Here is a 56,400-nt window from a genome sequence, read left to right as displayed (position 1 = left end):
TGAAGCCGCCATCCGGATCGTAGGCGTCGAGGCCGCTCGAGAGCGAGTCGGCGGCGCTGACGCCGAAATAGGCCTCGGTGTAGTCTTCCGAGGCGAAGCTGGCGAAGGGGCCGGCCTTCAGCTCGATCTCGGCCGTCGGGCGGGCGATGACATTGGCGCCGACTTCGCCGACGAAACCCTCGCCGCCGCCGAAGGCATAGCGCGCGGCGCCGTAGATCTCGGCATACTGCCACTCGTAGCCGAGCTTGAGGCCGGCCTCGTAGGTGGCATCGACGTCGCTCAGTCCCGTCAGCTCGTCATAGTCGCGGCTTTCGCGCTCGCCGGTATAGCCGAAGGACGGGCCGATCGACAGGCCGCCGCCCTGCGGCGACAGGCTGCCGATCTCGAGCACGCCGGGAATGTTGAGGTAGCCGAGGCCGATGATCGGGAAGGGCGAGACCTCGTAGTCCTTGGAGCCCTCGTATTTCGGCGTGATGCGGCCGCCGAGGCCGAGCTCGATCACGACGTCGGTGTTGCTGGCGGCCACCACGGGCGCGGGATCTTCGTAGACGGCGACGTCGGCAGCCGAAGCGGGAGCGGCGGCGACCAGCGCCAGAAGCGACGCGGCAAGCGAGAGGACGAACGAACGGGACATGGAAAACTCCGGATCATGGCGCCCGGCAAGCGGGTCGGCCTTGGGTCCAGTCTGTCTGCCGAAACGGCTAACGGTTCAATAACAAACGGCCGTCACTTCCCTTCGTGCGGGCGTAGAGGGCGGCTTTGCTGCAGCAGCGTTGCAGGATGGCCACGATCCGCCGGGGCCGGGGCGGCCGCCCTCAGCCCCAGTAACTCATTGAGTTCGTGAGGCTTCGCCCGCGGCCATGAACTAACCCCGGCCGTCGGCGCTGCCGCGCAGGACCGTTCCGAGCGGTCCCGGAGCGTCGGCCGATCGCGCCGACGCCCTGGGGCGTCAGCCCTTGGCGCCGTTCTCGCCCAGCGCCGCGAGCACCCGCGCCCAGGAGCGCTGGCCCTTGTGGAAGGAGGTGAGCTCGTATTTTTCGTCCGGCGAATGGATCTGGTCGTCGCCGAGGCCGAAGCCGATGAGGAGCGAGCCCATGGAGAGAAGGCGCTTGAACTCGCCGACCACCGGGATCGAGCCGCCCATGCCGATCATCACCGCCGGCTTCGGCCATTCCGCCGACAGCGCCGCGCGCGCCGTCTGCAGCACCGGCGAATCGAAGGGCAGCTGGATCGCCGGCGATGCACCATGCTCGTGGAACTCCACCGAGCAGTCCGCCGGCAGCCGCTCGGTGACGAACGCGCGAAAAGCGTCGCGGATCTTCTGCGGGTCCTGGTCGAAAACGAGGCGGAAGGAGATCTTGGCCGTCGCCTGCGAGGCGATGACGGTCTTGAAGCCCTTGCCGGTATAGCCGCCGGTGATGCCGTTCACTTCCGCCGTCGGCCGCGACCAGGTCTGTTCGAGGACGCTGCGGCCCTTCTCGCCGGCGGGCACCGAGAGGTTCACCTGGCCGAGAAAAGCCCTCTCGTCGAAGCCGAGACCGTCCCAGATCGCGCGCTGCTCGGCCGGCAGTTCCGGCACGCCGTCGTAGAAGCCGGGCAGGGTCACCGCGCCGTTCTCGTCGTGGAGGTCGGCGATGATCTCGGCGAGGATGCGGATCGGATTGGCGGCGGCACCGCCGAAATAGCCGGAATGCAGGTCCTTGTCGGCGGCGGTGATCGTCACCTCCTCGCCGACGAGACCGCGGAGGCCCGTCGAGATCGCCGGCGTGTCCTTGTCCCACATGTTGGTGTCGCAGATCAGCGCGACGTCGGCGGAAAGCTCCTCGCGGTGGGCGTCGAGGAAGGGCAGCAGCGAGGGGGAGCCCGATTCCTCCTCGCCTTCCAAAAAGATCGTTACCTTACAGGGGAGGCCGCCGGTCTCGGCCTTCCAGGCACGACAGGCCTCGACGAAGGTCATCAGCTGGCCCTTGTCGTCGGCCGAGCCGCGCCCGACGATGCGCTTGGAGCCGTCCGGCATGGTCTTCAGCTGCGGGTCGAAAGGCTCGCTCTCCCAGAGGTTCAGGGGATCGACCGGCTGCACGTCGTAATGGCCGTAGAACAGGACGTGCGGCGATCCCTCGGGCCCGTCGTGATGGGCGACGACCATGGGATGGCCCGTGGTGTCGCGCACTGAGGCCTTGAAGCCGATGGCATCCAGATCCCCCGCCAGCCACTCCGCCGCCCGCCGGCAGTCGCCGGCATAGGCCGGGTCGGTCGAGATCGAGGGGATCTTCAGGAGATCGGAAAGCCGTTCGACCGAACGGCCGATGTTGAGATCGAGGCAGGCGAGCACGCTGTCGAGCTTGGGCATGGGAACTCCGGGGCACGGCGTTGACGGACGAAGCGACAAAGAGAGAGCCGTCTCCCGATCACCCCGATGAGGAATAGGGGAGAGTTGATTCCCGTCGAGAATTCAACCCCGGCAGCCCATTATGCCGCGGGATTGGCCCAAGCAGCCAGATCATCGCCTACTCGGTCCAAATGTCTCATGACACCGCACACACACTAAAACACACCGCACACACACTAAAACGAAGTAGTCGGGTTGACGCTCCGGTCGCATGCCCAGCCTATGGGCCTAGTGGGAACCGTAGGAGGCAATATGGACAACGACATCCGCAAAAGTGAGAAGGGCGGCAACACCGCGTATCTCAACATCGGCGCTTGGTACAACGCGGAGACCGGCCACATCCATCTGACGCTCCCGCACTCAGGCTGGTTTCATACGACCGTTAACGCCAATGAGCAGAGTAAGCGAGGACACCCCAACCTTTATGCAAAGCTCGCGCGTGCGCTCAAAGAGGCTGGCGTCGCCGGCCCCGATGATCCGGAAGCCAACGATGACTAGGATTCAATTGCGATAAGCTCCATGTCGACGCCATCGCCCTCTTGCCTGGAAAAGGCGATCGCCATCGTCGCCGCCAACCGCGAAGGTTTTCTCGAGCGATGGGAGGCGATTAATGGCTGAATTCACCGTGACGGATGCCATGATCGAGGCAGCCCGGGCCGCAGGCTCTGCTTCCGGCCAGCCTGTGCCGATCTCGGCGCGCTTCGATCGCAACAGCGGCCGGATCGTCGTCGAATTCGCCAATGGCAGCGGTTTCATGGTGCCGGCGCGTGCGCTCGAAGGGCTTGAGGACGCTACCGATGACGAACTCGACGAGGTCGAATTGCTCGGCCAGACCGGCCTTCATTGGGAGAGCCGCGACGTCGACTTCCGGATCGCCGGGCTGATGGCTGGTATCTTCGGCACGGCCCGGTTCATGGGTCGCAAAGGCGGACAGGCGACCTCGGATGCCAAGGGCGCCGCCGCCAGGCGCAATGGCTTGAAGGGAGGCCGGCCGCAAAAGGCGCTGCCATAGCCAGCAGCACGCCCCGCACCGGACAAAGCAAAGCCGCCGTGGCGCGAGGGGGATGCCACGACGGCTCTGTCTTTCCATGCCGCCGGTTCCGAGGGGGGAGAAACCGGACAGGCTTCGACCGGACGAAGCGGGGGACCTCGTTTCGATCGAAGACGGCATCATTCGCGCCGTCCCGTTTGATGTGCGCTCAGGCGCCCTTCAGTTCAAGCCGGCCGGCACCGCCACACGCGTCTTTGCCGGGCAAAAATCGTTAAATCTTGGACAGGTTTAGCGGGATCCGGCTGGGGCGGTCCGGCGGCCCGTTCGGCCGATCGCGGCAAGCTTCGACAGCGCGCCGGCAGAGCGCGGGGCCGCCGCGCTCGATGGACTCTTTTCGCGCGCCGCGATAGGCAGCAGACATGAAAAAAGGCGATCATCTCTTCCTCGTCGACGGCTCGGCCTACATCTTCCGCGCCTATCACGCGCTGCCGCCGCTGACGCGCAAATCCGACGGCATGCCGGTCGGCGCGGTCGCCGGATTCTGCAACATGCTGTGGAAGCTCGTCGAGGAATCGCGCGACACCTCGGTCGGCGTCGCGCCGACGCATTTCGCCGTCATCATGGACCATTCGTCCACGACCTTCCGGAACGAACTCTACGACCAGTACAAGGCGAACCGCACCGCGCCGCCGGAGGACCTGGTGCCGCAGTTCGCGCTGATCCGCGAGGCGGTACGCGCCTTCGACCTGCCCTGCATCGAAAAGCAGGGTTTCGAGGCCGACGATTTGATCGCGACCTATACGCGGCTCGCCGTCGAGGCCGGTGGCGACGTCACCATCGTCTCCTCCGACAAGGACCTGATGCAGCTCGTCGGGCCCGGCGTCATCCTCTACGACCAGATGAAGGACAAGCGCCTCGGGGCCGAGGAGGTGAAGGAAAAGTTCGGCGTCTATCCCGAGAAGATGATCGACCTTCAGGCGCTGGTCGGCGACAGCTCCGACAACGTCCCGGGCGTGCCGGGCATCGGTCCGAAGACAGCGGCCGAGCTCCTGGAGACGTTCGGCGACCTCGAGACGCTGCTCGAGCGCGCCGGCGAGATCAAGCAGGCCAAGCGGCGCGAGAACCTCATCAGTTTCGCCGACCAGGCGCGGCTGTCGAAGAAACTGGTGACGCTCGAGCAGGACATGCCGCTCGACGTGCCGCTCGACGACCTCTTCATCCACGAGCCCGACGGCGACAAGCTGATCGCTTTCCTCAAGGCGATGGAGTTCCACACCCTGACGCGGCGCGTCGCGGCCAAGCTCGGCGAGGATGCCGGTGCCATTCCGGCGGCGGCGATCACCGTCGAGGGCCTGGCGCGTGGTCCCGACCTCGACCCGGCCGCGGGCGCCGGCGCGCGTGCGGCCAGCGTGACGAACCTGCCGGTCCAGGGCGACGCCGTGCTGCCGCTAACGCCGGCGATGCTGGTCGCGGCTCGGCGCGAGGCCGCCGCGGCGGAAACCTTCGATCGCAGCGCCTATGTCACGATCCGCGACCTGCCGACGCTGTCGGCCTGGCTCGATCGCGCCGCCGAGACCGGGATTCTCGCCTTCGACACCGAGACCAATTCGCTGAACGCCAATGCCGCCGATCTCGTCGGCCTGTCCTTCGCCGTCGCGCCGGGCGAAGCCGCCTATCTGCCGCTCGCCCATGTCGCGGACGGCGCCGGCGATCTCCTCGCCAGCGACGAGACGAAGGCCGGCGTCGGCCCGCAGGTGCCGCTCGGCGAGGCGCTGGCGCTGCTCAAGCCGGTGCTGGAGCATGCCGGCATCCTGAAGATCGGCCAGAACTTCAAGTACGACTACCTCGTGATGCTCCGGCACGGAATCGCCATCGCGCCCTTCGACGACACCATGCTGATCTCCTACGCGCTCGACGCCTCGTCCTCGCTGGAAGGGCACGGCATGGACGAATTGTCCGAGCGGTTCCTCGGCCACAAGCCGATCAGCTACAAGGAGCTCTGCGGCTCCGGCAAGTCGCTGAAGGCGCTCGCCGCCTGCCCGATCGACAAGGTCACCGAATACGCCGCCGAGGATGCCGACGTGACGCTCCGGCTCTGGCGCGTCCTGAAGCCGCGGCTTGCCGCGGAAGGCATGAGCTCGGTCTACGAGCGGCTGGAGCGGCCGCTGGTGGCGGTGCTCGCCCGCATGGAACAGCGCGGCATCCGCACCGACCGGCAGATCCTGTCGCGCCTCTCCGGCCGCTTCGCGCAGCGCGCCGCAGCGCTGGAATCGGAAATCGCGGAAATGGCCGGCGAGGCCTTCAACCCCGGCTCGCCCAAACAGCTCGGCGACATCCTGTTCGGCAAGCTCGGCCTTCCCGGTGGCAAGAAGACCAAGACCGGGCAATGGTCGACGGACGTGAAAGTGCTGGAGGACCTCGCCGCCGAGGGTCACCTGTTGCCGCGGCACATCGTCGACTGGCGCCAGCTGACCAAGCTGAAGGGCACCTATACCGACGCCTTGCCGCTCTACATGGACCGCGAGGATCGCATCCACACCTCGTTCTCGATGGCCTCGACGACGACGGGGCGCCTGTCCTCGTCCGAGCCGAACATCCAGAACATCCCGGTGCGCACCGAGGAGGGCCGCGCGATCCGCACCGCCTTCGTCGCGCCCGAAGGCTACAAGCTGCTCTCGGCCGACTACAGCCAGATCGAGCTGCGCATCCTCGCCCACATGGCCGAGATCCCGCAGCTGACCAAGGCGTTTCAGGACGGCATCGACATCCACGCCATGACCGCGTCCGAAATGTTCGGCGTGCCGGTCGAGGGCATGCCCTCGGACGTCCGGCGCCGCGCCAAGGCGATCAATTTCGGCATCATCTACGGCATCTCGTCCTTCGGCCTTGCCAACCAGTTGGCCATCGGCCGCGAGGAGGCCGGGCTCTACATCCGGAAATATTTCGAGCGTTTCCCGGGCATCCGCGATTACATGGAGGAGACCAAGGAGTTCGCCCGCCGGCACGGCTATGTCGAGACGCTGTTCGGCCGCCGGGCGCACTATCCCGACATCAAGCATGCCAATGCCTCGGTGCGCGCCGCCGTCGAGCGCGCCTCGATCAACGCGCCGATCCAGGGCACGGCCGCCGACATCATCCGCCGCGCGATGATTCGCATGGAGGACGCGCTCGCCGCCGAAAGGCTGTCGGCACGCATGCTGCTGCAGGTGCATGACGAACTTGTGTTCGAGGTGCCGGACGACGAGATCGAGGCGACCATTCCGGTCGTGAAGGCGGTGATGGAGGGCGCGGCCCTGCCGCGCGTCGCCCTGTCGGTGCCGCTCGTCGTCGACGCCCGCGCCGCGGGCAATTGGGACGAAGCGCACTAGCGGCGGCGTTTGCAAAGCCTCCGCCCCGGCTAGCCTCTGTTTCCGCTGGAAATTTTCCGCCCACCGCGTTGTGCCGCCGGCCACCGGGCCCGGCGGCCGAGGCCGCATCCCGCGTGTCCCTCCTGCTCGCGCCCGCGGCGTCCCGCCGAGGCGAGCGCGTTGCCGGCCGGAAAGCTCGGCACCGGCCCGCTGCGCCGCCCGCCGGGCCTCACGTATCCGACCAGCCGCCGGAAACAAATCGCCTTTTGAGGGGTTATCGCCCGCGGTAATCTGCAAGAGGGCGGATGGCGGATCGGCGGGGCGCGGATGGGACAGGACGGACAGGCCATGCAGGGCACGCCGATGCCGGACATGACGTCGGCCGCGCTGGCGAAAGTGCCGCTGGCGCTGGTTCTCACCAACCCGAACCTGCCGGACAATCCGATCGTCTACGCCAACCGGTCCTTCGAACGGGTGACGCGTTACGCCATGGAAGCGATCATCGGGCGAAACTGCCGCTTCCTCCAGGGCGCGGAGACCGATCCGGCGCATGCGCGCATGATCCGCGAGGCGATCGAGCACGAGCGCGACATCTCCATCGACATCGTCAACTACCGCGCCGACGGCACGAAATTCCTCAACCGCCTGATGATCACGCCTCTCTACGACAGCGACAACCACCTGCAGTGCTTTCTCGGCGTGCAGCGCGACATGAGCGAGGGCCGCGACCTCGCCGTCTCGACCGAGGACGACGAGGCCAGCCTGAAGCTCGACGCCGCGCTCGGCGAGATCCAGCACCGGGTGAAGAACCATCTGGCGATGATCATCGGCATGATCCGCATGCAGGCACGGGTGAAGACCAGCGAGGACGCCTTCAACGCGCTGGCCCGCCGCATCGAGAGCCTGCAGCTGCTGTACCAGGAGATGACCGAGGCCGGCATCACCTCGACGCAGGCCCGCCAGGTGGCGCTCGGCGCCTATGTCAGCCGCATCGCCGCCACCATCGGCCATCTCGATGGCCGCGTCTCGGTGCGCATCAATGTCGACTGCGACGCCATCGAGGTGAATGTCGAGCGCGCCGCCCGCATCGGCCTGCTGTTCTCCGAGCTCCTGACGAATGCGCTGAAGCACGCCTTCAAGGGCCGCGACTCCGGCCTCGTCGAGGCGCGGCTGAAGATGCTGTCCTCCGGCGTCATCCGCATCACCGTCACCGACGACGGCATCGGCCTGCCGCCCGGCAGCACCTGGCCGTACCCGCCGACCTCCGCCGAGGAAGCCCAGGACAGCGGCCAGAGCCTCAGTGACGCCGTCGAGCTCACCGAGGAGAACACCGCACGCGACATCGCCGAGGCGATGGGCGCCGGCCGCAGCGGCACGCTTGAGGAGGGGATCAGCGGCGCCGATATCCTTTCGGCACCGTCCACCGGCACCGGGCTCGGCGGCCGCATCACCCTGTCCCTGGTGCGCGGGCTCGATGCCCGCATCGACGTCAATTCGCAGACGCTGGGCACCACCGTCACCGTCGACGTGCCGGCCGAGGACTGACCGGCCGATTGATCGCCGGCCGAAGCTGCGCTAGCTCAGGGCCGCCCGGCAGACCGTTGGCCGCGGCAGCTGCGAAGGGAACCGCCGTGAACCAGCCGGATGTGCGCGACAGACTGATCGTCGGTCTCGACGTTTCCTCGCGGAGCGAGGCGGAGACGATCGTCGCCGAGCTCGGCGACGCGGTCTCGACCTACAAGATCGGCTACCAGCTGGTCTTTGCCGGCGGCCTGCCACTGGTGGAAGAGATGTCGCGCGCGGGCAAGCGCGTCTTCCTCGACATGAAGCTCCTCGACATCGCCAACACCGTCGAGAAGGGCATCGAGAGCATTTCGAGACTCGGCGCCGCCATGACCACCATCCACGCCTATCCCCACGCCATGGCGGCGGCGGCCAAGGCGGCGGAAGGCTCCGACCTTCTGATCCTCGCCGTCACCGTGCTGACCTCGCTCGACGAGGCGGATCTGGCCGCCGCCGGCTATGCCGGCACCATCGCCGGCCTCGTGGCGACGCGCGCGGCCCAGGCCCGCGACGCCGGCATCGGCGGGCTCGTGGCCTCTGCGGCGGAAGCCTCGGCGCTGCGCCGCCTCGTCGGTCCGGACATGGCGCTCGTCACCCCCGGCATCCGCCCTTCCGGCAGCGCCGCCGGCGACCAGAAGCGCATCGCGACGCCCACTGAGGCGCTGCGCGACGGCGCCTCGCACCTCGTCGTCGCCCGTCCGATCATCGCTGCCCCCGACAGGCGCGCGGCCGCGCTCGCCATCCTGGCCGAAATGGCCTCCGCCTGACGTTCACCGAAAAGGACAGACCGATGCCGAAAGCCTATTGGATCGCCCGCGTCGACGTCCGCGACCCCGAGCGCTACAAGGACTACGTCTCGACCGCCGCCCCGGCCTTTGCCGAGTTCGGCGCCAAATTCCTCGCCCGCGGCGGGCCGGTGACGCATCTAGAAGGCCCCGCGCGCGGCCGCAACGTCGTCATCGAATTCGACAGCGTCGCGGCCGCCAAGGCCTGCTACGACAGCCCGGCCTACCAGGCGGCGGCAAAAATCCGCCAGGAATGCGCCGAGGCCGAGATGCTGATCGTCGAGGGCGCCTGACGTAGGCGCTGTTTCCAGGAATCCGCCGAGCATGCGGTTGCCGATCCTGACCCAATTTGGCAGCGTTGCCGCCTCGGCATAGGTTCTCGGATCAAGTCCGAGAATGACTAAATTCCAAGGTGGCGATCTTTGATCGCACGGGCGGATGGTCCGTACTGGCTGGCTGGCCGAACGCTCGTGTCTGTCGTCTCGGATCAACGAAGCGAGATCGCAGATCGGGAGGCACACCGCAACCTTTGGCGATCGTCATTCTCGGGCTTTGACCCGAGAACCCATGCCGAGGCGTTGACGCTGCGATCCGGGTCAGGATGGTCACCATCCCATCCCGCGGTAAAGCTCGTTCCAGTCCGGATTGATGCTTTCGATCAACGCCACTTTCCAGGCCCGCCGCCAGGTCTTCAGCGCGGTTTCGCGGCGGATCGCATCGCGCACATCGAAGTGCTCCTCGTACCACACCAGCCGCTTGCAGCCGTGGTCGGCGGTAAATCCCGGCGTGAGACCATTCTGGTGCTCGAAGACGCGCCGGGAGAGGTCGGTCGTCACGCCGATGTAGAGCGTCCCGTTTTTCTGGCTTGCCATGATGTAGACGTATCCCGCCATGCCCTAAGCGTCGCCGTAGAAGGCGAACGGCGTCAAGACGTCTGTGTGCGGCTTTCACCGCCTCGGCATGGGTTCTCGGGTCAAGCCCGAGAATGACTAGGTTTGAGAGGCTCGGCCGCTCGTGAAAGCTCGGGAGGCAGGCTTGACGCCGACCCGCAAACCTTGGCGATAGTCATTCTCGGGCTTTGACCCGAGAACCCATGCCGAGGCGTTGACGCTGCCGCGCCGGCACAGAAAGCCCGACCGCCAGGACGCCTGCGGATCCACTCCTCGCAAACCATGCATCTGCCGCTCCCGGCAAGCCCCCCGAAAAGCGACAATTTGACACATTCATGACGGCTTCGGGCAAGGGCCGCGTGCCTATGCTCACCGGCAGACAAGGGGCCACGATCCCCGGCAGCGCCACACCTAGGGCACGACCGTCGACGCCGTCACGGGCTTGCGGAAGAGGCATCCCGGCACGACGTTGTGCAGTGCGGCAAAAGTGGTACTCTGTCGAAAAACCGAAAGTGGGAGCGGATGTTGTATCATTTCTACGAATGGAACCACGCGGCCATTGCCCCCCTGCGGGCCTTCGCCGACGCCGCCAAGATGTTCTACCAGCATCCCCTGAACCCGATCGCGCACACCGAGGCCGGCCGGACTTTTGCGGCCATGGCCGAGGTCTTCGAGCGCTCGACCCGGGTCTACGGCAAGCCGGAATTCGGCATCCACGAGACCGTGGTCAACGGCGTGCGCGTTCCCGTCGTCGACAAGCCGGTCTGGCAGAAACCCTTCGCCCGGCTCCTGCATTTCGAGCGCCAGCTGCCGGAGAAGCACAAGGCCGATCCGCGCTTCCTGATCGTCGCGCCGATGTCGGGCCACTACGCGACGCTCTTGCGCGGCACGGTGGAGGCGCTGCTGCCCTATGCCGACGTCTACATCGCCGACTGGGAGGACGCCCGCACGGTGCCGCTGGCGATGGGCTCCTTCGACCTCGACGACTATGTCGACTACGTCATCGAGATGCTGCATTTCCTGGGTCCCGACACGCATGTCATGGCCGTCTGCCAGCCCGCGGTGCCGGTGCTGATGGCGGTCGCCGTCATGGAAGCGCAGGACGATCCCTGCCATCCCGCCACCATGACGCTGATGGGCGGGCCGATCGACACCCGCATCAACCCGACCGTCGTCAACAAGCTGGCGATGGACAAGGGCATCGGCTGGTTCCGCGACAATGTCATCATGAAGGTGCCGTTCCCGCACGCCGGCTTCCTGCGCGACGTCTATCCCGGCTTCCTGCAGCTCTCCGGCTTCATGTCGATGAATCTCGACCGGCATGTCGACGCCCACAAGGAATTCTTCGGCCATCTGGTCAAGGACGACGGCGATTCGGCGGAGAAACACCGCGAGTTCTACGACGAGTACATGGCGGTCATGGACCTCACGGCCGAGTTCTACCTGCAGACGGTGGAAACCGTCTTCATCACCCATGCCCTGCCGAAGGGCGAGATGATGCACAGGGGCAACCGCGTCGACCTCACCGCCATCAAGCGCACCGCGCTCCTGACGGTCGAGGGCGAGAACGACGACATTTCCGGCGTCGGCCAGACGCAGGCGGCGCAGACGCTCTGCACCGGGATTCCCGAGGAGATGCGCGTCCACTATCTCCAGCCGAAGGTCGGCCATTACGGCGTCTTCAACGGCTCGCGCTACCGCGCCGAAATCGCGCCGCGCATCGTCGATTTCGCCCTGACCCACGGCACCACGCACGCCGCCGCGGCGCTGCCGAAGAAAAGCGCGGCGTCGCTTGCCCGCTCGGCGGAGATCGCGGCGTCTGAAAGCGTCGAAGACCCGATGGCGATGAGCCGGGACGTGAAGGCGCAGAGCCGTACCGCGCCGGCATCCCGCGCCGACGAGCCCGTCGCCGCGCCGGCCGAGACGCCGGCCGCAAGCCCCGTTTCCATCGAGAAGACCGCCGTGGCAAACCCGGTGGCCGCGCCGGCAAAACTGCCGGCGACGGTCGCCAAGCCGCGTAAACCTGCGATGGCGACGACCAAGCCCACCATCCCGTCGGCAAAGCCCGCCAGCGCCGCAGCGCCCGACAAGCCGAAGGCTGCGCCGCCGGTGGCCGTCGCCACGCCGGCCGCTGTCGCGCCGATCGCGGCTGCGCCGGTCGACGCCGCCCCGATGGCGGCTGGGCCCGTGGCGGCTAAGCCGGCGGCAGTTGCCCCCGCTGCCCCCACGCTGACGGAAACACCATCTGCCGGCACGCCTCTGGTGCTCGAAACCGGCGGGTCGAAGGTGCTGACCGCCGCCGCCAGGACGACGAAGGTCCCGTCGAGAACATCGCCCTCTTCGCGCGGGCGTCGCAAGCCCTGACGCCCGGCGCTCGCCGCAGATCATGCGGCGATGCTGTAGAGCGGCGCCTGATGCAAGACCCGCCGAAAAAGAAATTCGAGTTCTTGCGCGCGGATTTCGCCATTCCCATTTCCAGGAGACGCGATGCTTGGTGCATCGCAGGTCTCCTTGAAAGGGAAGAGCACTGATGTCTTCGCACGCCTTGATTCGTCCAGCCTGGACACCGGCGACCATTGGTCTGATGGTGGTCGGCTTCATGATCTACTGGCCGCTTGGACTGGCCATGATCGCCTACATCCTGTGGGGCGACCGCCTCGAGACGTTCCGGCACGACGTCAACCGGTCCACCGACCGGTTCTTCGGCGGCCTGAAGCGCTCGGGCGCCGGCATGCCCTTCGCCACGCCGCGCACCGGCAACGTCGCCTTCGACGACTGGCGCGAGACGGAGCTCGCCCGGCTCGACGCGGAGCGTCGCCGGCTGATGGAGGCGAGCGCCGAGTTCGAGGCCTATGCGCGTGAACTGCGCCGGGCCAAGGACCAGGAAGAGTTCGATCGCTTCATGGCCAGCCGCCGCAGCAATGCGGCCGGCCCGAGCAACACGACCATCGACGGCTAAACCGGAGCGCCAGACGGCCGTCTCTCGAACGAGGGGCGGCCGGAGGTGTCTCCTCTTCGCCCGGCCTCTGGCATCATCCCTGGCGACGGCGACCCCTTTGGGTCGCCGTCGCTTTTTCGTCGCCCGCATGATTGAATCGGGCTCCTGCCGAATCGAACGGGTCTCATGCCGCTGCGCCTGCCGTCCTTCCTGACCCGCCCGGCGACCCCGGCCAAGCCGCGCAAGGCCGCGGAAACCCTGCCGGCGACGGTCGAATTCGCCTCGGTCAGCCTGCCGCTGGTGATCCGGCGAAATCCCCGCGCCAAGCGGCTGATCATGCGGCTCTCGCCGGGCGGCACCCAGCTTTCCATTACCGCGCCGCCGAAAATGTCGGCGAAGGTGATTCTCGACTTCATCGAGCGCCACAAGGGCTGGGCGGAGAGCCGGCTGGTCGGCGCGGCGGCGCCGGTGCGCGTGGCGGACGGCGCGCTGCTGCCCTTTCGCGGCACGACCTTGCGCATCGCGCACGCGCCGGGAAGGCGCGTCTCGCGGCTCGAGGAAAGTGCGGCGGAACCGGTGCTGCAGGTCGGCGGCGATCCCCAGCATCTCGCCCGCCGCGTCCTCGACGTGTTGAAGCGGGAGGCGCGGCGCGACCTGCAGGCGGCCGTCGACCGGCACGCCGCCGCCGTCGGGCTGAAACCGGCGGCGCTGACCCTGAAGGACACGACAAGCCGCTGGGGCTCCTGCACGGCCGACCGGCGGCTCGCCTTTTCCTGGCGAATCGTCATGGCGCCGCCGGCGGTGCTCGACTATCTCGCCGCGCATGAGGTGGCGCATTTCCGGGAAATGAATCACGGCCCGGCCTTCTGGGCGCTATGCCGCACGCTCTGCCCGGACATGGATTATGGCCGCGCCTGGCTGAAGCGGGAAGGCGCCGGGCTGCACGCCATAAGGTTCGACTGAACCCCTGGCATGCTCTACACGTTGAAGCCGATCGCGATCCGCGCGCGATCCCCCGCGCGACGATCGCGCGATCCGACATAGCATGGGACACGGAGCGATCATGACGCTCGACATCAAGATCTGCGGGCTGAAGACGCCGGAGGCGATCCACGCGGCCGTTTCGCGCGGCGCCAGCCATGTCGGCTTCATCCATTTCGACAAAAGTCCGCGTCACCTCTCCGTCGCGCAGATGGCTGCGCTGCGGCCCTTGGTCGCCGCGCCGGCCAAACTGGTGGTGGTCACCGTCGATCTCGACGACGAGACGATCGAGGCGATCGCCGACTGGGTCCGCCCCGACATGATCCAGTTGCACGGCCACGAGACGCCGGGCCGCGTCGCCGAAATCCGCGCCGCCACAGGCATTCCCGTGATGAAGGCGCTGTCCATCGGCAGTGCCGGCGACCTCCAGGGGATCGACGCTTATCGCGGCATCGCCGACCGGATCCTTCTCGACGCCCAGCGGCCGAAAGGCTCGGTTCTGCCCGGCGGCAACGGCGTCGCCTTCGACTGGGACCTTTTGGCCGTGCTTGACGCTGGCGACGAATACATGCTTTCCGGAGGGCTCGATGCCGGCAACATCGCCGCGGCGCTCGCCCGCGCGAAACCTTCCGGCCTCGACGTGTCGTCCGGCGTCGAGAGCGCCCCCGGCATCAAGGACACCGGCCTCATCCACGGCTTCTTCGACGCCCTGGACAAGGCAAGATTGAACGGGGCAGGCCTGCACCCGGAATGGAGTGCCACGTGAACGAGACCCCGACCCCCAATTCCTTCCGCGCCGGACCCGACGAAGAGGGCCGCTTCGGCATCTATGGCGGCCGCTTCGTCGCCGAGACGCTGATGCCGCTGATCCTCGAGCTCGAGGGGGCCTGGAACGAGGCGCGCGTCGATCCGGAGTTTCTCGCCGAGGTCGCCCATCTCAACAAGCACTACACCGGCCGCCCCTCGCCGCTCTATTATGCCGAGCGGCTGACGGAGGAACTGCGCGGCGTCGCGGCGGCGCAAGGCCTCGACGGCGGCGCAAAAATCTATTTCAAGCGCGACGAGCTGAACCACACCGGCAGCCACAAGATCAACAACTGCCTCGGCCAGATCCTGCTCGCCCGCAAGATGGGCAAGACGCGGATCATCGCCGAGACCGGCGCCGGCCAGCACGGCGTTGCCGCCGCCACGGTCGCGGCGCGCTTCGGCTTTCCCTGCGTCGTCTACATGGGCGCCACCGACGTCGAGCGGCAGTCGCCGAACGTGTTCCGCATGAAGCTTCTCGGCGCCGAAGTGGTGCCGGTCACCTCCGGCCACGGCACGCTGAAGGATGCGATGAACGAGGCGCTGCGCGACTGGGTGACCAATGTCGACTCGACCTACTACCTGATCGGCACCGCCGCCGGCCCGCATCCCTATCCCGAGCTCGTGCGCGAGTTCCAGTCGGTAATCGGCCGCGAGGCACGGGAGCAGATGCTGGAGATGGAAGGCCGGCTGCCGGACCTTCTGGTCGCTGCCGTCGGCGGCGGCTCGAATGCCATCGGCCTGTTCCACCCCTTCCTCGACGACAAGGACGTCGCCATCGTCGGCGTCGAGGCGGGCGGCAAGGGGCTCGACGGCGAGGAGCACTGCGCCTCGCTCACCGCCGGGTCGCCCGGCGTCCTGCACGGCAACCGCACCTACCTGTTGCAGGACGGCGACGGCCAGATCAAGGAGGGACATTCGATCTCGGCCGGCCTCGACTATCCCGGCATCGGCCCCGAGCATTCCTGGCTGAAGGACACCGGCCGCGTCGAATATGTGCCGATCATGGACGTCGAGGCGCTGGAAGCCTTCAAGATGCTGACCGGCACCGAGGGCATCATCCCGGCGCTGGAGCCCGCGCACGCGCTGGCAGAAGTCATCAAGCGCGCGCCGAAGATGGGCCGCGATCAGATCATCGTGATGAACCTCTGCGGCCGCGGCGACAAGGACGTGCATACGGTGGCCAAGCATCTTGGGATGGCGATCTGAGGTAATGGAGTCAGCCATGTCCAATGGCATGCGCAGATGACAGAGGTAATTCGACGTGACTTTATGCTTGTAGATGGCGGGCAAGCGGAATTGACTGACCTTTTGCGGAGGGTAGAGGAGACTCTCAAAACTGGTGGGGGTAGTGGTGGTGGCATGGAGCCCCGCATTGCTAGGCTCGAGGCCAGCGTCGATCACATCGAGCGCGATATCGCAGAACTGAAGCTCGACGTGCGCGAATTCCGGTCCGACATGCGCGACGTCCGCGAGCGACAGATCCGGCTCGAAGAAAAGGTTGCACACCTGCCCGGCAAGGGCTTTATCGTCACCAGTCTCCTGATTTCGCTGGCTGTGATCACGGCCCTCTTGGCCTTCCAGGGCCAGATCCAGAAATACGCCGGATTTGCTTCCGTTGTCGCAACGGACACTCCCTGATCGGTCTGGTAGACCCTTGCCTGAAGATTTCACTCGAAAGCCCGCCATGACCACACGCATCGAAGACCGTTTCGCCAGCCTCAAGGCCGAGGGGCGCCCGGCGCTGGTGACCTTCCTGATGGCGGGCGATCCCGATGGCGAGACCGCCTTCGAGATCATGGCCGCTCTGCCGGCGGCGGGTTCGGACCTGATCGAGCTCGGCATGCCCTTCTCCGATCCCATGGCCGACGGGCCGGCGATCCAGAAGGCGGGGCTGCGCGCCCTCAATGGCGGCGAGACGCTCAGGAAGACGCTCGCCACCGTCGCGCGCTTTCGCCAGGGCGACCAGAAGACGCCGATCATCCTGATGGGCTATTTCAACCCGATTTACGTCTACGGCGTCGACGCCTTCGTCGCGGCCGCGCTGGAGGCGGGCGTCGACGGCCTCATCGTGGTCGACCTGCCGCCGGAGATGGACGACGAGCTCTGCCTGCCGGCGCTCGCCAAGGGCCTCAACTTCATTCGCCTCGCGACGCCGACGACCGACGACAAGCGCCTGCCGGCCGTCCTCGCGAACACGTCGGGCTTCGTCTACTACGTCTCGATCACTGGCATCACCGGCGCGGCTGCGCCCGATGCTGGCAAGGTCGGCGCCGCGGTCGCGCGCATCAAGCGCCACACCGACCTGCCGGTCTGCGTCGGATTCGGCGTGCGCACGCCCGAGCAGGCGCATGCCATCGGCCACGCCGCCGACGGCGTCGTCGTCGGCTCGGCGCTGATCGGCGCGATCGAGGCGACGCTGGAGGACGACCGCGCGACGCCGGGGACGAAGGAGGCCGTTCTCGACCTCGTCCGGGCGCTGGCCAGCGGCGTGCGCGCGCCGAGCCTTGCAGAGGCCTGAATTAAAGGCCATGTCACGGCGATGAGCGGCCCCGGCCGCATCTCGCCTTGCCGAACGGGAAGAACCGCTTGAACTGGATCACCAACTACGTCCGCCCGAAGATCACCAGCCTCCTGACGCGCTCGGAAGTGCCGGAGAACCTCTGGATCAAGTGTCCCGAGACCGGCGAGATGGTTTTTCACAAGGACCTCGAGGCCAATCAGTGGGTCATTCCGACCTCCGGCCATCACATGCGCATCTCGGCGCGCGAGCGGCTGAGGCATTTTCTCGACGACGGCGCGGTGCACGCGATCGAGCTGAAGAAGGTCGCCGTCGACCCACTGAAGTTTCGCGACGAGCGGCGCTATACCGACCGCTTGAAGGACAGCCGGGCGAAGACCGGCATGGAGGATTCCATCCTCGTCGGCACCGGCACGATCGAGGGCCTGCCTATCGTCGCCGCCGTCCAGGATTTCTCCTTCATGGGCGGCTCGCTGGGTCTGGCCGCCGGCGAGGCGATCGTCACCGCGGCCGAGACGGCGGTCGCCGAGCACCGGCCGCTGGTGCTGTTCGCCGGCTCCGGCGGCGCGCGCATGCAGGAGGGCATCCTGTCGCTGATGCAGCTGCCGCGCACCACGGTCGCGGTCGAGATGGTGAAGGAGGCAAAACTTCCCTACATCGTCGTCCTGACCAACCCGACCACGGGCGGCGTCACCGCCTCCTACGCCATGCTGGGCGACGTCCACATCGCCGAGCCCGGCGCCCTGATCGGCTTTGCCGGCCAGCGCGTCATCGAGCAGACGATCCGGGAAAAACTGCCTGAGGGATTCCAGCGCGCCGAATATCTGATGGAGCACGGCATGGTCGACATGGTCGTGCACCGCCACCAGCTGAAATCCACGATCGCGACGCTGTTGAAGCTTCTGACCAAAACCGCGGCCCCGCCGGTGGCGGTGGACACCGCGCCGAGCGAGATGCCGGTCGAGGCGACCGAGGCGGCATGAGACTGGCCCTGCCGGCGCGCTCGCGCTCGATCGCGCCCGGGGCGGGCCCAACGAGGACATGACGATGACGGGGCTCGCCGCTGCCGAGATCGACCGGCTGCTGCTGAAGCATCCCAAGGGTTTCGATCTCGCCCTCGACCGCATCCGACGGCTCCTGGCGCGCCTCGGCGATCCCCAGCATCGGCTGCCGCCGGTGCTGCATGTCGCCGGCACCAACGGCAAGGGTTCCGTCGTCGCCTTTGCCCGCGCCATTCTCGAGGCCGACGGCAAGGCGGTGCACACCCACATCTCGCCGCATCTGGTCGACTGGCACGAGCGCTACCGCCTCGGCCGCGTCGGCGGTGGGCGGCTGGTCGAGGACGCGGTGCTGGCGGAAGCAATCGCCCGCGCCGCGAAAGCCAATGACGACGAGCCGATCACCGTTTTCGAGATCCTGACGGCCGTCACCTTCCTCCTGTTTTCCGAGCATCCTGCCGACGCGGCGCTGATCGAGGTCGGCCTTGGCGGCCGCTTCGACGCGACGAACGTCATCGATCAGCCGGCCGCCTGCGTCATCAGCACCATCTCGCTCGATCACCAGTCCTTTCTCGGCGACCGGGTCGAGCTGATCGCCGCGGAAAAGGCGGGAATCATCAAGCGCGGCGTGCCCGTCGTGGTCGGGCACCAGAGCGAGGCGATCGCCGCCGACGTCATCCGCACCGCCGCCGCGCGCGCCAAGGCGCCGCTCTCGCTCTACGGCGAGGATTTCTTCGCCTTCGCCGAGAATGGCCGCATGGTCTACCAGGACGAGCGGGGCCTGCTCGACCTGCCCATGCCGCGCCTCGCCGGCCGCCACCAGCTCACCAATGCCGCCGTCGCCATCGCCGCCCTCCGGGCCGCCGGTTTCGACCCCAGCGACGCGGCGATCGCCGCCGGCATCGTCGCCGCGGAATGGCCGGGCCGGCTGCAGCGCCTGACCGCCGGCCCGCTCGCCAAGGCAGCGACGCCCGGCACCGAGATCTGGCTCGACGGCGGCCACAATCCTGGCGCCGGTCTCGTCATCGCCGAGGCCCTGGCCGAGATGGAGGACCGGGTGCAGCGGCCGCTGTTCCTCATCGTCGGCATGATCAACACCAAGGATCCGCTCGGCTTCTTCGCCGCCTTCCTCGGCATGGTCCGGCACGTCTTCACCGTCCCCGTCTCGGCGTCGGATGCCGGGATCGACCCCGACATCCTCGCCGACGCCGCAATCGAGGCGGGCCTCGATGCCGAGCCCTGCGACAGCGTCGAGGAGGCGATCCGTCTCGTCTGCACCAACTGGCAGAGCGAACCCGCGCCGCGCTTCCTGATCTGCGGCTCGCTCTATCTGGTCGGCGAAGTGCTGGCACTCAGCGGCCTGCCGCCGAGATAGGGTCCCTGCCATCGGCCAGCCGGGCTGGCCGCAATGACATGCGCAGCGATAGGCACGTTTGCCATGCGCCAATCATTCGTTTTTACCGATTGATCCCAGATTTATAACGCGTTGGATCGATCGGTTGCCGATGGACTAGATCGGAGGCGAAAGGCCTTCCGATGACGCTTCTGCCGTTGCACCGCTCCGTTCTCCGCCTTCCCCGAAAGGCCCGCGCCGTCGCGCCGGGACTGGCCGCCTGCCTCGCCGTGACCGCCGCGGCCTACGGGCTGGCGTTCGGGGAGACGGTGCTGCTCGGCCGCGCCTGGCTCGAGGCCCTGGTGCTGGCAATCGTCATCGGCACGCTCCTGCGCAGCCTCTGGACCCCGCCTTCCGCCTGGATTCCCGGCATCGCCTTCGGCGCGAAATATCTGCTGGAGCTGGCCGTCGTGCTGCTGGGCGCCGCGCTCAGCACCGCCGCGCTGCAGTCGGCCGGGCCGGCCTTGCTGGCGGGGATCGCCGCGACGGTGGTGCTGGCCATTCTCGTCAGCGCCGCGGTCGGGCTTCTCCTCGGCCTGTCCCTGCGCATGGCGCTGCTGATTGCCTGCGGCAATTCGATCTGCGGAAATTCGGCGATCGCGGCCGTGGCGCCCGTCATCGGCGCGCGCGGCGACGAGGTCGCCGCCGCGATCGCCTTCACGGCGGTGCTCGGCGTCGCCGTGGTCCTCGCTTTGCCGCTCGCCGGCATCGCGCTGGGAATGGGCGAGGCCGGATATGGCGCCTTTGCCGGGCTCACCGTCTATGCCGTGCCGCAGGTGATCGCCGCCGCCTCGCCTTTCGGCGCGCTGGCGGTGCAGACGGGCACGCTGGTCAAGCTGACCCGGGTCATGATGCTTGGCCCCGTCTGCCTCGTCCTGTCGCTGCTCGCCCCGCACCTTGGCGCCGGCGGAAGCGACGGGAGCCCGGACGGCGACGCCAGGCCATACAGTCTCCACGGCGCGGACGGACGCGGAAGGCGGGACGTCCCGCTGGTGCCCTGGTTCATTCTCGGCTTCCTCGCCATGGCGGGGCTGCGCGGCCTCGGACTGATCCCGTCAGAACTCCTGCCCATCCTCGGCACGGCCGCAACCGGGCTGACCGTGGTGTCGATGGCGGCGCTCGGCCTCGGCGTCGACATCCGCGCGGTCACGGCGGCCGGCGGCCGGGTGATGGCGGCGGCCGTGCTGTCCCTTGCCGCTCTCGCCGCGCTCAGCCTGCTTCTGCTGATTCTGCTCGGCCTCGCCTGAAGCCCGACGTCGGCGTCCGCTGGCGGGAAGACGTCGCATCAGGCCAACTTGCGCATCGCCAGCGTCGTCTTGCCGACCTTCAGCATGACGCCGCAGAGGAGGGCCGCCGGAAAATACGTCGACAGCAGCGTTTCGGCGAGCTCGGGCGAGAGCAGGTCGGCGGCGGCGACTTCCGGCTTTTGGCCGCGTTCCAGTCGCGCCTCCAGCGCCGCCAGGCGCACCGCGGCATCACGGTCGTCCCACTCGGCGACGGTCGCCGCCTCGACGAGCGCCAGCGTCGTCTCGCAGCCGACCGGCGCGGACAGCAGCGGATCGGGCGTCCGTGCCGGATCGTCAGCCACGCGGCCCGCCCGATCGGCCTGTTCGAGCCGAAGCCGTATCTCGCACGCGCCGATGGCGGCCGGGTCCAGCGTCGCCTTGGCCGCATCGGCGGCGTTGCGGCGCGCTCTGGCCGCCGTGGCCGCGGCCCGGGCCTGATCGAGCCCAGCCATCGCTTGCGCATAGGTCATCATGGCATCGCGCTGCAGCAGCCTGTCGAGTTCGGGCAGAGCACGGACGCCGAGGCCGAGCACGGCGCCGATCAGGACGTAGTAGAGGACGTCGGAGACGGCAAAGAACCGCTCGGCGAAGCGGAAAGGGCCCAGCAGCGCAACACTCTGCACGAGCAGAAGCACGGGAATCGGCGCGAGGAACACGGCGGCGAAGGAAGACGCCACTGCCGCCATCCAGGACAGCACCGCGAGAAGAACGACAGATATCCCCCAGGCCAGCGTGATCACTGTCACCCCCGAGCCTTCGCCTCTGGCGAGCATCGGACGATCTGCGGGCGAGAGCAAGATGGAATCGCCGCGGCGCAGGCCGCCGTCGCCGGAAGCCTGCTCCCGCTGCGTCCGACATCCCGCGGCGGTGGACGGCCGGGAGAGCATGACCGCCGTCGCCGGTTCCAGCCGGTTTATCCGGCAGGCACCGGGCGTCTTCCACCAGCGCGCCCACCCGGTGCGCCGCTGCGCCGGCCCGCCGTCGCTTGCCAGCCAAGGCCTTGTTTCTCTATAGCTCGCGGCAGCGGCGGCGCGCCGGCTTTCGGGCGCAGGCCCAGCGTCACGCGACGCCTCTCGCCACGCCCGGCCGGGCCCATGGGGAAACCACCGTGACAGAACCCGATGCCCCTCCTCTGTCGCCCGCCGCGCTCGGCTGGTCCGACTTCTTCGCCGAGCAGCTCGGCCCGGAGGACGCGGGGCTTTCGCCGCGCCGCATCGCCAATGTCCACCGCGCTCGGCTGACGGCGCTGAGCCCCGGCGGCACCGTCCGCCTCGTCCTGCCGCCGCACGCCAATACTGGCGCCTATGCCGTCGGCGACTGGGTCCTGGTCGATCCGGAAACGGAGATGCTGCGCCGCCGGCTCGACCGACACACCGTGCTGGAGCGGCGCATCGGCGGCACCGGCGAGCCGCAGCTGGCGGCGGCCAATGTCGACACGCTGTTCATCGTCACTTCCTGCAATGCCGATTTCAACCCGGCGCGGCTCGAGCGCTATCTGGCGCTCGCCAACCAGGCCGGCACCCTGCCGGTGATCCTTCTGACCAAAGCCGACATGATCGGGCAGGCCGGTTCCGACGATGCTGACGCCGGCGAGCCGGGCATGACGGCGGAAAGCTACATGGCGCAGGCAGAGGCGCTGCAGCGCGGGCTTGCCGTCGCCTTCGTCAATCCGCGCGCCGACGATGCGCTGGCGGTGCTGGCGCCCTGGTGCGGCGAGGGAAAGACGGTCGCCCTCGTCGGCTCGTCCGGCGTCGGCAAGTCGACGCTCGTCAACTCGCTGGCGGGGCCGGGCATGGCCGCGCCGCAGGTCACGGGCGGCATCCGCGAGCAGGACGCCAAGGGGCGCCACACAACCACCGCGCGCTCGCTGCACGCGATCGAGGGTGGCGGCTGGGTGATCGACACGCCGGGCATGCGCACCCTGCACGTCTCGGATTCTGGCTTCGGGCTGGACACGCTGTTTGCCGAGATCACCGAGCTGGCGCCGCTGTGCAAGTTTCGCGACTGCACCCATGCGCACGAGCCGGGCTGCGCCGTTCAGGCGGCGATCAAGGCCGGGACGCTCGATCCCGACCGGCTGACGCGCTGGCGCAAGCTGCAGAGCGAGAACACGGCGAACACGCCCGTTCAGACGGGACCGCGCGGCAACCGGGTCACGGCGCCGCGCGGCAGGAAGCGTTAAAGATCACCACAAGGTCTGGCCGGACCAAACCGTGACCCGCAGGGGTCATGGCAACCCGCAGTGCCGTCTCGGATTCAGCGCCTTTGCGGGGCGCCGATGGCCGATCACACGAAGATTTCGCCCTCGTCCTTGCCGTTCCAGTAGTGGATGCGGGAGGCGTGCACCTTGATCAGGACGATGTTGGGGGTGTCGATGCCCTGCTCGAACCAGTAGTCGAGGTCCTTTGTCCAATGCTCGGCAAAGGCCGCTTTGTCGCGGATGAGCTCGGCCGTGCCCTCGACCGCGATGAACAGCGGCGGCTTGCCGAGCAGGCTTTTGGAGCCCTGGAAGGACAGGCCGACCTTGGCGTCGCGCTGGATGTCGGCGACGGTGTGGGCTTCCTCATAGGTGAAGAACCAGGAATCGCCGTCATACTCGACGTCGCCGTTGTTGCTCATCGGCCGGGCGGCAATGGCGCCGTTCTCGGCTCTTGTCGAGAGCATGGCGAAGTCGATGTCGGCCATCTTCTTGGATAGGTCTTCGAGGGTCATATCGGTCACGGGGCGTTCTCCGGTTTCGTCGTCCGGTAATGCCCCTGCGGCGGGTTCGATCCCTCGCCCCGCCGATTCCTGCCTGCCGCGGCCCCGTCCGACCGCCGGACGGCACCGGTGACGCCTACATCGTCGCGCCGATCTGCCAGGGCACGAACTCGAAGTCGCCGAGCCCCTGCGCTTCCGACTTCGACTGCTCGCCGGAGGCGACGCGGATGATGAGGTCGTAGATCTCGCGGCCGGATTCCTCGATCGACAGGCCTTCCGAGACGATGCGGCCGGAATCGACGTCCATGTCCTCGGTCATCCGCCGGTACATCTCGGTGTTCGTCGCGATCTTGATCGACGGCGCCGGCTTGTAGCCCGCGGCGGAGCCTCTGCCGGTGGTGAAGGCGATCATGTTGCAGCCCGACGCGATCTGGCCGGTGACCGAGGCCGGGTCGTAGCCAGGCGAATCCATGAAGACGAAACCCTTGGTGCGGATCGGCTCGCCATATTTGAACACGCCGGTGAGCGGCGAGGTGCCGCCCTTGGCGGCGGCGCCCAGCGACTTTTCCAGGATGGTGGTGAGGCCGCCCTTCTTGTTGCCGGGGCTCGGATTGTTGTCCATCGAGCCCTTGTTGCGGGCGGTGTAGTCCTCCCACCAGTCGATCAGCTTGACGAGCCTGTTGCCGACCTTCGCGTCGACGGCGCGGCGCGTCAAAAGGTGCTCGGCGCCGTAGATTTCCGGCGTCTCGGAAAGGACGCCGGTGCCGCCCTGGGCGACGAGGAGGTCGCATGCATAGCCGAGCGCCGGGTTGGCGGTGATGCCCGACCAGGCATCCGAGCCGCCGCACTGGAGACCCACCATGATCTCCGACACCGGGCAGGGCGTGCGGACCGCCTGGTTGACGAGGGGCAGCATGGCCTTCACCCGCTCGACGCCCACCTCGATGGTGCGCCGGAGGCCGGCGACGTCCTGGATGTTCATGGCGTGGAAGAGCGGGCCCTTCTCGATGCCGTTGGCTTCCAGGAGCCAGTCGATCTGGTTGACCTCGCAGCCGAGGCCCACCATCAGCACGCCGCCGACATTGGGATGCCGGGCATAGCCCCACATCACCCGCTGCAGCGCGTCGAACCCCTCGCCGTCGCCGGCCATGCCGCAGCCGGTGCCGTGGACATAGGCGGTGACGCCGTCGACATTCGGGTAGGCGGCAAGCTCCGCCGGCCCGAAGGCGGCGGCGATCTGGCGGGCGGCGGTGGCCGAACAGTTGACCGAGGTGAGGATGGCGATGGTGTTGCGCGTGCCGACCGTGCCGTTGGCGCGCTGATACCCCATGAAGGTATCGCGCTCGGCCTCCGGCACCATGGCGACGGGGCGCAGATCGGTCGAGAACTGGTAGTCGTGCACCGTGTTGCGGAACTCGACGTTCTGCACGTGGACATGGTCGCCGGCCGGAATGTCGACGGCGGCATAGCCGATCACCTGCGCATACTTCACCACCGCCTCGCCGCGCTTGATGGCACGCGTCGCCACCTTGTGGCCGCGCGGGATCATCGCGAGGGTCTGGACGGTCTCGACGAAGATGCCGGCCTCCAGAGGGCGCAGCGCGGTGACGACATTGTCGGCATTATCGAGGCGAACGGTGGGAGCGGCCATGGCGGATTCGTTTCGGTTGGAGGGTTGAGCAATGTGGGCGTCGATTGTGGCACGAGGTGCGGAAGATGGCGTGGTGGGCGTCACGCTGCGCGAGGTGCGGCCCCTTCAGAACTAGTCATCCCCGACTTGATCGGGGATCCATGCCGCGGCGGTCGACGAGATGGATCGGTGCCGGGTTTACACGCAGTGCCTCTGTTTCAAATGGTTTGGAATGGATCCCGGCTCAAGGCCGGGATGACGAAGCTGAGAGATATACGGTTTATCGGACAAGAGGTTACAGGTGTCCGGCGAGGGTAGCACGCACAAATGCCGGCGGGTCTGGCTCTCCCTCGGACCTCGTCATCCCGGACTGGATCCGGGACCCATGCCAATTCGCCGGGCCTATTCGAGAACGGTGGACCTTCCCTCCTGAACCGATCCGGCAGTGACGGCGTCTCGGCATGGGTCCCGGCTCAAGGCCGGGATGACTATTCGGGGACGTGAGCGCCTCTCGTCATGCGCCCCTCGTCCCTCCCCTTTCCCTTCGACCCTCAACCCCGCCCTCACGCCCCTTCCGCGTTCACGTAGATCGAATAGATCGAACGGGTCGCGGCGATGAAGAGCTGGTTCTTCTTCCGTCCGCCGAAGGTGAGGTTGGCGACCGTCTCCGGCACCAGGATCTTGCCGAGCAGCGTGCCCTCCGGCGAAAAACAGTGGACGCCGTCCTTGGCGCTCGACCAGAGCCGACCCGTGGTGTCGACGCGGATGCCGTCGGGGATGCCGGCGTCGACGATCACGCAGAACACCCGGCCGTTCGACAGCTTTCCGTCGTCAGAGACGTCGAAGGCGCGGATGTGGCGGGGCAGGTTGCCGTCGTGGCTGGCGCCGGAATCGGCGATGTAGAGAACGCTTTCGTCGGGCGAGAAGGCGAGGCCGTTCGGCTGGTTGAAATCGTCGGCGACGCGGTCGATGCGGCCCGAGGGATCGATGCGGTAGACGCCGCGGCAGGGCTGCTCCGGCTCGGCCTGGTCGCCCTCGTATTCCGACAGGATGCCGTAGGAGGGGTCGGTGAACCAGACCGAGCCATCGCGGCGCACGACGACGTCGTTCGGCGAGTTCAGGCGCTTGCCCTCGAAGCGGTCGGCGAGAACGGTCACCGCGCCGGAATACTCGGTGCGGGAAACGCGCCGGTGGCGGTGCTCGCAGGAGACGAGTCGGCCCTGATGATCGCGGGTGTGGCCGTTGGAATTGCCGGAATCGGCGCGGAAGACCGAGGTGCCGACGCCGGGGATCCAGCGCAGGATGCGGTTGGTCGGGATGTCGCTCCAGAGGAGATAATTGCCGTCGGCGAAGAAGACCGGGCCTTCCGCCCAGGCGCACTCGTCGGTCAGCTGGTGCAGGTCGACATTGTTCATGACGATCGCGCCGAAACGCTCGTCGCGGATGTCGTAGGGTTCCTTGATGCGCATGGTCTCTCCCCTCTGTCTCACGTGAATCGTTTTTCCGCCGTGTCCCCGGCGGTTGCGGCTAGTGTCGCGCGCCCTTGCGCCCGCCGGCAAGGGTGATGACGGCGATGATGATGAGCCCGGTCAGCAATTGCCGCACGCCGGCGCCGACGCCGAACGTGTTCAGCATGGTGACGAGCAGCGTCAGGAACAGCGCCGCGCCCCAGATGCCGGAGACATTCGACGACCCGCCGGCCACGGCGGAGCCGCCGACGACGACGACGGCGATCGAGGCGAGCAGATATTCCTCGCCCATGTTCAGCGAGGCGCCGCCGGAAAAGCCGGCGAGCAGCGTGCCGCAGAGCGCGGCGAGCATGGCCGATAGGACGTAGGTGGCGAACCGCACGCGGTCGACCTTCACCCCGGCAAGGCCGGCCGCGCGGATGTTCTGGCCGATGGCGGCGACGGAGCGGCCGTAGACCGTGCGGTGCAGGACGACGGCCATCACCAGGCTGAGGGCGAGTGCTACCAGCGCGACGATCGGCAGGCCGGCGACGCGGCCGGTGGCGATCTCGGCCAAGAGCGGCGGCGGCTTGATCATCAGGCCGCGGCCATAGGCGATGGCGAGCGACTGGATGATGAAGCTCGACGACAGCGTCGCGATGATCGGCGGGATTTTCAGCGCCCGGATCAGCAGGTAGTTGAAGGCGCCGATGACGAGACCGACCCCGAGAGCCGCGGCGAGGCCGAGAAAAATCAGGCTGTCCTGCCCTTCCATCAGCTTCATCGCCACGGCGCCGGCAAAGGCGATGGTCGAGGGCACGGAGAGGTCGATATTGCCGGGGCCGGTGGTGATGACGAACATCTGGCCGAGGCCGACGACCACCGTGAAGGCGCCAAAAGTCAGCGCCGCCGTCAGGATCGGCCCGGCGCCGTTGAAGCTGTTGACGACGAGCGTCACGGCAAAAATCACCGCGGCGCCGACGAAGGAGAACAGGAAGGGGTAGCTGCGGCCGAGGCGCTTCAGGCCCGGGCGCTTCGTGGTGAGGGTGGCCTCGCTCATGCTTCCCGCGCCTCCAGCCGGTTGACGAGGGTTCTGAGCGCCAGCACCGCGATCAGCATGATCCCCTGCGCGCCGATCTGCCAGTCCGGCGAGATGCGCATGAAGGAGAGCAGCGAGCCGACGAGGGCGAGCGTCAGGGCGCCGAGCACCGCGCCGATCGGCGACACGCGCCCGCCGGTGAACTCGGCGCCGCCGAGAATGGCGCCGGCGATCGAGAACAGCGTGTAGCGCAGCGCGATATTGGCGTCGGCCGAGGTCGTGGTGCCGACGAGGACGAGGCCGGAGAGGACGCCGAAACAGCCTGCCAGCGCATACATGGTGACCTTCACGCGCAGGAGCGACCAGCCGGCCCGGGCGACCGCCTGGGCATTGCCGCCGGCGCCGCGCAGGACGACGCCCGCCGCCGAGCGCATCAGCGCGACATGGACGACGAAGGCCAGCACGGCGGCGCCGAGGATCGACAGCGGCACATAGGGCGTCTTGAATTTCACGATCGCCGTCAGCCAGGTCGGGGCGCTGCCGCCGGGGCTCGGCAGGATCAGGACGGCGCAGCCCAGCCAGACGAAGGACATGCCGAGCGTCACGACGATCGAGGGCAGGTTCCGCCAGTGGATCAGCGCGCCGAGCAGCGCATAGACGCCGATGCAGGCGAGCAGCGCGGCGACACCGAGCAGCGGCGTGTCGTTCAGCCAGGTCGCGGCAATGCAGGCGACCAGCGACACGAAGCCGCCGATCGAGAGATCCAGATCGCCGATGGTGAGGACGAAGAGCTGGGCGATGGTGGCAAAGGCGATCGGCAGCGCGAGGTTCAGCATCAGGTTCATGCCGACATAGCTCATCGCCCTGGGCTGAATGACGAAGATCGCCGCGAGGATCACCCCGAAGGACAGCGCCGGCACGGCCGAGCGCAGCACGCGGGAGGAGAAGCGGGTCATGCGGGGGTCCTGGGCATTTCGGCTGGCGGGAGGGCGCTTGCGGGCGGGTGCGTGAAGCACGCAGGGGCGAAGCCTCGCTCCAGCGGTCGCGTGAAGCACCCCCCTCTGCCTGCCGGCATCTCCCCCTCAAGGGGGGAGATCAGGCGCGTCAGGGATGGCAGCCTTTCCGGTTGGGCCGATCTCCCCCCTTGAGGGGGAGATGTCCGGCAGGACAGAGGGGGGTACGTGCGCCGCTCCGGCCGGACGATCACCTCACGCATCCGCCGTCTCCTCGAACGAGGACTGCAGCACCTTCTCCTCCGTCAGCTCGCCGCGCGGGAGGTCAGCGACGATCTCGCCGGAACGGAAGACGTAGACATGGCTGCAGTTCAAAAGCTCGTCGAACTCGGTGGTGTACCAGAGGAAGGCGCGGCCCTTCTCAGCCTCCTCGGCGATGCGGGCATAGACCTCGCGCTTGGTGCCGACGTCGACGCCGCGCATCGGGTCGTCCATGGCGATGATCGCGGCGTCCGAGGCGAGCGCCCGGGCGAATAGCGCCTTCTGCTGGTTGCCGCCCGACAGCGTCAGGATGTTGTCGTCCATGTCGGGCGTCCGGATCTGGAAGGTTTCGCGCGCGGCCTCTTCGACGGCGCGCTCGCGGCGCCCGTCGATCAGGCCGAAGCGCGACAAAGCGGCGAGGGAACGGATGGTGACGTTCTGGCCGATCGACCAGAGCGGGAAGACGCCGTCGGCCTGGCGGTCGCCGGCGACGAAGGCGACGCTGCCCTCGACCTTGGCAAAGCGCGAGGTGCTGCCGGCGGCGTTCTGGATCAGCCGCAGCAGCGCCGTCTGGCCGTGGCCGGCCAGGCCCGCAAGGCCGACGATCTGGCCGGGATAGAGCGTGAGCGAGCGCGCGCCGCGCTGGCGCGGCGGCCGCGCCTCGACGATCGGCCGGTCGGCCGGCCGCGCCTCGGCCACCGCGGCCGCAGCCGTTTCCGGCGCGGTTTCGGCGACGTGTCCCATGGCCGCCACCAGCGCTGCCCGGTCGAATTGGGCCGCCGGCCGCTCGGCGACGACGCGGCCGTCGCGCATCACGACGATGCGGTCGGACGTGCCGAGAATGTCGCCGAGAATGTGCGAGATAAGGATGACGCTGCCGCCGGCCGCCACGAAGCGGCGGACGTGGGCGAGAAGCTGGGCGGCGACGGAATGGTCGAGCGAGGAGGTCGGCTCGTCCAAAATCACCAGGCGCGGCCGGTCGCCGGTGGCGGTAAAATTCATCGCGATCTCGACCATCTGGCGTTCGCCGAGCTCGAGATCGGCGACGAGGTCGTCGGGGCGGATGGTGTGGCCGGGAAAGATTTCCGACAGCGTCGCCTCGATCAGCGCGCCGGCCGGCTGGCGCCAGCCGAACCCCTTCAGGCCGGGATGGCGCAGCCGCGTGTTCTCGGCGACCGACAGATTCGGACAGAGCGAGAGTTCCTGGAAGACGCAGCGGATGCCGGCGTCGTGCGCGGCACCGACCGAAAAGGCGCCCGTCGGCGCGCCGCCGGCGACGAGCGTGCCCTCGTCGTGATGGAGCGTGCCGGCGAGGATCTGCATCAGCGTCGACTTGCCGGCGCCGTTATGGCCGACGAGGCCGAGGCATTCGCCCGGGCCGATCGCCAGATCCACCCCGCCCAGCGCCCTCACCGCGCCAAATGATTTCGTCACGCCGGAGAGGGCGACGAGGGGGGTGGGGGAGCGGGCGGGGGATGCGGTCATGGGCCTGGAAATTCCGATGGGCGTCAGCTGCATTCTTCTCCCCAGCGGGGAGAAGGTCGCGGCAGCGGGATGAGGGGCGGCGAAGCCGTCGTCGCCGAAAGCCGGACGAGCCGGCGGCTTCCTGACGCCGTCGGCGCTCCCCTCATCGGCCTGCCGGCCACTTCTCCCCGGAGGGGCGAAGAACGCGCTTCACCGTGGTGCCGACCACCCCCGTCCTTCGACAGGCTCAGGATGAGGGTGGTGGGAAGTGGCGGGCGAGGAGGCTGGAAGGGCTTGCGCTCTACTTTCCGGCGATGACCGCCTTCGCCTGCTCCTCGGTGTACTCGACATTGGTGACGCCGCCCTCCGGCGTCATTTCCAGGCCCTTCTCCAGCCCGTCCTGGTCGATCCGGAGCGTCGGGACGCTGAGGTCCTTCGGCACCTCGGTGCCGTCGAGGATCTCCTTGGCGACCCAGAAGGCGAGCGTCGAGACGCCAGGCGCGATCGACTGCGAGAAGGTCTCGTAGCCGTTCTTGTCCTTCTGCTCCTTCCACCAGGCGAGCTCGTCCTGGCGGTTGCCCATGATGATCGTCGGGACCGGTTTGCCGGCGGCCTCGAAGGCCTGCGCCGCGCCGTAGCCGTCGCCGCCTTGAGTCACCACGCCGACGATCTCGGGCAGGCTCGGCAGGACGCTCGCCACCGACTTCTGCGCCACGGTCTGCGTCCAGTCGCCCTGGACCTCGCGCACGATCTTGAAGTTCGGATGCTTCTTGATGCCCTCGAGAAGGCCGGCATGGATCTCGTCGTCGACCGAGGTGCCGGCGAGGCCCCGGATCTCGAGGAGATTGCCGCCGTCGGGATAGCGGGTGGCGAGATAGTCGATCTGGTCGACGCCCATCTTCTTGAAGTCGACCGCGACGCGCCAGGCGCAGGGCTCGGTGACGACGCCGTCGAAGGAGACCACGGTGATGCCGGCGTCGCAGGCTTCCTTGACGGCGCCGTTGAGGGCGCTCGGCGAGGCGGCGTTGAGGACGATGGCATTATAGCCCTGCAGGATCAGGTTCTGAAGCTGCGCGGCCTGCTCGGTCGGCGAGTTCTCGCCGGTGGTGAAGGCGTCGGCGGCCTTGGCGGCGCCGGCCTCGACGGCCGCCTTGGTGCCGGTCTCCCAGCTCTTGATCATCGCCTGCCGCCAGGAATTGCCGGCATAGTTGTTGGACAGAGCGAAGGTCTTGTCGGAGGCTTCCTGCGCGGCGGCAGCGCCGGCGAGGACGGTCAGGGCAACAGCCGCCAGCAGCGACGACGTCAGTCGGATGGTCATGTGGTATCCCTCCCAGGATGTTCGGTGCGTCGGGGCGCAGCCAGGCCCTCCCCGCCGTCGCCCTCCGCTCACGCCGCCCCGCACCCCATCGGGAAAACATGGTTTTCCCCCGGGGGCGCCGGCGTCGCAAAGAATATTTAATATTTTCTGGCCCGGGTCAACTGTTCCCGGCGCCCGCGCTGTCGGCCGGATCGGGATCTGCGCCGTCCGGGCGCCCGCCATAGCCGCGTCATGGCCTCGCCTCCGTGAGCCCGCCCCATTGTTGGCGCCGGCGGCCGGAGGCCGTCAAGCCCGCCGCGGGAGGATCGCCGGCTTGGCGCCGGGGCCGCCTCAGGAGGGATCGAGCGGCACCGGCTCCTGGCCACGCTGGCGCTCCCGCCATACGATGAACAGGCCGGAGGCGACGATGATCGCCGCGCCGATCATCGTCGTCAGGCGCGGCACCTCGTCGAAGAACAAAAAGCCGAAGACGATCGCCCAGAACAAGAGCGTGTATTGCAGCGGCGCGACGGTCGCCGCATCGGCGAGCTTCAGCGCCCGGTTGACGCCGATATGGGCGAGCATGGCGACGACGCCGAGAAGGCTCAGCATCAAAAAATCCGGCAGGTCCGGCGTCACCCAGGCGAAGGGCACGGTCACGAGCCCGGCGACCGCGGCGCCGGCGATGTGCCAGAAGACGAGGACGGTGTCGGGCGTGCCGCGCAGCTGCCGCCCGTAGACCATGGTCAGGGCGAAGAGGAAGCTGCCGACGACCGAGATCAGCGCCGGCCAGGTCAGCGTCGCCGCCGAAGGGTCGAGCGCGACGACCACGCCAATGAAGCCGACGCCGATCGCCGTCCAGCGCCGCCAGCCGACGCGCTCGCCCAGCATCAAGGGCGACAGCGCCGCGACGTAGATCGGCGCGGCCAGCCAGTAGGTCATGACGTCGGCGAGCGGCAGCGTGGTCACCGCGACGTAGAAGCAGATCACCTCGGCGGTGGAGCAGAAGACCCGGAGCGCCTGCGTCCGCGGCCGGGCGACGTTGACGAGCGCGCCGCGCTCCAGCCGCATCAGGAAAGGCAGGAGGAAGAGGAGGCCCGCCGCGCTGCGCAGCAGCAGCAGCTCGCCGACCGGATAGGTGGCGACCAGCCACTTGCCCATGGTGTCGTTCAGGGAGAACATCAGCATGGCGCCGAGCATGATCGCCGCGCCGAGGCTCTGGGGCGACAAAAGCATCCCTTTCGGCGGACGGGCAGCCGGGGAAGCGACGGGTCCTGGAATCGACATGGCGTCCTTCGGTCGGCCGGAATCGGGCCCCGATCCATGCGACGGGCGGCTGCTCAATGCAACTTTAGTGTTTTGGCGCGACTGTTTCTTCCGTCGCAGTCACGCGGCCGGAGCCGGACTGGTGCTGATCCCCCTGCCTACCCTCGTCGTTCTCTACGTCGCGTTTGCCGGAAAGCAGCTCGTCTGCGATTTCCTGTTGCAGACGACCTGGATGGCGAAGGGCAAGTGCCGGCACGATGGCTGGGTGCGGCCGCTCGTGGCGCATGCCGGCACGCATGCGGCGGGGACGCTCGTCATCGTGCTGGCGGCGGCGCCGGCGCTGGCCTGGCTGGCGCTCGTCGATTTCGCCCTGCATGCCGGCATCGACCGGGTGAAGGCGCTGGCGACGACGGGCATGGCGATGAGCGAGCCGCGCTTCTGGTGGGCGCTGGGGGCCGACCAGATGGCGCACCAGCTCACCCATTTCGGCTTCGTGCTCGTCCTGTCGATGCAGCTGTCGTCCTGATCGCGCCGGTCCGCGGCCAGCCAGTCCCTCCGCCGCGGTGCGCTGTCCGCCAGCGTCGGCGGACTGCCTCGCCACGGTGGACACCGACATTTTCCCCGTCGGGGGGATGAGCGGCGTCAGGCCACCTGGCTGACGCTGGGCTCGCGAGCCGCGGCGAGGACGGGCATCCGGATCTCGATCCGGCACCCGCCCGCCGACAGCGGATCGACGGCGATGCTGCCGCCGTGGCGGGCGACGGCCCGCTGGCATTCGGCCAGGCCGATCCCCGCGCCGATCGGCTCGCCGTCGCGCAGGGGTCGCACCAGCGCGTCCCGCGCTTCCGGCGCCATCGCCCGGCCGTTGTCCTCGAGGGTGAAGCGGTGCTCGCCGGCCAGGCGCGCGTAGCGCAGGACCATGCGCGGGCACTCGCGCGCCCTGCGGCGCAGGCCGTATTCGATGAGGTTGAGGAAGAGGCGCCGCAGCGCCGCCCGGTCGCCCGACACGGTCGGCAGGCGGGCCACGTCGAGAATCACCCCGCCCTGCGCCAGAAGCGGCGCGAGACAGGCCCTCACCTCCGCCAGAACCAGGTTCATGTCGCAGTCCGGCGCGATCTCGTCCTTCTGCCTGTTGCCCCGCTCGCGCTGGATCATCGCGCTCAGCTGCTGCACGACGTTCGACGCGCTGTCGGAAATCAGTTCGAGATACTGGCGCGACTGCGCACTCAGGGCACTTTCGGGATCGTTCTGGATCATGGAGATGGCAGTGACGTAGGACCCGATCGGCGAGCGCAGATCGTGCGAGGCGACGGAAGCCCATTCGCGCAGGCGACCGGCGACGCCGACGAGCGCCTGTTCGCAGGCGAAAAGTTCGCTCATGTCGGTGGCGATCGTCAGGATCAGCCGCTCGCCCGGCCGCATCTCGAGGGTGCGCCGGCGCACGCGCACGGTGCGCAGCCGGCCGGCCCAGTCGGTGATGCCCTGAACGAGGTCGGCCTCGCTGGCGGGCGCGACGTCGTCGGCCAGAAAAAAGGCCAGATCCGCCGAGATCAGATCATCCCGTTGTTCCCCGCCGATGATCCCTTCCTGCCGCGTCGGCGCGAACAACTGCAGAAATGCCTGGTTGCCATAAAGGATCCTGCCGTCCGATCCCCTTGCGAAGATGATGTCGGAGACATGGTCGAGCACCGAACCAAATAGTTCATGCATGGAGTGCATTCCTCTGCCGGCGAATCGCTAATCCTTTCTAGAAATGAATCAAAAGGTACGGCTTCGTCAACTTTTCTCGGCGGTCCGGCTGGAATATAAGGCCAGAAAGTGCTATGATCATCAGTACTTGCTATCGTCTGCCAGGCGTCGCTCCTGCCGATACGGTCAGCGGGACGGGTACTTGCTGCCGCAGGGGCGGAAGGGCGCGCGTCCCGGCCCGCAACGGTCGGGAGCCGTTGCCAGGCTTTGCCACCTTGGTCGCAGAACCGTGTCCGCGCAGCACTTTCCCGAAGCCGCGGCGCCGGCTAGGGACGGGTAACACTGTGGTGGCACTATTGCCGCCCGGATGGCAGAAGCACCCCATCACTGCATTCACAGCGATGCCCCGGCATTGCGGCTCGACCTAGAGGAAACTTCATGACGATCATCGCCAAGGCCGCCAAGGCCATTCTCCTTGCTGCCGGCCTCGTCGGCGCGATCACCGCGGCGCCGGCTTCGGCCGCCACCTGCGGCAACAACGCTGCCGGCTTCCCCGCCTGGCTACAGGAATTCAAGGGCGAGGCCCGCGCCGCCGGCGTTTCCGCCCGCACCATCGAGTCGGCGCTGGGCAATGTCAGCTACGACAAGAAGGTCATCAGCCTCGACCGCAACCAGAAGAGCTTCAAGCTGTCGCTCGACCAGTTCATGGAACGCCGGGCGCCCGCCTCCTTCGTCTCCAAGGGCAAGAAGATCATCAAGCAGAACGCCAAGCTGCTCGCTTCGATCGAGCAGCGCTACGGCGTGCCCGGCGAGGTGCTGGTCGCGATCTGGGGCATGGAGACCGGCTTCGGCGCCAATTCCGGCAATATGAACGTCTTCCGCTCGCTGGCGACGCTGTCCTACGACTGCCGGCGGTCCGACTTCTTCACCGAGGAACTGCTCTCGGCGCTGGAGATCGTCGACCGCGGCGACATGCAGGCGAGCGCCATGCGCGGTGCCTGGGCCGGCGAGATCGGCCAGACGCAGTTCCTGGCCAAGAACTATCTGCGCTTTGCCGTCGACGGCGACGGCGACGGCCACCGCGACCTGATCCGCTCCAAGGCGGACGTGCTTGCCTCCACGGCCAACTTCCTGAAGGCCAAGGGCTGGCGCGCCGGTGCCGGCTACATGCCGGGCGAGCCGAACAACGCCGTCTTTGGCGAGTGGAACAGCGCCGGCGTCTACCAGAAGGCGCTCGCCCTCTTCGCCAGCAAGCTCGCCAACTAACCGTCAGACCCAGGGTCCGGTGCCCCGGCACCGGACCCGTTTGCCCTCCTGGCGGACGCGGGACGCACCTGCCCACCCTGCGGCGCGACCAGACGCTGGCCCGCTGGACGTCGCCGTCGGTCGCTGTCAGTCGCCGTCGAGTTCAGGATAGTGGCGAAAGATGCCGTCCTCGTTGAACGGGAGACGGCGCTCGCTGGCGAGATAGGTAGCAAGGCGCGGATGCGCCGCCACGCGCGCCGCCAGATGCATCACCTCGGGCGTATCGCCGGCGATCGCCTTGAGGCGCCGGGGAAAGGCGTAGCGCAGCCCCTCCACCGTCTGGAACAGGCCGAGATCGGCATAGCTGAGATGCGCGCCGACGAGGTAGCCGGCGGAATTGCGCCGCAGGAGCTTTTCGTACCAGCCGAGGAATTTTGGCATGCGCGAGTCGCGAAATTCCGCGGCGCGGCGCAGCGCCTCGGGCTTCTGCTCCTCGTAGTAGAGCGAGATGCCGACGGGATGGTGCGTGTCATGCGCCTCGGCGACGAAATCGGCCGTGGTCGCCGCCACGCTGCGGGCGAAATGCCGGCCGGCCTCGTCCTCGGGCGCCAGCCGGTGGCGCTCGCCGACATAGGCGGCCGCGACCGCCGCCTGCGAGACGAGCGTCGCGCCGTCGATCAGGAAGGGCGGCGCCAGCGGAAAGGCTTCGCCATGGCCGTGGCGCAGGATCGCCATCATGGCGTCGACGCCGCAGCCCGGCCCCTCCAGCCGCGCCATGTCGCGGTAGGGCGCGCCGGTCGCCTCGAGCACGAGGCGGACATACTCGCCGCGCCCCGGCAGTCCGGGCCAGTAGTAGAGATCGTAGGCCAAGGCGTCTCCCCTCCTCACAGTTCCACGTCGACCGCGGTCCGCGGCGGGTGGATCGGGCAGCCGTTGAAGCTGGCCCGGAAATCCGCCGACATCGCATAGGCCGGCTTGCGGCAGCGCATGATCGAGCCGAGCGGGCGGTGCGCCTCTAGGCCGTTCCAGGGCGAGAATGCCATGCCGTCGTCGACGGCGCGAGAGCGTTCCTCGCTCCAGCCGGGCTGCGGCGAAACGGTGATGCGGCCGACCGGGAGATAGGGGCTCTCGTCCTCCGGCCAGACCACCGAGGCGTCCTCGACCGGCATGGTCTCGGCATTGGTCAGGAGCTGCGCGCGCAGCTCCCACTCGCCCCGGTTGGCCGCGAAGAAGGCGTCGACCGCCTCGCGCAGCGCGTTCGGACGACCGGAGACGGCGATCTTCGCCCCGGTCAGTGCCGTCAGGTTGGCGCTGACCGGGGCCAGCGACAGCTTGGCGACATGGCGGCCATAACGGATCGGCGCCTGCGTGTAGAAGGTCTCCCCGAGGATATGGGTGTTGGGATGGCCGCCCAGGCCCTTCAGCGTGCTGCTCTCGCCGCCCACCGTCTCGACCAGCGTCTCGGCGCCGCGCAGCGCGGCAGATGCAATCTTCTTCAGGCTCTGCGGCGCGTCGGTGGTCTTGGCGAGCAGCTTGAGGCTGCGCAGGAACCCCTTGGCGTCGGGCGACAGGAAGGCCGGGCCGTTGACCATGACGAAATCCTGCACGGCGCCTTCCGACCCCTCCAGCCTTTCACCCTCGACGCCGACAACCTTGATGGCGAGGCCGCGCGGCACCGAAATCGAATCGTCGAGGATGTCGCCGGGATTGGTCGAGAAGCGCAGGACGACGGGATAGGTCGCGGCATGGGCGAACAGGCCCTGCGCGAGTTCCGGCGGCAGGACGTCGGCGATCCTCAGCTCGCCGCTGAGTATCCCGTGGCTCTTGGCATGCACGCTGCGGACGGCATGGCCGTAGTCGGCGGAGGTTGTCTCCATGATCGACCGGAGGGTCTCGACGATGGCCGCGGCGGTCTCGGCCTCGTCCGGCTCCAGCATCTCGATGTCGGGGGTGTAGAGCAGCGGGGGTGTCGCGTGGGTCGGCATTTCCGTGTCCGTTCAGATCGGGGGCATCCTTGCCCGGCTCTGGAAAAGGCACCGGCCGCCCCATCCGTTCCCGCCGCCATGACGAGCACCCGGGGGGAAGAGTGGTGCACGGGCGGTCTGGACAAGCCTGGCTCTGCCCCCTAACCCCAGCCGCACGGGTGGACTGCATCGCCCTTCCTCTTTCCCTTCGAGGCCTGCATGGACGCCCCGCGTTCGCCCGACAGCCGTTTGCCCCCGGCGCCCCTGACCAGCTCCTGGAGCGGCCATCTCGGCGCGATGCTGCGGCTCGGCCTGCCTTTGGCCGGCGTGCAGCTGGCGCAGATGTCGATCAACGTCACCGACACCGTGATGATCGGCTGGCTCGGGCCCAAACCCCTGGCCGCGGCGGTGCTGGCGACCCAGGCCTTTTTCCTGTTCTGGATGTTCGGCTCGGGATTTGCCCAGGCCGTCATGCCCGTCGCCGCCCATGCCGCCGGCCGCGGCGACGTGCGCGGCGTCCGCCGCTCGGTGCGCATGGGGCTGTGGGTCATCCTCGCCTATGGCGCGCTGGCCATGGTGCCCTTGTGGAATCTGGAGGCGATCCTCCTGGCGCTCGGCCAGGACGCCGAGGTCGCCGCCCTCGCCGGCGCCTTCACGCATGTCCTGCAATGGTCGATGTTCCCGGCGCTCGTGATCGCGGGCCTCAGGTCCTATCTCAGCGTCCTCGACCGCGCCCATATCGTCCTCGGCGTCACGCTGTTCGGCGCGCTGGTCAACGCGCTCGGCGACTATGCGCTGATCTTCGGGCATTTCGGCCTGCCGGCGCTCGGCATGCAGGGCGCCGCCGTCGCCTCCGTGGTGACCAATCTCGCCATGTGCGCCATCCTCTTCGCCTACACCGCCCTCAGCCCGCAGCTGAAGCCCTACGAACTCTACGTCCGCTTCTGGCGACCGGACTGGCCCGCCTTCTTCGACGTGCTGCGGCTCGGCTGGCCGATCTCGACGACGATCATCGCCGAGGTCGGGCTGTTTGCGGCGGCGTCGATCATGATGGGCTGGCTCGGCGCGATCGCGCTGGCCGCGCACGGCATCGCGCTGCAGCTCGCCTCGATCGCCTTCATGGTGCCGCTCGGTCTCTCCAACGCCGCGACCGTGCGCGTCGGCCGCGCCCATGGCGCGCAGGACTGGCGCGGGCTCGGCCGCGCCGCGCACACGGGCCTGGCGCTGGCGGTGGCCATAGCGGTGCTCGGCGCGCTGCTGTTCTTCGTCGCGCCGACGGGCCTGATCGGCCTCTATCTCGACGGGCGCGATCCCGACGCCGCCGCGGTGCTGGCCATCGGCGTGCCGCTGCTCGCTGTCGCCGCCGCCTTCCAGGTCTTCGATGCGGTGCAGGTGATGGCCGCCGGGCTGTTGAGGGGCATCCGCGACACGCGGGTGCCGATGCTGATGGCGGTGTTCAGCTACTGGGCCGTCGGCATGCCGGTGGCCTATGTCCTCGGCTTCGTCTTCGACTTCGGCGGCCCGGGCGTCTGGGCCGGCCTCGCCTCGGGCCTGTTCCTGGCCGCGCTGCTGATGACGCAGCGCTTCCACCGCCGCGTGGCGCTGGGGCTCACGGCCGGCTGAGGCCGCAGCACCCGGTGAGACGGGCTCGGCCGGGCGGGCGCCGCTCCGCCGGCGCGACCGTCGCGCCCTGGCGGTGCCGGCCGGTCGGCGCCGCCTTGGTCTTTAGGCGCATAGGCCGCGGCGCAGGCGCGCTGGCTGTTGACCCCCGGACGCGCCGCCCGTAACGTTTTTCGATGAGGTCCTGGAGTCGGGCGAAGATCCAGCTCCGTGCCGCTCGTCTTCCGGGAGGATTTGCCGATGAAACTCGTCTCCATTCTGTGCGCCGCCGCGCTCGCTGCGACCGTGGGCGCCGTTCGCGCCCAGGACGCGTTTCCGAGCCAGCCGATCACCATCGTCGTGCCCTTCGCCGCGGGCGGACCGACCGATACGGTGACGCGCCTGATCGCCGAGCCGATGAGCAAGGAGCTCGGCCAGCAGGTGGTGATCCAGAACGTCGCCGGCGCCGGCGGGACGCTCGCCGCCGGCCAGGTCGCCAAGGCCTCGCCCGACGGCTACACCATCCTGATGCACCATATCGGCATGTCTACCGCGCCGACGCTCTACCGCAATCTCGACTTCGATCCGGTGACCGCCTTCGCCACCGTCGGCCTCGTCACCAACGTGCCGATGACGCTGATCGCCCGCAAGGATTTCGAGCCGAACACGCTGGAAGAGCTCGTCACCTATGTGAAGGCGAACAAGGACACGGTCGTCTACGCCAATGCCGGCATCGGCGCCGCCTCGCATCTCTGCGGCATGCTGTTCATGAACGCCATCGACACCGCCGTCACCACCGTGCCCTACAAGGGCACGGGCCCGGCGATGACCGACATCCTCGCCGGCGAGGTCGACTTCATGTGCGACCAGTCGACGAACACGACCGGCCAGATCAAGGGCGGCGAGGTCAAGGTCTATGCGGTGACGACGCCCGAGCGTCTCGGCAACCTGCCCGACGTGCCAACCACGACCGAAGCCGGCCTGCCGGGCTTCCAGGTCGGCGTCTGGCACGGCCTCTATGCCCCCGCCGGCACGCCCGAGGCCACGGTGGAAAAGCTCTCGGCCGCGCTGCAGAAGGCGCTCGCCGACCCGACCGTGATCGAGCGCTTCGCCGAGCTCGGCACCGCCCCGGTCGCCGCCGACCAGGCCACGCCCGCCGCCCACAAGACCTATCTCGCCGACCAGATCGCGCTGTGGAAGCCGATCATTGAAAAGGCCGGCGTATTCGCCGACTAAGATTTATGGGGGGTGGGCGCCTCATCACCGCCTCGGCTGCTTCACCCCCCTCTGCCTACCGGCATCTCCCCCTCAAGGGGGGAGATCGGCCAAGCACCGACGGCCGCGCGCCTGATCTCCCCCCTTGAGGGGGAGATGCCCGGCAGGGCAGAGGGGGGCACACCGCCGCAATTCTTGCCATTGTGCTCTCATGCGCCCCCCGAAAGGTCCCCCGTGCACTTACAGAAATCCGTCAAGGACATCCTGTCGGGCCTCATCTTTCTCGGCTTCGGCGCGGCCTTCGCGTTCACCGCGCTCGGCTATCCCATGGGCACGGCGCTGCGCATGGGCGCGGGTTTCTTTCCCTTCGGCCTCGGCCTGCTGCTGGCCGGCTTCGGCGTCGCGATCCTGATCAAGGGGCTTCTCCACCGCGGCATCGCCGAGGACCTCGGGCCGGTGCCGTGGCGCGGCGCGGTGCTGATCTTGGGCGCCCTTATTTTCTTCGGCGCCTGCGTCCGCGGCCTCGGCCTGGTGCCGACGCTGTTCGTCACCGTGCTGGTCAGCGCGCTCGCCAGCCGCACGCTGGCGCCCTGGGCCGCCCTGGCGCTGGCCGCCGGAATGACGCTCGTCTGCTACGTCATCTTCGTGCGCGGGCTCGGCGTCACCGTGCCGCTGTTCGGCCCCTGGACGAGGTTCTGACCTGATGGATCTCGTCGCCAATCTCGCCCTCGGCTTCCAGACCGCGCTCGATCCCATCAATCTTCTCTACTGCTTCGTCGGCGTGCTGCTCGGCACCCTGGTCGGCGTCCTGCCGGGCATCGGCCCGACCGCGACGATCGCCATGCTCCTGCCGATCACCTTCGCCTTCGCGCCGGTCACCGCCCTCATCATGCTCGCCGGCATCTACTACGGCGCGCAGTATGGCGGCTCGACCACGGCGATCCTGATCAACCTGCCGGGCGAATCCTCCTCGGCGGTGACGGCCATCGACGGCTACCAGATGGCCAAGCAAGGCCGCGCCGGGCCGGCGCTGGCCACCGCCGCGCTCGGATCCTTCTTCGCCGGCACGGTCGCGACCTTCATCCTAGTGCTCGCCGCCCCGCCGCTCGCCGCCGTCGCCCTCTCCTTCTCCGCGCCGGAATATTTCTCGCTGATCATCCTCGGCCTCCTCGCCTCGATCGCGCTGGCGCAGGGCTCGGTCTTGAAGGCGCTGGCGATGATCGTGCTCGGCATCCTCCTCGGCACCGTCGGCCAGGACGGCTTCGACGGCACGCCGCGCTATTCTTTCGGCTTTCCCGAGCTCTATGCCGGCATCAGCTTCGTCTCGGTGGCGATCGGCATTTTCGGTGTCGCCGAGATCCTGCGCAATCTGGAGAACGAGAAGACGCGCGACGTCATGGTCAAGACGGTCAAGAACCTCTGGCTGACCAAGGCGGACTTTAAAGCTATCATCGCCCCCGTTCTGCGCGGCACGGCGCTCGGCTCGATCCTCGGCATCCTGCCGGGCGGCGGGCACGTGCTCGCCTCCTTCGCCTCCTACGCCGTGGAAAAGCGCGTCTCGAAACATCCCGAAGAGTTCGGCAAGGGCGCCATCGCCGGCGTCGCCGGGCCGGAGAGCGCCAACAACGCCGCCGCGCAGACCTCGTTCATCCCGCTCCTCACCCTCGGCATTCCCGCCCATCCGGTGATGGCGCTGATGATCGGCGCCTTCATCACGCAAGGGATCACCCCCGGGCCGAACGTCATCACCGACGAGCCGGCGCTGTTCTGGGGCATCATCGTCTCGATGTGGGTCGGCAATCTGATGCTGGTGCTCCTGAACCTGCCGCTGATCGGGCTGTGGGTGAAGCTCCTGACCATTCCCTACAAGGTGCTGTTCCCGGCCATCATCGCCTTCGCCTGCCTCGGCTGCTACTCGATCGACCAGAACCCGTTCGACATCTACGCCATCGTGTTCTTCGGGATCGTCGGCTACGTCCTGATGAAGCTCGGCTGCGAGCCGGCGCCGCTGCTGCTCGGCTTCGTCCTCGGCCCGCTGCTCGAGGACCATTTCCGCCGGGCGATGATCCGCCACCGCGGCGACCTCATGATCTTCGTCGAGCGGCCGATCTCGGCGGCGCTCTTGGCGCTGGCCGTCGCCGCCGTGGTCATCGCGGTCCTGCCGCAGGTCCGCCGTAAGCGGCAGGAAGTGTTCGTCGAGGACGAATAGCGTTCGGCGTAGCGCCGGGCCTCTCACCGCGGTGCCGGCCCGCCGGCAGACTTGCCTTGTGCCGGGGCGGCGCGCTCCGATCTAAGATCCCGGTCCCGACAGGCGGATCGCCACGCCGGCTCCGGCTGGGCCGTCTGAGCCCGTCAGTTCACGACGACGTCGATGTAGTCCTCGTAGACGTCGATGCAGACGTCGGGCGTGCCGTTGACGATCCGGCGGGCATCGGCGCGGTCGATGCTGCCGCGCTTCAGCATCACCTCAAGACGCGCCCGGTTGGCCTTGGAGGCGAAGGTCGAATCGTCCTCGTCGCTGGGATCGCGCTTGCCGAAAGCGTGGAAATTGGCGCGGTCCTGACGGATGATCGCCGCCGCGCTTTTCAGCTGGTAGCCGTCCGAGGCGAAATGATCCTCGTCGCCCATGGTGGCGCAGTAGCTCTCGATCGGATCCATCGCCGTCTGCGCCGCGGCGACACCGGCCGGTGAGCAAAGCGCCGACAGGGTCAGCAGAATGGTCAGGTGTTTCATCGGGTCCCCCACGCGACGACGCGATGGGTGGCCCGCGATCACCGGCGGTGACGCCGGGCCTCATGCCATTCGCTCAGTCGACGCAATGACCATACCGGATTGGCAGGGCGGGACAATGCCCCGGTGGCGCGCGACACGCGGAAAAGCCCGCCATCCGGCGCCCTTTGGGATCAGGCGCAGTCCTGCTTCACCGAGCCGTCGGCGGGTTCGATCTGGACGCGGGTGTGACCGGCACTGATGAAGCCGAGCTTCTTCGCCGCGCCGCGGGAGAGGTCGATCAGCCGGCCCTTGATGAAGGGGCCGCGATCGTTGATGCGCACGACCACGGCCTTGCCGTTGCGCAAGTTGGTCACTTTCACCTTCGAGCCGAGCGGCAAGGTCTTGTGCGCGGCGGTCATCGCGGCCGGATTCATCATCTCGCCGGAAGCGGTGCGCGAGCGCAGCGCGTACCAGGAGGCGCCGCCGCAGGAGAGGCCGAGCTTCGGCTTGGATTCCGCGGTCTGCACGAGGGCAGGGGCGAGCAGCGTACTGGCAGCGATTGTGGTGGCAGCGATCATCGTCACAAACTTCAAGCGTCCGGCCCTTATCCCGTTGATTTACCACGGGTGACCGAGCCTTTAACTCCTCGTGGCCCCCGCGTTTGACGGGGCCTGAGTGACGACGGGATCCGCCCAAAAAAGGGTCGGTTCCAACACGATACATGAACGTTTGAAATAAAAGGCCGCTCTTTCGTGATCCTTACCGTCCGCTATCGCCTATGAGACAGGCGAGGGCCTCGCGATAGGTCGGAAAGGAAAACGTGTATCCCAGGGACTTCAACCGGGCGTTTGATACCCTTTTGTTCTCGCCATAGAAGCTTCTGGCCATCGGCGACAGCAACGCGGAGTCGAAGTCGATCGCCGGAGGAACAGGAAAATGCGCCAGTTTCGCCGCATATTCGACCACGTCTTGCGGCGGTGCGGGTTCGTCGTCGGTGACGTTGAACACCCCACCGAGATCCTGGCTGGCCAAAAGCGTGAGGGCGCCGGCGATGTCGGCGACGTGGATGCGGTTGAACACCTGACCGGGCTTCACCAGTCGCCGCGCTTTGCCCTCGCGAAGATTCACCATCGCATTGCGACCGGGGCCGTAGATGCCGGAGAGCCGGAGTACGGCAAGCGGCACGCCGCGCGCTGCGGCGACCGCCGTCCAGGCCTCCTCCGCGTCGACACGCTCGACCGAGCGCTGCGACACCGGCCGGACGGGCGTTTCCTCGTCGACCCAGCCGCCGTCATGGTTGCCATAGACGCCGACGGTCGAGAGATAGCCGATCCAGGCAAGGTTCGGCATGCCGGTCAGCACCGCGTCACGGTACTGCAGCAGGACCGGATCACCCTCCTCCTTCGGCGCGATCGAGACGAGCAGATGCGTCGTTTCGGCCAGCGCTTCGGGGATCCCCTCGCCGGGCTGGGTGCCATCGAAGACGTAGGCGGGGAGGCCGCGCGCGGCAAAGGCCGCCGCCTTGCCGGGCGAGCGCGTGGTGACGCCGGCGACCGCCGCGGGATCGAGCGTGTCGACGAAGGCCGTGGCCGAATAGCCGCAGCCGAAGACGAAGAGGCGCATGGCCATCAGGCGTTCCCTCCCGCCGACATCCGGCGCCGTCGCCGCGCCACCGGCGGCCCAAAACTGTCGACCTCGAGCCGGTGGATCCGGAGCCGGCCGATCTCGGCCGTGCCGATCCGCGCCTGGCGGACCGACAACCGGCCGATCGCGAAGGCGCCGACGGCGACGGCCCCCAGCGCCAGGGCGCCGAAAGCGAGCGAGCCGATGGCCAGGGCGCCGGTCGCTCGGGCGCCGACAGCCTGCGCACCGACGGCCTGCGCACCGACAGCTTCGGCGCCGACCGCCAGCGCGCCGACGGCGGCCGTGCCGACCGTCTCGCGGCGATCCATCCCAGCCATCAGGGCGCCCCGGCCCTCCCGCAGCGAAGCCTTCGCCCGTTCGAGGCTCAGCAGCGTCGGCCCGACGCCCGCCTCGGCAGCGGGAGCAGGCGTCCCGGCGCCGGCGTCAGGGCCGGCCTGCATCCTGTTCGTCCAGCGCATGCCACTCGCTCCTCACCCGTTCGTCCTCCTCGCTATGCAGGGCGGCGGGGCGCCTTGCCAAGGCCTCATCCGGCGCGAGGCGGCCGAGGGCCCAGACCGCCATCGCCCGCACCAGCGGCGCAGCATCCGCGAGATGCGTCCTGACCGCGCCGAGGAAGCCGGGATCGCCGGCATTGCCCGCGGCGATCAGGCAGTTGGACACGAACTTTTCCCGGCCGATCCGCTTCACCGGCGAGCCGGAAAACAGGGTGCGAAAGCCGGCATCGTCCAGCGCCAGCAGGTCTTCCAGGCGCGGCGCCTTCAGCTCATCGCGCGCGACGAGTTTCGCCTCGCGCGCGCCTTGCGCAAACTTGTTCCAGGGGCAGACGGCGAGGCAGTCGTCGCAGCCATAGATGCGGTTGCCCATCGCCACGCGGAACTCGGCCGGCACCGGCTTTTTCGTCTCGATGGTGAGGTAGGAGATGCAGCGCCTAGCATCCAGGCGGTAGGGCGCGGGGAAGGCGGCGGTCGGGCAGGCGTCCTGGCAGGCCGTGCACGAGCCGCAAAGGTCGCGCCCCGGCGCGTCCGGCTCGAGGTCGAGCGTGGTGAAGATCGAGCCGAGGAACAGCCAGGAGCCGTAGTCGCGCGAGACGAGGTTGGTGTGCTTGCCCTGCCAGCCGAGGCCGGCCATCTGGCCCAGCGGCTTTTCCATCACCGGCGCGGTGTCGACGAAGACCTTCATCTCGTAATCGCCGCCGGCCCGGGCGATCAGCCGCGACCCCAGTTCCTTCAGCCGGCCCTTGATGACGTCGTGATAGTCGCGGTGGCGGGCATAGACCGAGATCGCGCCGCGGTCCTTTCGCGCGAGGATCGCCAGCGGATTCTCCCCCGGCCCGTAGTTCATGCCGAGGACGATGATCGAGTTGACGTCCGGCCAGAGCGACCGGGCCGAGCGGCGGCGCTCCAGCGTCTCCGGCATCCAGTCCATGGTGCCATGCCGGCCTTCGCCGACGAAGGCGTCGAGCCCCGCCGCTGCCGTGACGTCGCCTTCCCCCGGCGCGACGCCGACGGCATCGAAGCCGAGGCGCCGGGCATCGGCAAGGAGGAAAGATCGGAGCGCGGCCTTTGTCATCGCGAAGGGATATAGACGATCGGCCGGCACCGCGCACGGCCGAGAGCGCGGGGCGCCCTCGCCAGGATCGGCGCCGATGCTATTTTTCCCGGTCATGCCGATGCGCGGCCCCCTGCCGGACGGTCACAGACCGTCGACGGGGCGCGGCCGGAAAAGGAGGAGGATATGCAGGTCTTCAGGGCAATGGCCGAGAACAACGCCTGGTCGAACCACCGCCTGCTGACGGTGGTGGAGGCGCTCGGCGACGAGGCTTTCCGGGCGAAGCGGACGGGCTTCTTTCCCTCGCTCCATGCCACCCTCAACCACATCCTGTCGGTCGACCTCTATTATCTCGACGCGCTCACCGGCGGCGGGCTGGGGCTGCAGGTGTTCGAGGATTTTCGCGAGGCGGACTGCGCCGCAGCGCTGCGCCAGCGCCAGGCCCGGAGCGATGCCCGGCTGATCGGCTTCTGTCGGGCGCTGCGCGAGGAGCATCTTTCGGCGACCGTCACCACCGATCGCGGCGAGGATGGCCCTGTCGCCGAGCGCACGGATGCGCTTCTCCTGCATCTCTTCACTCACCAGACGCATCACCGCGGCCAGGCGCATGCCATGCTGTCGGAGACCGAGCTCGCCCCGCCGCAGCTCGACGAGTTCTTTCTCGCCTTCGACGCGGACCGTCGGCAGGCGGAAGTCAGAGCGCTGGGTCTCCAGGCGCTCTGACCGACGAAACTTTTGGCGGAGGGGAGAAAGGGCCGGACTTTCAGGACGCAGGTGCTCGTACCCGAAGGGCGTTGCCCGGCAACCGGGCTCGGCGCGCGTCGTCCTAAAAATCCAGCTCGGCATAGTGCGCGACGGGCGGAATGCCGCGGATGCGCTCGGTCAGGAAGGGTCGGAAGGAGGGCCGCGACTTCACCCGCGTGTACCATTCCTTCGCCGCCGGCTCCTTTTCCCAGGAGATCTCGCCGAGATAGTCGAGGATCGAAAAGGCCGAGGCGGCGGCGAGATCGGCATAGGAAAGTTTCGGGCCCGACAGCCAGTTGCGGCTTTCGGCCAGCCAGCCGACATAGCGCATGTGGTGCTTCAGATTGGCGCGGGCGGCGCGAATCGCCGAGGCGTCGGGCGAACCGCCGCCGTCCTCGGGGCGCATTTCCAGCTTGAAGACTCGCTCGCGCACGAGATAGCGCGTCGCTTCGCCGTCGAGCTTGACCAGGAACCACTCGGTCAGGCGGCGGATCTCGGCGCGTTCCAGCGCCTTTTCGGCGAGCAGCCGCTTCTCGCGCTGGAAGGCACCGCGCGTCTCGTCGAGATATTCGGCGATGACCATGCCGCCGACGATCGCCGGCCCGGAATCCTCGGTGAGGATGGGCAGCGTCGCCGCAGGATTGAGGGCCAGGAATTCCGGCCGGCGCTCCCAGGGGCGCTCTTCGACCAGCTCGGCCCGTTCGCCATATTCGCCGAGAATCAGCCGGACAAAGCGGGACGCGGCGGACATGGGATGATGATGAAGCCTCAGCATGGCAGGGGGCAACGATCTTTCAAAAAGGGGCGCGACCGGACAGAAGCCGCAATCGCCGCCGACACAAACCGAAACATCTCAGGAAAACGTCAAGGAAAGAGAAACTTGGGCGGGGTGCACCGTCGCCGGCGCGACATAGCAGGACCTGCCATCCGCGCAAGTCCTCGTGATGTCCGGGGTCAACGACCCGGCCGGACGATCGTTCCGCGTCCGGTGCCGGCCGCAAGAATCGCCAGAATTGGTTCATGCTTTATGACTATGTTGCGCTGCAAGAGATCGCTCGCGCCCGCAAGCCGGCCGACAGGCAGCCGGAGGGGCGGGGCGAACAGGGAGTTTTTATGGATATCGCCGCCATCGCCAATGCCACCATCCTCGGTTTCATCGAAGGCCTGACGGAATTCATCCCGGTCTCCTCGACCGGCCACATCCTGCTCGCCGGGCATTTTCTCGGCTTTCATTCCAAGGCCGGCACGTTCGAGGTGCTGATCCAGCTGGGTGCCGTCCTCGCCGTGCTCTCGGTCTATTTCGCCAAACTCTGGCAGCTCTTCGTCACCCTGCCGTCGAGCCCGCGCTCGCGCCATTTCGTCACCGGCGTGCTGCTCGCCTTCCTGCCGGCCGCCGTCGTCGGCATGATCGCCCACGACTTCATCAAGACGGTGCTGTTCGAATCCCCGGCGACGATCTGCGTGGCGCTGCTCGTCGGCGGCATCCTCCTGCTCCTGATCGACCGGCGCGCGGTCGCGCCCGTCTACACCGACATCACGGAATATCCGCTGTCGCTTTGCCTGAAGATCGGCCTCTTCCAGTGCCTGGCGATGATCCCCGGCACCTCGCGCTCGGGCGCCACCATTGCCGGCGCGCTGTTGATGGGCACCGACAAGCGCTCGGCGGCGGAGTTCTCCTTCTTCCTCGCCATGCCGACCATGGCCGGCGCCTTCGCGCTCGACCTCTACAAGAACCACGCCGTGCTCTCGGCCGACGACCTGTCGCTGATCGTCATCGGCTTCGCCGTCTCCTTCGTCGTGGCGCTGTTCGTGGTGAAATACCTGCTCGACTTCGTCTCCCGGCACGGCTTTGCGCCCTTCGCCTGGTGGCGCATCGCCGTCGGCGGAGTCGGCCTCGTGGCCCTCGGCATCTGGGGCTGAAGCGCCAAGGCGCACGGGCGAATCGCTCGCCTCGACCTCAGAACAGGCCGGTGAGACCCCGGCGCAGGAGATCGAGCCCGAGCAGCGTCAGGATCGCCTTCAGGATGCGGCGGAACCAGGTCTCGTCCAGCCGGCGCAGAAAGGCGGTGCCGGCGATGGTGCCGGCAAAGCCGCTCGCCACCATCAGCCCGACCAGCGGCAGATAGGGGCCGAAGCCGACGCCGAGCGCGAAGAAGGCGAGCCCTTTCAGCGCATGCTGGACGGCGGTGGTCGCCGCCATGGTGCCGACCAGCACCTGCCGGTCGCGAAAGGTCTGAGCGAGAATGCCCGCATTGATCGGCCCGGTCGCGCCGAAGAACATGGTGAGAAAGGTCGTCGCCAGCCCCATCAGGGCAAAGCCCGGCGCCGTCAGCGCGCCGAGCCGCGGCATCGGCACGAAGGTCAGGACGAGAATGAAGATGCCGAGCGCGGTCTGCAGCACCGCTTCCGGCAGCGCCACGACGAAGCGGGCGCCGATCAGCGCGCCGAACACCGCGCCGAGGAGAAAAGGCCAGACGGCCGGCCAGGCGACGCTCGCCCGCTGCATGACCACGCGGCCGACATTCGAGCCGAGCTGGACGAGGCCGTGCACCGGAATCAGCACCGCGACCGGCAGATAGAGGCTGAGCACCGCCAGCATGCCGAGGCCGCCGCCGAGGCCGAAGGCCGCGGTCGTCGCCGAGGTCAGAAAACTCGCGGCGACGAGGAGGAGAGCCACGGACGGGGCGAGACCGGCCGGCAGGAAGGCGTCCGCCATGGCGGCGACGTTTGCGCTCAGGCCGCCTCTTCCCGGTTCGCAGGCCCCGAAGCCTGGGGGTCGGGCTGTGTGAACTGGCCCTGCGGCCGGTAGCGCACGAGATAGGTCGGCAGCACCGCTTCCAGGAGCTGCGGCTGGATGCCGAAGGCGGCCAAGGTCCGGCCCTCGGCAATGGCCAGGTCCGAGACGACGTTGTCGCTCTTCAGCTGCTCCACCTGGTCCGTCGTCAGCGGCGCGCCGGGCACGAGCCGCATCATGCTGGCCAGCCGCTCGGCCGCACCGAAGGAGAGGTTCAGAAAACGCCGCTTGCGCTGGACGACGGCGAGCATCTTTTCCATCATCTGGCGGAAAGTGAGAATCTCGGGGCCGCCGAGCTCGTAGACCGTGCCGCCCGGCACCTTGCCGTCGACGCACATCGCCACCGCCTGCGCCACATCGTTGACGTAGACCGGCTGGAAGCGCGTGGCGCCGCCGCCGATCAGGGGCAGGAAAGGTGCAAAGCGCGACATTTCGGCAAAGCGGTTGAAGAACTGGTCCTCGGCGCCGAAGACGATCGAGGGCCGAAGGATCCGCGCGTCCGGCACGGCGCCCAGCACCGCCTGTTCGCCCTCGCCCTTCGTCCGCGCATAGGCCGACGGCGCGCCGGCATTGGCGCCGATCGCCGACATCTGCGTCATGCCGGCGCCAGCGGCGCGCGCCGCCTCCGCCACGGCGCGGGCGCCCGAGGACTGCAGCGCGTCAAACGTCTGGCGGCCGGTCTCGGCGAGGACGCCGACGAGATTGACGACGTGGTCGGCACCCTCGACGGCCCGCTCGATCGACCAGGGGAAACGCAGATTCGCCTGGATCGGCATGACCTGGCCCATATTGCCGGTGATCTGCAGGTGATAGGCGAGATCGGGCCGGCGGCAGGCGACGCGGATGCGGTGGCCGCGCTTGGCGAGTTCCCTGACGACATAGCGGCCGAGAAAGCCCGAGCCGCCGAAGACCGTCACCGTCTGTTCCGTATCGATCGCCATATCCGCTCCTTGCCCCTTTGGGACTTCGGCCCCTGGGAGCCTCGACCCCTTTGGGGCCTGCCGTCCGCCCCGGGCCTTTCGGACGCCGCGCCTTGCCGCGCAGCCCCCGCCTTGCGGCCCAAAACGCTCTTCAGCCTCATAGCCGCTAAACCGCCGGAGGTGAAGGCGCAAATCGGCGCGCCCCGCCACCCCGTCGGGCCGGCCCGCGGCCTGCCCCGCCGTCGCCGTCGCCCCTCCCCGCCCGGGCCTCGCCCGCCCCTCGCCAAAGCGCGACGCCCGACCCGCCTTGTCGCCGCGGCTGTCCCGCGCGGCCCGCCAGCGTCACACGGCGCCAAATCCCACCGCGATGCGAAATCCGCGTTGACAGGCTTTTGCCGACCCACTAATGCTCCGCCCCAGTGCCCAGGTGGCGGAATTGGTAGACGCGCACGGTTCAGGTCCGTGTGCCGCAAGGTGTGAAGGTTCGAGTCCTTTCCTGGGCACCATTCCCTGTTCGAAGCGATCCGAAGCGATCCGAAGCGATCCGAACAGTGTCCAAAACCTCAACGAATGATGAGATTCTTGTCCGGCATAGTCCGGCGAGGGATGTTGGTATCCGAATGGTTTGTTGGTAGTTCTGTTGGTATCCGCTGTCGAAGGCGGTTTGATGGAATTTTGATACCAACAAGCGCTAGGCCGAATGCCGCGCTGTGACCTGCAAATCAAGGCTTTCAGGCCATCTGAGCGACCCGCCAAGCACAGTGTTGGCGGTGGCCTACATCTGTTGGTATCGTCCACCGGCTCGAGCTCTGGCGGATCGTCTATCGCTTCGGTGAAAAACAAAAGCTTCCCTCACTCGGTCCCTATCCGACGGTCTCGCTAGCGGATGCCCGCGCACGACGCGACACCGCGAAGTCACTCGTGAAACGGAACGTCGATCCATCCGAGAAATCAAAGCTCGATCGGATCGCGTTGACGGCTCCTCGTGCCGCTTCGCCGCGTTGAAGCGCAAGGCATTTGCCTTGCTCTATCCGTGACCGGCCGAGTTGCGGCTGGTGGAATGGAGCGAGTTCGATCTGGCGAAGCGGGTTTGGGCAATCCCTGCCGCGCGAACAAAGATGCGACGGGAGCATCGCAGACCCCTTTCCGATGCGGCCGTTGCCATTCTTGAGAGCGTGCAGGCGCGGTCCGTCTCGGGATGCCTCGTTTTCCCTGCCATACACAGATCCTTCCGTCCGATGAGCGAGAAACACGCTGAACGGCGCGCTGCGGCGAATGGGCTTCACCAACAAAGAGATGGCGTCACGCGGATTTCGTGCATCTGCCTCCTCGCTTCTGAGTGAGAGCGGTCAATGGCCTGCGGATGCGATCGAGGCCGAGCTAGGGCACGTCGGCGCGGACGAGGTACGGCGCGCCTATCATCGTGCGGCTTACTGGGATGAGCGGCTCAGATGGCTGAATGGTGGTCGTCGGAATTGGCCCCGGCCGGATCGGCGTGGTCGCCATCGGCGCCTCGTACCAATGGATGACGAGTACTCCCTTGGCGCGATTGATCCAGACACAGCGCGGCAGATGATCGCATTTCTCGCGACACAGGTGCGTTGAGCGGGTCGACTGGTTTTCGCTTTCATAAACCGGGTCGTTCCGGCTATTGCCACAAGGGCATTGATGGCATCGCTCGCCACAGAGCGCTAACAGACGGCGATAGCAGGGCGAGAGGATTCCGCGTGAAGGGGCATGTCATCAACTATCGGCCGGAGATCGACGGACTGCGAGCCGTCGCCGTCCTCCTCGTTATCATTGTTCATGCCTTCCCGGACTCGCTTAAGAATGGCTTCATCGGGGTCGACATCTTTTTCGTCATCTCAGGTTTTCTGATCACCGGCATTATTGGGACGCAACTGCAAGCTAGCTCTTTCAGTGTGGTGGATTTCTACATCCGGCGTGCAAACCGAATATTCCCGGCGCTGGTCTTGGTCCTCGCCGCATGCCTCGCCTTCGGCTGGGTTTCTCTCTTTGCCTCAGAGTATCAGCGTCTCGGCAGATCGGCATTTTCGGGCGCGGCCTTTGGCGCAAATATCAACGCCTTCCTTGAAGGCGGATACTGGGACATTGATGCAAAGCTTAAGCCACTGCTTCATCTATGGTCCCTAGGGGTCGAGGAGCAGTTCTATCTAGTCTGGCCGCTGCTACTATGGGCGGTATGGTGGCGACGAGGATTGCTCGTCGCGTCGCTTGCTACCGTCTTTCTTGCTTCGCTCTGCTGGAATTTGTGGTCTGTTGATTCCAATCAGCCGGCCGCGTTCTATCTTCCATTGGCGCGTGTCTGGGAGTTGGCCGCGGGCGGACTTCTGGCCATAGCTGATCAGCACCGACCGATGCTTGCAGCAAGAATCGGCTCATTATTGCGGAACGGCAGTGCAATACTCGGGATCGCACTGATAGCCGCAGCTTTGCTGATTCCGATCCCACCCGAGCAGTTTCCAGGTAAATACGCAATTCTGCCCGTGTTTGGAACTGTCCTCATTATTGCCGCAGGGACGCGAGCTTGGCCAAATGCGATTCTTTCGAACCGCTGGATCACCTATGTCGGTCTGATTAGCTTCCCGCTTTACATGTGGCACTTCCCGGTGCTCGCCTATTCCAGGATTCTTGAGAACGGTGAAGTATCCCCGGAGTATCTTTGGGGCGGCATAGCTCTGACATTCCTGCTCTCCGCTGGGACATACCACTTGGTCGAGCGCCCCATCCGAAACCACAGTCGGTGGCGGGGGAGAATCGCCTTTTCCCTGACAGGTCTCCTAATAGCCGTCGGCACCGTCGGCTATTTCATTTATGTCCAGGATGGTCTCGAAAGCCGCTATGCCGGCGTTTTATCGGAATCGTCCGATCTACCGATTAACCCGATAACTAGTGACTCCAAGCTCGTGGTCTTGGGGGACAGCAATGCTGGTCACTTGGCACCGGGACTGAGCGCGATCTATGGAAAACAACTTCGAATGGCTGCCAGTCCGGGCTGGCCGTTTCTGATCGGGACAGTCTATCGTCCAACAGTAACGTTAGCCTCCTCTTGGAACGGTACGCCAGAGATGACGAAAGATGCACTTGAGGAAATTATAAATGACCCGACGGTCGACGTCGTGGTGATCTCCAACCAGTATATGATGTATTACTATCGTGATCTTTTAGCAGAACAATCTGATCCGATGTCAGGAACGGGAGCCGAGGCTTACGAAGCGGGCCTACGCCGGACGGTTCAATATCTCTCGGAGCACGGCAAGAAGGTAGTTGTTTTCAAGTCGATACCCACACGCGGCGAGGTCGGATCAATCTTTGCCTGCGCTTCAAGAGCGTTGCCCATTCCGCGGCGCCGTCCTATGGCGTGTGACCGCCCCCTTTCGGAGATTGCGGAAACTCGGAGCGACTACGACCGGGTCGTCGAGGAGAGCGTAAAGGGGCTGAACAACGCTTGGATTTTCGACCCCCTGCCGGTTCTCTGCAGCGACCAAGTGTGTCCGATCGAGAAGCAGGGGATTCTGCTCTACCAAGATATGAGCCATCTTAGCGCGGACGGGAGCACCCTCATCGGGGCTGAATTGTCCAAACTCGTGCAACGTATTCGGACAGGACATCTCGTCGGCAGCCGTGCTCCGTAGGGTCGGCTAGCGCTCGCCTTCGCATCGGCGAATTGATTCGGGCCATTGAGGAAGCAGACCCTTGTGTACTATTCGCCAAGGCATTGTGATGGCTTGTCCTCTGCCCCAGCAGCAGGAATACTTTGCCGCCTAGGACGATCTGCAGCGCGGGCATGATCCCCAACAACCGCCGGTCGTCCCAGTCCGAACCTGGGTGACCCGGGCGCACTGGCCAGGGCGGCAGGTCGGCGGATCGCCGCCTGCGGCCGGCATCGACCCGCTTTGCTGCCGCCGCTACCTCTGCCGCGTCAGCACCAGTCCTTGCGAATCGCCTCGGCGCCCTTGCCCACCGCGTGCTGGAGACGTGGCGGCGCGACGGACGCTTTGCTCTCCCTGCCCGCCGCGTTCGGCGCCTTGGCGAAGAGCTGCAGCAACTGCCAAGTGGTCTTGGCGTCGGCGGGGCGGGCGAAGTGGTAGCCCTGACCGAGCACACAGCCCATATCGCGCAGGCATTCGGCCTGGGCGGCGTCCTCGACGCCCTCGGCCACCGTGTTCATGCCGAGCTTGCGCGCGATGTCGATCAGCGCCTCGACGATCGCCCGGCTCGGCCGGTCGGTCAGAATCTTGTCGATGAAGCACTTGTCGATCTTGATGATGTCGACGGGAAAGCTGAGGAGATGGGTGAGCGAGGCGAAGCCCGTGCCGAAATCGTCGAGCGCGACCAGCATGCCCTTGCCACGCAGCCGCTCGATGGCGCGCGCCACCTCCTTGCCCGGACCGTCCATGAAGACGCTTTCGGTCACTTCCAGGACGAGATGCTCGAGGCTGACGCCTTCCACCGCAAAGGCCGCGGAGAGGCGGCTGTCGAGATCGCCGCGCTGGAAATCGGCCATCGACAAGTTGATAGAGACATGGCGGAAGGGAATGGCGTTGTCGAGCCAGGTGCGGATGTCCTGGGCGACCTGGGCGAGCATGACGTCGGTCAGGCGCAGCGACACGGTCGGATCGGCAAAGGCGGCGTGGAAGGCGCCGGCGCTGACGATGTCGCCGGCCGGAGTCCGCATCCGCGCCAGCGCCTCGACGCCGACAATGGCGCCGGTATCGAGGCGCACCAGCGGCTGGTAATGGGTGAGGATGCGCTGGTCCGCCAGTGCCCGGTCGACGCGCGCGATGGTCTCGGTGCGGGCCATCTGGGCCGCCCGCATGTCGCGGGCAAAGCCGGCATAGCCGCCGCGCTGCCGGCGCTTGGCATGGTAGAGGGCGAAGTCGGCGTTCTGCCGCAGGGTGTCGAAATCCCGGCCGTCTCGGCCGTAGACGACGCCGCCGATGGTGACGGACGGCACGATCTCGCTGTCGTCGCAGACGAAGGGCGCGACCATCTTGCCGAGCGCCTTGTGGGCGAAGGCTTCCAGCGCGCAGGCATCGCGGCAGTCCGGGACCAGCAGGGCGAACTCGTCGCCGCCGATCCGGTAGGGGGTTCCCCCCAGATGCTGCAACCGCCCCGCCACTTCGCGGATCAGAAGGTCGCCGACGACATGGCCCCGCGTGTCGTTGACGACCTTCAGATGGTCGATGTCGACGAGCAGAAGCCCGAAAACGGGGTCGGGTCCCGCCAGCATCTCGGCAGCATTCTGGTCGAAGCTGCGGCGGTTGCGCAGGTCGGTGAGCTGGTCGTAGTAGGCCAGGCGCCGGTTGCGGCGCTGGATTTCGGCATGGGCGGTGGCGATCGTGCACAGATGCACGCAGG

The 56,400-nt window shown here is 67.5% G+C and carries 50 protein-coding genes, 1 tRNA gene and 1 pseudogene (2 of these 52 running past the window's edge); 28 read left to right on the top strand and 24 right to left on the bottom strand.

Features of this window, described 5'->3' with window-relative positions; all coding sequences use genetic code 11:
• Together IEX88_RS00810 and IEX88_RS00805 are read right to left on the bottom strand one after the other, a co-directional pair.
• Positions 1-634: the 5' portion of a MipA/OmpV family protein gene (locus IEX88_RS00810; RefSeq protein ID WP_188848612.1), read on the bottom strand. It extends 185 nt beyond the left edge of the window; the window shows 634 of its 819 coding nt (coding positions 1-634); the start codon lies at positions 632-634; its stop codon lies off the left edge, out of view.
• A gap of 315 nt (positions 635-949) precedes the next feature.
• Positions 950-2,350, bottom strand: a complete 1,401-nt coding sequence (locus IEX88_RS00805; RefSeq protein ID WP_188848610.1) for a dipeptidase — start codon at positions 2,348-2,350, stop codon at positions 950-952.
• Positions 2,351-2,641: 291 nt separating this feature from the next.
• On the opposite strand from IEX88_RS00805, the gene IEX88_RS00800 reads away from it, so the two are divergent.
• From IEX88_RS00800 to IEX88_RS00775, 6 genes are all read left to right on the top strand, one after another.
• On the top strand, positions 2,642-2,887 hold the full coding sequence (locus IEX88_RS00800) for a hypothetical protein (RefSeq protein WP_188848608.1): 246 nt from the start codon (positions 2,642-2,644) through the stop codon (positions 2,885-2,887).
• A 112-nt stretch (positions 2,888-2,999) separates the two neighbouring features.
• A complete protein-coding gene (locus IEX88_RS00795; RefSeq protein WP_188848606.1) occupies positions 3,000-3,401 on the top strand; it encodes a DUF2442 domain-containing protein in 402 nt (133 codons plus the stop codon).
• A 398-nt stretch (positions 3,402-3,799) separates the two neighbouring features.
• Positions 3,800-6,748, top strand: coding sequence for a DNA polymerase I (polA, locus tag IEX88_RS00790; RefSeq protein ID WP_188848604.1), 2,949 nt, complete (start codon positions 3,800-3,802; stop codon positions 6,746-6,748).
• Positions 6,749-7,075: 327 nt separating this feature from the next.
• On the top strand, positions 7,076-8,272 hold the full coding sequence (locus IEX88_RS00785) for a PAS domain-containing protein (RefSeq protein WP_244639754.1): 1,197 nt from the start codon (positions 7,076-7,078) through the stop codon (positions 8,270-8,272).
• 86 nt (positions 8,273-8,358) lie between these two features.
• The gene (gene pyrF / locus IEX88_RS00780) at positions 8,359-9,057 is read left to right on the top strand and encodes an orotidine-5'-phosphate decarboxylase (protein WP_188848600.1); all 699 of its coding nucleotides are present in this window, start codon (positions 8,359-8,361) and stop codon (positions 9,055-9,057) included.
• A gap of 23 nt (positions 9,058-9,080) precedes the next feature.
• Positions 9,081-9,368, top strand: a complete 288-nt coding sequence (locus IEX88_RS00775; protein WP_188848598.1) for a DUF1330 domain-containing protein — start codon at positions 9,081-9,083, stop codon at positions 9,366-9,368.
• 312 nt (positions 9,369-9,680) lie between these two features.
• On the opposite strand, the gene IEX88_RS00770 is transcribed toward IEX88_RS00775, so the two are convergent.
• Positions 9,681-9,968, bottom strand: a complete 288-nt coding sequence (locus tag IEX88_RS00770; protein ID WP_188848596.1) for a GIY-YIG nuclease family protein — start codon at positions 9,966-9,968, stop codon at positions 9,681-9,683.
• A 519-nt stretch (positions 9,969-10,487) separates the two neighbouring features.
• On the opposite strand from IEX88_RS00770, the pseudogene IEX88_RS00765 reads away from it, so the two are divergent.
• From IEX88_RS00765 to IEX88_RS00720, 10 genes and pseudogenes are all read left to right on the top strand, one after another.
• Positions 10,488-11,711 (top strand): annotated as a pseudogene (locus IEX88_RS00765) (polyhydroxyalkanoate depolymerase); the annotation flags it as partial.
• Between the two features lie 784 nt (positions 11,712-12,495).
• Entirely contained in the window at positions 12,496-12,924 is a 429-nt protein-coding gene (locus tag IEX88_RS00760; protein WP_188848592.1) for a DUF2852 domain-containing protein, read from the top strand.
• 165 nt (positions 12,925-13,089) lie between these two features.
• Complete coding sequence (locus IEX88_RS00755) at positions 13,090-13,866, top strand: M48 family metallopeptidase (RefSeq protein ID WP_188848590.1); 777 nt, start codon at positions 13,090-13,092, stop codon at positions 13,864-13,866.
• Positions 13,867-13,966: 100 nt separating this feature from the next.
• Positions 13,967-14,650, top strand: a complete 684-nt coding sequence (locus IEX88_RS00750; RefSeq protein ID WP_188848588.1) for a phosphoribosylanthranilate isomerase — start codon at positions 13,967-13,969, stop codon at positions 14,648-14,650.
• On the top strand, positions 14,647-15,897 hold the full coding sequence (gene trpB / locus IEX88_RS00745) for a tryptophan synthase subunit beta (RefSeq protein WP_188848586.1): 1,251 nt from the start codon (positions 14,647-14,649) through the stop codon (positions 15,895-15,897). Before IEX88_RS00750 ends, trpB begins: the two co-directional genes overlap by 4 nt.
• A gap of 36 nt (positions 15,898-15,933) precedes the next feature.
• Positions 15,934-16,329, top strand: a complete 396-nt coding sequence (locus IEX88_RS00740; protein WP_188848584.1) for a hypothetical protein — start codon at positions 15,934-15,936, stop codon at positions 16,327-16,329.
• A 46-nt stretch (positions 16,330-16,375) separates the two neighbouring features.
• Positions 16,376-17,209 carry a tryptophan synthase subunit alpha gene (gene trpA, locus IEX88_RS00735; protein ID WP_188848583.1) on the top strand — a complete coding sequence of 278 codons (834 nt, stop codon included), beginning with the start codon at positions 16,376-16,378 and terminating at the stop codon, positions 17,207-17,209.
• Positions 17,210-17,277: 68 nt separating this feature from the next.
• Positions 17,278-18,192: an acetyl-CoA carboxylase, carboxyltransferase subunit beta gene (gene accD / locus IEX88_RS00730; protein WP_188848581.1), complete on the top strand. Its 915-nt coding sequence runs from the start codon at positions 17,278-17,280 to the stop codon at positions 18,190-18,192.
• Between the two features lie 58 nt (positions 18,193-18,250).
• The gene (locus tag IEX88_RS00725) at positions 18,251-19,582 is read left to right on the top strand and encodes a bifunctional folylpolyglutamate synthase/dihydrofolate synthase (RefSeq protein WP_188848579.1); all 1,332 of its coding nucleotides are present in this window, start codon (positions 18,251-18,253) and stop codon (positions 19,580-19,582) included.
• 161 nt (positions 19,583-19,743) lie between these two features.
• A complete protein-coding gene (locus tag IEX88_RS00720; protein WP_188848577.1) occupies positions 19,744-20,847 on the top strand; it encodes a YeiH family protein in 1,104 nt (367 codons plus the stop codon).
• 38 nt (positions 20,848-20,885) lie between these two features.
• On the opposite strand, the gene IEX88_RS00715 is transcribed toward IEX88_RS00720, so the two are convergent.
• On the bottom strand, positions 20,886-21,632 hold the full coding sequence (locus IEX88_RS00715) for a hypothetical protein (protein ID WP_188848575.1): 747 nt from the start codon (positions 21,630-21,632) through the stop codon (positions 20,886-20,888).
• Between the two features lie 362 nt (positions 21,633-21,994).
• Between IEX88_RS00715 and rsgA the strand changes: the two genes are divergently transcribed.
• Positions 21,995-23,068: a ribosome small subunit-dependent GTPase A gene (rsgA, locus tag IEX88_RS00710; protein WP_244639753.1), complete on the top strand. Its 1,074-nt coding sequence runs from the start codon at positions 21,995-21,997 to the stop codon at positions 23,066-23,068.
• Positions 23,069-23,172: 104 nt separating this feature from the next.
• Here rsgA and IEX88_RS00705 read toward each other — a convergent pair whose 3' ends face one another.
• From IEX88_RS00705 to IEX88_RS00670, 8 genes are all read right to left on the bottom strand, one after another.
• On the bottom strand, positions 23,173-23,607 hold the full coding sequence (locus IEX88_RS00705; protein ID WP_188848573.1) for a pyridoxamine 5'-phosphate oxidase family protein: 435 nt from the start codon (positions 23,605-23,607) through the stop codon (positions 23,173-23,175).
• 115 nt (positions 23,608-23,722) lie between these two features.
• Positions 23,723-25,237, bottom strand: coding sequence for a UxaA family hydrolase (locus IEX88_RS00700; RefSeq protein ID WP_188848570.1), 1,515 nt, complete (start codon positions 25,235-25,237; stop codon positions 23,723-23,725).
• Positions 25,238-25,779: 542 nt separating this feature from the next.
• Complete coding sequence (locus IEX88_RS00695) at positions 25,780-26,685, bottom strand: SMP-30/gluconolactonase/LRE family protein (RefSeq protein WP_188848568.1); 906 nt, start codon at positions 26,683-26,685, stop codon at positions 25,780-25,782.
• A gap of 58 nt (positions 26,686-26,743) precedes the next feature.
• Complete coding sequence (locus IEX88_RS00690) at positions 26,744-27,724, bottom strand: ABC transporter permease (protein WP_188848566.1); 981 nt, start codon at positions 27,722-27,724, stop codon at positions 26,744-26,746.
• Positions 27,721-28,659, bottom strand: coding sequence for an ABC transporter permease (locus IEX88_RS00685; protein WP_188848564.1), 939 nt, complete (start codon positions 28,657-28,659; stop codon positions 27,721-27,723). Before IEX88_RS00685 ends, IEX88_RS00690 begins: the two co-directional genes overlap by 4 nt.
• A gap of 252 nt (positions 28,660-28,911) precedes the next feature.
• The gene (locus tag IEX88_RS00680; protein WP_188848562.1) at positions 28,912-30,402 is read right to left on the bottom strand and encodes a sugar ABC transporter ATP-binding protein; all 1,491 of its coding nucleotides are present in this window, start codon (positions 30,400-30,402) and stop codon (positions 28,912-28,914) included.
• 280 nt (positions 30,403-30,682) lie between these two features.
• Positions 30,683-31,699 (bottom strand): ABC transporter substrate-binding protein, encoded by a 1,017-nt coding sequence (locus IEX88_RS00675; RefSeq protein WP_188848560.1) that lies wholly within the window; start codon positions 31,697-31,699, stop codon positions 30,683-30,685.
• A gap of 330 nt (positions 31,700-32,029) precedes the next feature.
• A complete protein-coding gene (locus IEX88_RS00670; RefSeq protein ID WP_188848558.1) occupies positions 32,030-32,914 on the bottom strand; it encodes a DMT family transporter in 885 nt (294 codons plus the stop codon).
• A 172-nt stretch (positions 32,915-33,086) separates the two neighbouring features.
• Between IEX88_RS00670 and IEX88_RS00665 the strand changes: the two genes are divergently transcribed.
• Complete coding sequence (locus IEX88_RS00665) at positions 33,087-33,470, top strand: DUF3307 domain-containing protein (RefSeq protein WP_244639752.1); 384 nt, start codon at positions 33,087-33,089, stop codon at positions 33,468-33,470.
• A gap of 116 nt (positions 33,471-33,586) precedes the next feature.
• Here the strand turns inward: IEX88_RS00665 and IEX88_RS00660 are convergent, their stop codons facing one another.
• Positions 33,587-34,654, bottom strand: a complete 1,068-nt coding sequence (locus tag IEX88_RS00660; RefSeq protein ID WP_188848554.1) for a PAS domain-containing sensor histidine kinase — start codon at positions 34,652-34,654, stop codon at positions 33,587-33,589.
• 417 nt (positions 34,655-35,071) lie between these two features.
• On the opposite strand from IEX88_RS00660, the gene IEX88_RS00655 reads away from it, so the two are divergent.
• On the top strand, positions 35,072-35,899 hold the full coding sequence (locus IEX88_RS00655) for a lytic murein transglycosylase (protein WP_188848552.1): 828 nt from the start codon (positions 35,072-35,074) through the stop codon (positions 35,897-35,899).
• A gap of 126 nt (positions 35,900-36,025) precedes the next feature.
• On the opposite strand, the gene IEX88_RS00650 is transcribed toward IEX88_RS00655, so the two are convergent.
• Both IEX88_RS00650 and IEX88_RS00645 read right to left on the bottom strand, forming a co-directional pair.
• Positions 36,026-36,748, bottom strand: a complete 723-nt coding sequence (locus IEX88_RS00650) for a glutathione S-transferase (protein ID WP_188848550.1) — start codon at positions 36,746-36,748, stop codon at positions 36,026-36,028.
• 14 nt (positions 36,749-36,762) lie between these two features.
• Positions 36,763-37,863: a catalase family protein gene (locus IEX88_RS00645; RefSeq protein ID WP_188848548.1), complete on the bottom strand. Its 1,101-nt coding sequence runs from the start codon at positions 37,861-37,863 to the stop codon at positions 36,763-36,765.
• Between the two features lie 198 nt (positions 37,864-38,061).
• On the opposite strand from IEX88_RS00645, the gene IEX88_RS00640 reads away from it, so the two are divergent.
• The 4 genes from IEX88_RS00640 to IEX88_RS00625 all read left to right on the top strand — a co-directional run bounded on the left by IEX88_RS00640 (position 38,062) and on the right by IEX88_RS00625 (position 42,865).
• On the top strand, positions 38,062-39,465 hold the full coding sequence (locus IEX88_RS00640; RefSeq protein WP_188848546.1) for an MATE family efflux transporter: 1,404 nt from the start codon (positions 38,062-38,064) through the stop codon (positions 39,463-39,465).
• Positions 39,466-39,702: 237 nt separating this feature from the next.
• A complete protein-coding gene (locus IEX88_RS00635; protein WP_188848544.1) occupies positions 39,703-40,677 on the top strand; it encodes a tripartite tricarboxylate transporter substrate-binding protein in 975 nt (324 codons plus the stop codon).
• Positions 40,678-40,890: 213 nt separating this feature from the next.
• A complete protein-coding gene (locus tag IEX88_RS00630) occupies positions 40,891-41,355 on the top strand; it encodes a tripartite tricarboxylate transporter TctB family protein (RefSeq protein WP_244639751.1) in 465 nt (154 codons plus the stop codon).
• A gap of 4 nt (positions 41,356-41,359) precedes the next feature.
• Entirely contained in the window at positions 41,360-42,865 is a 1,506-nt protein-coding gene (locus IEX88_RS00625) for a tripartite tricarboxylate transporter permease (RefSeq protein ID WP_188848540.1), read from the top strand.
• Positions 42,866-43,008: 143 nt separating this feature from the next.
• Here IEX88_RS00625 and IEX88_RS00620 read toward each other — a convergent pair whose 3' ends face one another.
• From IEX88_RS00620 to queG, 5 genes are all read right to left on the bottom strand, one after another.
• Entirely contained in the window at positions 43,009-43,389 is a 381-nt protein-coding gene (locus IEX88_RS00620) for a hypothetical protein (RefSeq protein WP_188848538.1), read from the bottom strand.
• Between the two features lie 170 nt (positions 43,390-43,559).
• Complete coding sequence (locus tag IEX88_RS00615; RefSeq protein WP_373289519.1) at positions 43,560-43,961, bottom strand: septal ring lytic transglycosylase RlpA family protein; 402 nt, start codon at positions 43,959-43,961, stop codon at positions 43,560-43,562.
• Between the two features lie 166 nt (positions 43,962-44,127).
• On the bottom strand, positions 44,128-44,991 hold the full coding sequence (locus IEX88_RS00610) for an SDR family oxidoreductase (protein WP_188849257.1): 864 nt from the start codon (positions 44,989-44,991) through the stop codon (positions 44,128-44,130).
• Between the two features lie 5 nt (positions 44,992-44,996).
• The gene (locus IEX88_RS26720; protein ID WP_244639750.1) at positions 44,997-45,470 is read right to left on the bottom strand and encodes a hypothetical protein; all 474 of its coding nucleotides are present in this window, start codon (positions 45,468-45,470) and stop codon (positions 44,997-44,999) included.
• On the bottom strand, positions 45,436-46,677 hold the full coding sequence (gene queG, locus IEX88_RS00600) for a tRNA epoxyqueuosine(34) reductase QueG (protein WP_373289518.1): 1,242 nt from the start codon (positions 46,675-46,677) through the stop codon (positions 45,436-45,438). Before queG ends, IEX88_RS26720 begins: the two co-directional genes overlap by 35 nt.
• A gap of 69 nt (positions 46,678-46,746) precedes the next feature.
• Between queG and IEX88_RS00595 the strand changes: the two genes are divergently transcribed.
• Entirely contained in the window at positions 46,747-47,283 is a 537-nt protein-coding gene (locus IEX88_RS00595) for a DinB family protein (RefSeq protein ID WP_188848531.1), read from the top strand.
• A 103-nt stretch (positions 47,284-47,386) separates the two neighbouring features.
• Here the strand turns inward: IEX88_RS00595 and IEX88_RS00590 are convergent, their stop codons facing one another.
• Entirely contained in the window at positions 47,387-48,079 is a 693-nt protein-coding gene (locus IEX88_RS00590) for a glutathione S-transferase family protein (RefSeq protein ID WP_188848529.1), read from the bottom strand.
• 338 nt (positions 48,080-48,417) lie between these two features.
• On the opposite strand from IEX88_RS00590, the gene IEX88_RS00585 reads away from it, so the two are divergent.
• Positions 48,418-49,224, top strand: coding sequence for an undecaprenyl-diphosphate phosphatase (locus IEX88_RS00585; protein WP_188849256.1), 807 nt, complete (start codon positions 48,418-48,420; stop codon positions 49,222-49,224).
• Between the two features lie 37 nt (positions 49,225-49,261).
• Here the strand turns inward: IEX88_RS00585 and IEX88_RS00580 are convergent, their stop codons facing one another.
• Entirely contained in the window at positions 49,262-50,020 is a 759-nt protein-coding gene (locus IEX88_RS00580) for a sulfite exporter TauE/SafE family protein (protein WP_188848527.1), read from the bottom strand.
• Between the two features lie 17 nt (positions 50,021-50,037).
• Positions 50,038-51,039: a complex I NDUFA9 subunit family protein gene (locus IEX88_RS00575; RefSeq protein WP_188848525.1), complete on the bottom strand. Its 1,002-nt coding sequence runs from the start codon at positions 51,037-51,039 to the stop codon at positions 50,038-50,040.
• Between the two features lie 400 nt (positions 51,040-51,439).
• Here IEX88_RS00575 and IEX88_RS00570 point away from each other — a divergent pair.
• The 3 genes from IEX88_RS00570 to IEX88_RS00560 all read left to right on the top strand — a co-directional run bounded on the left by IEX88_RS00570 (position 51,440) and on the right by IEX88_RS00560 (position 54,674).
• A tRNA-Leu gene (locus IEX88_RS00570) sits at positions 51,440-51,524 on the top strand.
• 283 nt (positions 51,525-51,807) lie between these two features.
• A complete protein-coding gene (locus IEX88_RS26715) occupies positions 51,808-52,023 on the top strand; it encodes an Arm DNA-binding domain-containing protein (RefSeq protein WP_308423821.1) in 216 nt (71 codons plus the stop codon).
• Positions 52,024-52,745: 722 nt separating this feature from the next.
• The gene (locus IEX88_RS00560) at positions 52,746-54,674 is read left to right on the top strand and encodes an acyltransferase family protein (RefSeq protein ID WP_188848523.1); all 1,929 of its coding nucleotides are present in this window, start codon (positions 52,746-52,748) and stop codon (positions 54,672-54,674) included.
• A 287-nt stretch (positions 54,675-54,961) separates the two neighbouring features.
• On the opposite strand, the gene IEX88_RS00555 is transcribed toward IEX88_RS00560, so the two are convergent.
• Positions 54,962-56,400, bottom strand: the 3' portion of a protein-coding gene (locus IEX88_RS00555; RefSeq protein WP_188848521.1) for a putative bifunctional diguanylate cyclase/phosphodiesterase. Its footprint extends 469 nt past the window's final position; 1,439 of the gene's 1,908 nt are visible here — the last part of the coding sequence; its start codon lies off the right edge, out of view; it ends in the stop codon at positions 54,962-54,964.

This window comes from Aureimonas glaciei, from assembly GCF_014643375.1.
Taxonomy (GTDB): domain Bacteria; phylum Pseudomonadota; class Alphaproteobacteria; order Rhizobiales; family Rhizobiaceae; genus Plantimonas; species Plantimonas glaciei.
Note: the sequence above shows the minus strand (reverse complement) of the source record. Positions and strands in the feature narration are given on the sequence as shown.

What these genes read in the sequence shown, in the direction of transcription:
- IEX88_RS00580 (WP_188848527.1), bottom strand. Translation starts at nt 50,020, where the DNA reads ATGGCGGACGCCTTCCTGCCGGCCGGTCTCGCCCCGTCCGTGGCTCTC.
- IEX88_RS00685 (WP_188848564.1), bottom strand. Translation starts at nt 28,659, where the DNA reads ATGACCCGCTTCTCCTCCCGCGTGCTGCGCTCGGCCGTGCCGGCGCTG.
- IEX88_RS26720 (WP_244639750.1), bottom strand. Translation starts at nt 45,470, where the DNA reads ATGCGCTGGACGAACAGGATGCAGGCCGGCCCTGACGCCGGCGCCGGG.
- IEX88_RS00700 (WP_188848570.1), bottom strand. Translation starts at nt 25,237, where the DNA reads ATGGCCGCTCCCACCGTTCGCCTCGATAATGCCGACAATGTCGTCACC.
- IEX88_RS00725 (WP_188848579.1), top strand. Translation starts at nt 18,251, where the DNA reads ATGACGATGACGGGGCTCGCCGCTGCCGAGATCGACCGGCTGCTGCTG.
- IEX88_RS00795 (WP_188848606.1), top strand. Translation starts at nt 3,000, where the DNA reads ATGGCTGAATTCACCGTGACGGATGCCATGATCGAGGCAGCCCGGGCC.
- IEX88_RS00740 (WP_188848584.1), top strand. Translation starts at nt 15,934, where the DNA reads ATGACAGAGGTAATTCGACGTGACTTTATGCTTGTAGATGGCGGGCAA.
- IEX88_RS00660 (WP_188848554.1), bottom strand. Translation starts at nt 34,654, where the DNA reads ATGCATGAACTATTTGGTTCGGTGCTCGACCATGTCTCCGACATCATC.
- IEX88_RS00755 (WP_188848590.1), top strand. Translation starts at nt 13,090, where the DNA reads ATGCCGCTGCGCCTGCCGTCCTTCCTGACCCGCCCGGCGACCCCGGCC.
- queG (WP_373289518.1), bottom strand. Translation starts at nt 46,677, where the DNA reads ATGACCGGGAAAAATAGCATCGGCGCCGATCCTGGCGAGGGCGCCCCG.
- IEX88_RS00585 (WP_188849256.1), top strand. Translation starts at nt 48,418, where the DNA reads ATGGATATCGCCGCCATCGCCAATGCCACCATCCTCGGTTTCATCGAA.
- IEX88_RS00775 (WP_188848598.1), top strand. Translation starts at nt 9,081, where the DNA reads ATGCCGAAAGCCTATTGGATCGCCCGCGTCGACGTCCGCGACCCCGAG.
- IEX88_RS00680 (WP_188848562.1), bottom strand. Translation starts at nt 30,402, where the DNA reads ATGACCGCATCCCCCGCCCGCTCCCCCACCCCCCTCGTCGCCCTCTCC.
- IEX88_RS00610 (WP_188849257.1), bottom strand. Translation starts at nt 44,991, where the DNA reads ATGCGCCTCTTCGTCTTCGGCTGCGGCTATTCGGCCACGGCCTTCGTC.
- IEX88_RS00805 (WP_188848610.1), bottom strand. Translation starts at nt 2,350, where the DNA reads ATGCCCAAGCTCGACAGCGTGCTCGCCTGCCTCGATCTCAACATCGGC.
- IEX88_RS00760 (WP_188848592.1), top strand. Translation starts at nt 12,496, where the DNA reads ATGTCTTCGCACGCCTTGATTCGTCCAGCCTGGACACCGGCGACCATT.
- IEX88_RS00720 (WP_188848577.1), top strand. Translation starts at nt 19,744, where the DNA reads ATGACGCTTCTGCCGTTGCACCGCTCCGTTCTCCGCCTTCCCCGAAAG.
- IEX88_RS00635 (WP_188848544.1), top strand. Translation starts at nt 39,703, where the DNA reads ATGAAACTCGTCTCCATTCTGTGCGCCGCCGCGCTCGCTGCGACCGTG.
- IEX88_RS00670 (WP_188848558.1), bottom strand. Translation starts at nt 32,914, where the DNA reads ATGCTTTTGTCGCCCCAGAGCCTCGGCGCGGCGATCATGCTCGGCGCC.
- IEX88_RS00690 (WP_188848566.1), bottom strand. Translation starts at nt 27,724, where the DNA reads ATGAGCGAGGCCACCCTCACCACGAAGCGCCCGGGCCTGAAGCGCCTC.
- IEX88_RS00695 (WP_188848568.1), bottom strand. Translation starts at nt 26,685, where the DNA reads ATGCGCATCAAGGAACCCTACGACATCCGCGACGAGCGTTTCGGCGCG.
- polA (WP_188848604.1), top strand. Translation starts at nt 3,800, where the DNA reads ATGAAAAAAGGCGATCATCTCTTCCTCGTCGACGGCTCGGCCTACATC.
- IEX88_RS00640 (WP_188848546.1), top strand. Translation starts at nt 38,062, where the DNA reads ATGGACGCCCCGCGTTCGCCCGACAGCCGTTTGCCCCCGGCGCCCCTG.
- IEX88_RS00655 (WP_188848552.1), top strand. Translation starts at nt 35,072, where the DNA reads ATGACGATCATCGCCAAGGCCGCCAAGGCCATTCTCCTTGCTGCCGGC.
- IEX88_RS00675 (WP_188848560.1), bottom strand. Translation starts at nt 31,699, where the DNA reads ATGACCATCCGACTGACGTCGTCGCTGCTGGCGGCTGTTGCCCTGACC.
- IEX88_RS00590 (WP_188848529.1), bottom strand. Translation starts at nt 48,079, where the DNA reads ATGCTGAGGCTTCATCATCATCCCATGTCCGCCGCGTCCCGCTTTGTC.
- IEX88_RS00770 (WP_188848596.1), bottom strand. Translation starts at nt 9,968, where the DNA reads ATGGCGGGATACGTCTACATCATGGCAAGCCAGAAAAACGGGACGCTC.
- IEX88_RS00625 (WP_188848540.1), top strand. Translation starts at nt 41,360, where the DNA reads ATGGATCTCGTCGCCAATCTCGCCCTCGGCTTCCAGACCGCGCTCGAT.
- IEX88_RS00645 (WP_188848548.1), bottom strand. Translation starts at nt 37,863, where the DNA reads ATGCCGACCCACGCGACACCCCCGCTGCTCTACACCCCCGACATCGAG.
- trpA (WP_188848583.1), top strand. Translation starts at nt 16,376, where the DNA reads ATGACCACACGCATCGAAGACCGTTTCGCCAGCCTCAAGGCCGAGGGG.
- IEX88_RS00750 (WP_188848588.1), top strand. Translation starts at nt 13,967, where the DNA reads ATGACGCTCGACATCAAGATCTGCGGGCTGAAGACGCCGGAGGCGATC.
- IEX88_RS00800 (WP_188848608.1), top strand. Translation starts at nt 2,642, where the DNA reads ATGGACAACGACATCCGCAAAAGTGAGAAGGGCGGCAACACCGCGTAT.
- IEX88_RS00785 (WP_244639754.1), top strand. Translation starts at nt 7,076, where the DNA reads ATGCAGGGCACGCCGATGCCGGACATGACGTCGGCCGCGCTGGCGAAA.
- IEX88_RS00575 (WP_188848525.1), bottom strand. Translation starts at nt 51,039, where the DNA reads ATGGCGATCGATACGGAACAGACGGTGACGGTCTTCGGCGGCTCGGGC.
- IEX88_RS00620 (WP_188848538.1), bottom strand. Translation starts at nt 43,389, where the DNA reads ATGAAACACCTGACCATTCTGCTGACCCTGTCGGCGCTTTGCTCACCG.
- IEX88_RS00595 (WP_188848531.1), top strand. Translation starts at nt 46,747, where the DNA reads ATGCAGGTCTTCAGGGCAATGGCCGAGAACAACGCCTGGTCGAACCAC.